Origin of the sequence: Desulforhopalus sp. IMCC35007, assembly GCF_005116575.1 — a bacterium.
In the GTDB taxonomy this organism is placed as follows: domain Bacteria; phylum Desulfobacterota; class Desulfobulbia; order Desulfobulbales; family Desulfocapsaceae; genus Desulforhopalus_A.
In genome coordinates this window covers 286847-344517 of record NZ_SWCN01000003.1, presented here as the reverse complement: position 1 = coordinate 344517, position 57671 = coordinate 286847, and the positions used below count along the sequence as shown (strand labels likewise).

Here is a 57671-nt window from a genome sequence, read left to right as displayed (position 1 = left end):
TTTGGTGCAGTTTCCATTTTCAATTACGATACGTTCACCACTGCAATCTATAAAGCCTGGTTTGGGTTCTTTTCTCTACAGGCTGCGGCTCAACTCTCTTCAGTTCTTGTTGTTTTCGCAATGGTGCTTGTACTCATCGACACGATGTATCGCTCGAGAATGCGATATTTTTCAAGTGCCAGAAGCAGCAGTGTTCATAATAGAATTACCCTGCACGGCGGGAAAGCTTTGGCAGCGACATGCTATTGTTCTATTGTTGTTCTCGTTGCATTTGTACTTCCGGTGATACAGCTTGGACTCTGGGTTATTAAGGCCAATGGTGCGGGAGACCTTCCTAACTACATGACTCAAACCGGGCGCACGCTCTTGCTTGGAGCTGGCGCCGCTCTCCTCACCTGTTCTGCTGCTATACTTCTTAGCTACACGAAGAGAAGATCACCGGGAACACTGAACCTTATGCTTTGTAAAATTTCCATTCTTGGTTATGCGCTGCCCGGGACGGTGCTGGCTGTGGGAATATTTCTGCCCATCGCCTGGTTTGACAACCACTTGCAAACTCTGCTGCAAAGCATATTCAATATGCAAACCGGGCCATTATTACAGGGAACTGTCATCGTGATGCTTATGGCCTATATGGTGCGCTTTATGGCTGCTGGTTTTGGCGCTGTGGACAGTGCTATGCAAAGCATCAGCCCAAGCCTGGATGAAGCTGCAGGTCTCATGGGAGTTAAGGGGAGAAAACTTATACTCTCCATTCATCTCCCATTGTTACGAAAAGGTCTGTTAACCGCCCTTATTCTGTTGATGGTTGATGTGGTGAAAGAAATGCCGATCACCCTCATGACGCGCCCTTTTGGCTGGGACACCCTGGCTATTAAAATTTATGAATTGACCAGTGAAGGTGAGTGGGAAAGAGCTGCGCTGCCAGGATTGTACCTGGTGATGGCATCAATTATCCCGGTGGTTCTCCTCGTACGGCAATCTGAGAAATAATTATGCAAGAAACAGTACCACTTCTGCAAGTCGAGCAGGTATGCAAGTCATTCGGGTCGAATCAAGTCGCCAATGAAATAAGTTTTTCAATGGCCAAGGGAGAAATCGGTTGCCTCCTGGGACCAAGCGGTTGTGGTAAAACCACACTGCTCCGCGTGATTGCCGGGTTTGAAGCAATCGATAGAGGGCAAGTGCAAATTGGTGGCAAGATTGTCTCGACCCCTAACCTAAGTGTTCCACCCGAGAAACGATCCATAGGTATGGTTTTTCAGGATTACGCACTTTTTCCACACCTTACAGCTATCCAGAATATTGAATTCGGTATCCGTAGTAAAGCGCAACAGATACGTAAAGAGAAGGTTCTGACAATGTTGGAGCTTGTGGGTATGGCTGAGGCCGCAACTAAATATCCCCATGAACTCTCGGGCGGTCAGCAACAACGGGTGGCGCTTGCACGGGCCCTGGCACCAGAACCAGAGCTACTCCTGCTCGATGAACCATTCTCCAATCTCGATGCATTGTTACGTGACAGACTCACGGTTGAAGTCCGGGATATCCTCAAAGAGCTAGGTACAACGGCGCTGATGGTAACCCATAACCAGCATGAGGCCTTTTCAGTGGCGGATAAGATAGGGGTGCTGTTCTACGGCACAATGCAGCAGTGGGGGAATGCCTATGACGTCTATCATCGACCGGCAAGCCTTGAGGTTGCAACGTTTGTCGGCGACGGGGCACTGGTAACAGGTAAAGTCACAGGACCTGGCCAGGTGGAAAGCGGCCTGGGGCTGCTGAAAGGTAATCTTTCACTGCCATGTGAATCTGGCTGCGAGGTTGATCTGCTCATTCGCCCTGAAGATGTCCTGCATGCAGAGGATGCTCAAGTACAGGCGAAGGTAGTCCACAAATCATTTCGCGGCCCGAATATTCTCTACCAACTCGAATTATCTTCCGGAGAGCATTGCCGGGCTCTTGTGTCCAGCCATCATAACCACAGCATCGGTGAGTACATCGGAATTGTTCCGGAAGTAGACAATCTTGTAGTTTTTCCACGTAAACAACAGGTATCACCTTAAGTACAGGTGGTGGCTGCATATGGCTTACGCCTGAGCATCATCTTGAGGTCGTCAACAACGGAAGCCAATTCTTGCTTTAAATTTCAGAAAAGATAGCAGAAGATAGAGGCACAGCGCAATCCAGGGCTGGGTGTAAGCACAGCATTGCGGGGTGTGCCGAGGTAAGACTTAATTTTGAGGTTTTGCTTGAGCCATTTAAAGAATAGTTCGATCTGCCAGCGCTCTTTGTAGAGTGCGGCAATTTCCCTGACACTATAAAACATATCAACCCTTTATTTATCTGTTATTCCGTAACTATTTATGGGGCAGCAATGTTTTATTAATCCGTACGTCAATCAGCGGACATTCAGCCAATGACTTGACGTGTTTATATTTATATACATTATTCCTTTTTCGTAGGGCAACCAATGTCTGGCAATCACCTTACGGATTAATACCATGCAAAATTCAATTAGTTCCTAGATTGATTTTCTTGTAATAAGGCAATAGATGTTGTATCAGAATGCTTTATTCTCTCTGGAAAACATGTGGGAATTGTTGTTACATAAGTTTTTTCTATCACCATCCATACGGCTAATTTGGCAATAAAACAAGCACTTATGTGCTTGGTCGAGTGATGAGAGGTTTAAATATTTTCAAATCCTCAAATAAATATGAATAAAACTCGAGCGACTCACTTACTGCTGTTTACAGCTATTATTGCCTTTATAACCGTACAGTGGTCAGCTACACATATCCATCTGGCAAGTCCTCATAGCCATGAACAGGATAATCATCAACATCCAGTTGAAGTTCATTCTCATCGATCGATAGATACTAGTTCGATTGCCGAAGATGTTGCACAGCAGAGACATTCTTCGATTGCGATAGAGTTTGGCCAAGAATACCGTTTTTCCAAGAACGGAAAACCAAAGAAGCCATTCTTGGCAGTAATTGGCACTGGTTTTAAACTGCAGAACTCTCCACTTATTACTTGCACAACTCGTACTTTTCTCAATGCCAGCTTGCGTGATTTTAATCGCTCAACGATTAATCCTCGTGCACCCCCCTATATTTCCTGAGATTTTATTTTTCTAAAGCTGAATTAGTAGCTGTAGTACTTTTGAAGCCAACCTCTAAATATCGTGCGTAGAGTATAAGTCAGAAAAACTTTATTCTCGCATTGATATCTAATGGTTACGGCATCTTTGCGAGTTGTATAGATCAAAAGTACTAAATTTACTTCTCAGTTAGTCTAGTCGTCTTGAGTACTGTGGCGAGTACCCTTGTCTCAAGTTAAATAATACTGAGGTTTCTATGTTATCTATTTTTAAAAAAGCCCCCTTGCTCATTGCAATATTTGCGGTGTTTATAGCAAGCCAGGCATTCGGACATGGGATGTCTGAAGAAGAAAAACAAATCATTATTGAAGGTGGTAATCTGCGCTATATATTGATTGGCGCGACTCACATGTTATCTGGGTATGACCATTTGCTTTTTGTCTTTGGGATCATATTTTTTCTTACCCGATTCAAAGATATTGTTAAATACATCTCCGCCTTCACTATTGGACACAGTATCACTCTTATTTTTGCAACTTTTAATGCAATTCAGGTTAATTATTTTTTAATTGATGCTGTTATCGCGTTGAGCGTTTGCTATATAGCCTTTCATAATCTTGAAGGGTTTAAAAAATATTTAAATATCAAGTCTCCTAATATGCTGGCTATGATATTTAGTTTAGGTTTAATCCACGGCCTTGGTCTTTCTACTCGTTTACAGCAACTTCCGTTGAGTGAGGACCAGTTGCTAATGAATATCATCTCTTTTAATATCGGCATCGAGATCGGACAAATCGCAGCACTGGCTCTAATGCTACTTCTTGTCGCCGCCTTTCGTAAAAGAGAAGCCTTTCCAACCTTCAGTAAGATAGTAAACAATTCATTAATTCTGGCTGGGGGGCTTCTCTTTTTTATGCAGATGCATGGTTATGAGCATACTGCAAACGCTGAAGAGTTGACTGCCAACGTACAACCGGTTGAACAAGTAGAGCTGGCTGAGACAGCACCACAAGTAGACTGGAAAGACACAATCAGTATTATCATACCAGCCAGAGGTGAGAAAGAATACAAGCTGCAGCTTCAAAAAGGAGCAAAATTTCAATATGCTTGGAGCACAAACAAGGGCGATCTGTTTTTTGATTTTCACGGCGAGCCGAAAGGCGATACGACTGGTTCTTTTAAGAGCTTCATAAAAAGCACGGATAGTAAATTTAACGGCTCTTTAACAACAGTCTTTGACGGTACTCATGGCTGGTATTGGAAGAATAACAATTCTTTCCCTGTCGCTGTAACTTTAAATGTGAGTGGCGATTATCAGCGTCTTGACTTGGAGGTGGTTGCTCAAACAACGATCCCAAAACAAGAGAAAAAGGTAACTGAGCATCCCACACTATAAATCAAAATATGCTTGAAAAAACGACGAGTAATTTACCTGTATTTTCGTTTTAGTATGATCCTCAGTAAAGAAAATTGCATGGAAAATGAAAATATTTTGAATATCGTCACAAACCATTACATTAAAATTCAAATCTATTTGGAGAACGTTATGAAATACTCAACAATCGCACTTTTATTCTCAATGCTGTTTTTTGTCACCCCGGCTCTTGCTGGATCGGGTCATTCGCATGGTCCCTCCAAGGAGCAACCACCGGTTTCCAGTGAGGTCGCTGCTAGTCGAGCTTTGGAAGTCGTAAAAGCGTTGGCAACTGATGGAAAAATCGAGGCAACTTGGGTCGGCTTAAAAGAGAACAAGGTCGAGCAGAAGATATTCAACGAACGTCCGGAATGGGTTGTTTCCTACAAAAACAAAGAGATTAGTGATGTTGCAAAACAAACACTATATATATTCTTTACTTTGAGCGGGGAATACATCGCGGCCAATTATTCTGGATCCTGATGCTATTTTCAATATAACAGATAGAATTTATGTCTAAACTGAGAACTATCTAAAAATCCCCCCTGTCGATAAAATGACAGGGGGGATATTATTGATGTTTTATATTATTATCTGATTACCCCTATAGCTCAGCTTGAAAACAACTGCAAGCAGTAACGCCTTGACATTAAGATGTATTGCCAAATATCTTAGATATTCCGGCTTTTGGACATATTTTCATCAAAAAGCTTTGCTTATAAAGAGGTAGCGATTAATGAAGAACAATCTCTCAAAAATTTGGTGAGTTTCAGGGGTAATCAGATAACCTTAATAAGGTTGTTACTCAAGATAGGAGCCGCTCTGAAAACGATATCAAACCATCCCTTTCTGCGTAAGTCAAACCATCACAAATAATAAAGGTCTACCTTCACAAAAGTGGAATTAGTCTAGAAATGTTCCATCATCTTTTTGAGAGATTGATAAAGGGTCGCTTGCTCCTGCTCAGAGAAATCTGTCATCATTTCCCGAGTTAGATTGAGATGATGGTTGTGATGCATTTTGAATACCTTTTGACCTTTCTCCGTTAATTCGATCAAGTATGACCTCCTGTCCGACTTGTGAGGAACACGTCTGAGCAGTGCCTTTTTTTCAAGACGGTCGATACTGACTGTCAGAGTCCCGGTTGTCACGCCGAGCTTATCTGCCAGCTTTCTCATTTTTATAGCACCTTCATGGCCAACAATTTCGATGGCATGGTTCTGTGACGTCGTAAGCCCACTATCCTTGACTACTCCATCTTCCCAAGTGGTAAGCTTCTCGTAAAACTCGATTATCGTTTTTGAAAGTTCTTCGGCATCCATCAGCAATCCCTGAACAGATTAGATTGTATAATTATAACAATCGGTAGGACAGTCCCATTAATCTATGCGGAGATACAATACCACAGGAAATATAGATTTTCAAATATCTTGACATTCAAGTTATTCGAGGGTAGTAAGTGCATCAAGTAGTTTGACTATCAAACATAAATGAGGGCAAAAATGATCGGTCGTCATGCAGATTTAAGTATTTACAGAGAGTTATTCCGCTCGGAAGATTTCGTCAAGGTATCCCTGGGAGCCTTCCTCATTCCTCTATCTTTTATTCTTCCTAAAATACAGGTAGTTCCATCCATTGACCTGAGCCTTTTGGATATTGCCCTTCTACTATCAATTGCCGTTAATGGCTTGCCGATAATAGTTGAGGCTGGGAGAGGAATACTCAACAAAGAAATCAACGTGGACGAGCTGGTAAGTATTGCCATCATCGCATGCATGATAAACGGCAATTACCTCGAGGGTGCTGTAGTGAGTGCTATCATGATTTTTGGAGCTCTTGTTGAAGAGGCGGTAAGCGATAGCGCCAGGAACTCCATTCGTAAGCTTATGGCGATTACACCCAAAACGACTACGATCGAGAAAGATTGCAAGGAAATTGAGATAGATATTAAAAATGTTAGGATAGGTGATATTGTAATCATTAGGGCAGGTGACACAATTGCAGTTGACGGTACAGTCACAGAGGGTTCAACTGCGGTTGATGAATCATCCATAACAGGTGAGTCCATTCCGGTGCAAAAAAATTTCGGCGGTCAGGTGTTTGCGGGTACTCTTTGCACCAATGGGTTCATCAAGATCAAGGCCGATAGGGTTGGGAGGGATTCGACAATCGGCAGGATTATCCAGTTGATTGAGGGCGCTGAGCAACAAAAGACTCGAAGTGGTAAAATCGTCGATACTTATGCTGCCTGGTTCACCCCTGTTATTCTTTTCGCTGCAGTATTTACCTATTTCTTTACTTGGGATGTTACCAGAGCAATTACAGTCCTTATCGTAGGCTGCCCCTGTTCTTTTCTACTAGCAAGCCCTGTCACAACAGTCGCTGCCATTGGCAGAGCTGCGAAATCTGGAATAGTGGTTAAGGGAGGAAAATATCTGGAAAATATTGCTGATTCCCGAGGATTTTTCTTTGATAAAACCGGGACCATCACAAATGGTGAGCCAGAAATAGTAGCTATTATTTCTGCTGAAGGGGTGACGAACAACGAGGTGTTGGCAATGGCCGCCGCCCTTGAAAAAGGAAGCTTGCATCCTTTAGGAGCAGCTATTGGAAAAAAAGCCGAAGAATTACAGCTTGACTATGCCAGGGCAGAAGACATACGTACTGAAGCCGGTCAGGGGATTTCAGGTATGGTTGAAGGTCAGCATATAGAAATTGTGACCAGTAGAACCTTAGATGATAACGGATATACCAATATAGATATCGTTGTAGATAGCAGGGTTTTTGGCTCGATCAGCCTGATTGACCGACCTCGCGCTAAAGCTGAAGCGACAATAAAGGCAATACGGGAGTTGGGCATAGAAAAAATTGCCATTATATCTGGAGATCAGAATTCTCCTGTTAGGACGACGGCAGAATCTGTGGGTATTAAAGAGTATTACGCTTCTCAGAAACCAGCTGAAAAACTTGATAGAATAGAAGCTTATACAGAGGGTCTATCGGTTTATATTGGAGATGGGATTAATGACGCTCCGGCTTTGAAAGCTGCAGATACCGGTATTGCTATGGGAACCAGGGGGGCGGATGTGGCACTGGAGACTGCTGATATCGTATTAATGAACGACAGGCTCGAACAATTGCCTTTTCTTATTCAATTGAGCAGAAAGATGTCCCGCACGATACAAATTAATATCTGGTTGAGCTTTAGTATCAATTGTATCGCGGTTATAGCCGGTGCTACAGGCCTGCTTACCCCTATTTGGGGGGCGGTCACACACAACATGGGTTCAATACTTGTGGTAGCCCTTGCCGCATCCATCGGATTCACGAAGGAAAGGCCCCTGGCCTAAAGTGCTGAACAGCAAGGAATCTGGGCAGAAACAGTTAAAATTTTGGACAACAATAAACAAATCTTGAATATCTTGGACTATACTGAAGGACATTCCCAGAAATTGAGATTCCTTATCAGTTCAGGTTGCTGTCTAACAGCACGCAAAGGTCCTCTTGACCTTTTGAGAAGCAATAATTATCTGACAATAAAATATTATTGATAAATACCATATGGTTATATGCTATCAATAAAAGAGATTCTGGAAGTATACGTAATTTCAACCGCTACATTTGGGACCATTTTTTTGGAAAAATTCTTGAATTTTCGGAAGTGTCAGGATGCTCCATTTCGGTCGTGGTATTTGGCCCTGGTCAAGGTAAAAACGTTCAGGAACTATATCAACATCAGGAGAAAATGGATTCTTAGGATAAGAATACTACTAATATCAACCCTTCACACAAAAGTAGTATCTGTCAGATGCTGGATTAAGGGGTTGTAAGCCGGAACCGCCGAAAATTCCGTGGCAGTGCGCTATGCTAAATTTCAACCTCTTTTTTGACTCAAAAAATACAAATTGGTCATGTCTTAGATGATATTTAAACTGACCGGTGTGGTCGTCTTTTTTAAAGGTAGTTTTTCTAAAAACACCTATTTCTGGTGCGTTACATAGATAACGACAAAACCTCTCGGAAATTTCGGCGGTTTGGGCTTACACCCCCTACTTGGGTAAATTAACAAAAAAAACGGGCAGTAGGGAAAGAGATGGAGAGCAATCGGCCTTGTTGCCGTATTACGTCTCGTTGCCGCCCGCACTCTCTTCACCATTTTTGGTACGTTTACGGTTGCTGTTTTTTTAGATTTTCAATGACCATACTGTGGCAAAATCACGCCACTTCTTGAGCAGATGCTCAATAAAAATGTAGGAAATGTTAAAATCGTATTTTAAAACTTCCCACTGAAGATGTATGATCAGGCACAACCGGCAGCGCTTGCTGCTCTTGCGGCTGGATAGCAAGATATGTTTTGGGAATATCATGATAAATTATTTGCTGAGAAAAAGATCATGCAGGCATCTTTTGAACGTATAGCGACTGAGCTTGGATTAGATCTGCAGAAGTTTAAAATGGATATGCAATCAAAAGAGCTTACCAACCGCCTCCTTAATGATATGGTTGAGGCCCAGCAAAATGGAATCACAGGAACTCCGTCCGTCTTCATCAACGGTCGAAAGCTCAAACAGCGTTCCCTCAGCGGTTTTCAGAAACTGATTGACGATTAGATGAAGAAGCTCAATAAGTAAGGGGTATTTATCCCGCTTCTTAACCTACCGATTCCACAACCCTTCGCCTGAAGAGGCGAAGGGTTGTCGGCCTTAGAGCATCCCCTATCTATTGAGACTATTGGAAAACAAATAAACTTGTCGTGCAGCATAGGGAGTAGGAACCCAACTTCCAATTTTACCCAATGGCCTCTACCAATATCATTGACAATAACAACTATCACTATTATATATTAACACATGATCATATGATAATATGAATTCTGTATTCAACCAAAGGAGAAACAATGACGCAGGATATCCGGGTACAAAATGCAGAACTGTGCGAAGTCAAAGCAATTCATGAAAATATTGTCACAGAAGTTACACAAAGAATGCCGAATCAAACGCATGTTCAATCGCTCTCTGCTCTTTTCAAGGTGTTTGGTGATGGCACACGACTTTCAATTTTATGGGCCTTATCTGAATCCGAGATGTGTGTTTGCGATATATGTGCACTACTGAATCTGAAACAATCGGCAGTATCTCATCAGTTGAACAAGCTGAAGATGTCGAGGATTGTCAAGCATCGTAGAGATGGAAAGGTGATGTTTTATTCTCTGACAGATGATCATGTTCGTAAGTTACTTGAAACGGGAATGGAGCACATCTCCGAATAAGTACTATCAAGATAGGGTTAATGTGATGAAGGCAAAAGATACCAAGAAATATAAAATTACAAAGATAGATTGCGCCAACTGTGCTGCAAAAATAGAGGGAAGTTTACAACAGCTGGAAGGTGTAGATTATGCTTCTTTTGATTTTGCAAACCAGATCCTCCATCTACAGGCTGATGATCTGTGCAAAGTTGAAGCACAGATAAAGCTGATAGAGCCCGAAGCGGAGCTCAGCCCCTTGCAACACAGTTCCCCTCAAACTCTAAGTGTACCTACTCCGATAAACTGGTTGAGTTTGGAAACTTTAGCCTTGTTCAGTGCTGTTGTCCTCTTTGGCTCGCAATTAATGCTAGAAAACAGGTTTCATGCCCTTAATATTGTCCCGCTTGAGTTTATCTTGGCTTTTGCTGCGTATCTTCTTGCCGGCTGGAATGTTATTGCCGGTGCTTTCAAGACTATAAGAAGAGGACTGTTTTTCGACGAAAACGTTTTGATGGTTATAGCAACTTGTGGTGCTTTTGCCATTCACGCCTATGCAGAAGCCATAGGCGTCATGATATTTTTCAAGATTGGAGAGTTGCTTCAGGAACGTGCAGTTAATAATTCCCGAAGGTCTATTCGAGGTCTTTTAGCAGCAAGACCAAATACTGCATTACTCAAAACGCCATTTGGATTACAGGAAGTAGCACCTGAAAAGGTTCAGGTCGATAACATAATCCTTGTAAAGCCAGGTGAAAAAATCCCACTTGACGGTCACGTCATTGATGGCAGTTCCCAAGTTGACAACTCGGCATTGACCGGAGAATCTATTCCTGTGACAGTAAACGTTGGGGATAGTGTCTTGGCTGGTGCGATCGCCACAACTGGAGCATTGACTATCCAGGTGAGCAGACCGTTCGAGGATTCATCCATTGCCAAAGTGATGGAGCTTGTAGAAAATGCTACAGCCCGAAAAGCACGAACAGAAAAATTCATTACAACTTTTGCCAGGTATTACACACCAGCCGTGGTTGTGATAGCTGCATGTGTAGCGCTGCTACCACCTCTTTTTTTCGCAGCTCCTTTTGATGTGTGGATCTACCGTGCACTTGTTATGCTGGTTATCTCCTGTCCATGCGCTCTTGTTGTTAGCATACCGCTTGGATACTTTGCAGGAATAGGGCGTGCTTCACGTCGCGGAATACTGATAAAAGGCTCTAATTACATAGATGCACTCACTGCAGTTAAAACCGTTGTTTTTGACAAAACCGGAACGTTGACACGTGGAGTGTTCAAGGTAAGGGAAATAATTCCTAACGGTACCTGGTCCGAACAGGAGATCCTTGAGTTTGCCGCTGCAGCTGAGTTCCATTCAAATCACCCTATTGCGCTCTCAATCTCACAGGCTTTTTCCGACAAAGGCGGTAAACTAGATGAACAAAAGATATCCGGGCATACAGACTATTCAGGCCAAGGAGTATCTGTTGAATATGGTCAATACTCCGTTTTGGTAGGCAACGATCGCATTCTGCAGTCCAATTCAATACCTCACACCAAACTCGAATTTGATACCACTGTAGTCCATGTTGTCATCGATGACACCTATGGTGGCTACATTACTATTGGTGACGAACTGAAGTCTGATACAGTAGAGGCAATCGAAAAGTTGCGCAAGCTTGGGGTAGATCATATTTCCATGTTGACAGGGGACACGGCGAAAATTGCGAGTAAGATTGCCAAACAACTGCAGCTTGACAGTTATTATGCCGGACTACTTCCTGAAGATAAGGTGGAAAAATTCGAATGGCTGAGTCAGGCGACCGTAGATGGAGCCAAAACAGTATTTGTTGGTGACGGGATAAATGACGCCCCGGTTCTGGCAAGATCTGATATCGGTGTTGCTATGGGTGGCCTAGGCAGCGATGCCGCTATTGAAACGGCGGATGTTGTTTTGATGACGGATTCTCCCCTTAAATTGGCTGAAGCAATATCCATTGCTAAGAAAACACGTCGTATCGTCTGGCAGAATATCATTCTCGCTTTCGGGGTAAAGGCTGTTTTTCTTACTATGGGGGCCTTTGGTCTTGCGTCCATGTGGGAAGCTGTCTTTGCAGATGTTGGCACGGCGCTGCTGGCCGTTGCAAACAGTTCCAGAATCCTAAAAGATTAACCTTAAAAATAATACTATGTCTAACAGCAAGAAAAAACATTTATTGGTAGCGGCTTTCATTCTGCTGCTTGTAACGCCTATTGCAGGAAAAAGCGAAGATGCGACACAGAATCCTGTAATTGGCAGCTGTGAAGGGTGTCCTGCAACAACGGATACTAAAGTACTCAAGGGAACACTCGATGTTATTTCATTTAAAGCATCAATGTTGCAGCTGGCGACAGGCACCGGGGCCAAGGTCATCACATTTAGTGATGATACAATTCTGATTGGCACCGAAACCTTCAGCAGTATCGCGTCAGATTCGGATCTTGAAATAGAGTACCTCAACGAAGACGGAGTGCTCCTTGCCGTCAGTATCACGGTTGCGAGTAAGGCACCTATACTTGAAAGCAACCAAATTAACGCAAAGACACTTTCAAAACTCATCTCAGCCAACACAACACCATTTACCCTGATTGATGCCCGGACGGATCAATCCTACAGCCAGGCGCATATCCCCGGAGCTGTTTCCATATACAACGGGGTATTTGCCAAAAACATCGACAAACTCCCGGCCAATAAACAACAGCTTATCGTTTATTATTGTGATGGGACAGCCTGAAAACTCAGTATAAAATCTGCTCGGCGAGCAGAAGAGCTTGGTTATACAAATGTGAAAGTTCTTTTTGGTGGGCTTCCGGCCTGGCAAAAAGCTGGTTTCAGGACGTCGATGGGCAGCACCCCTCAAACAATTGCCTATACTTCTACTCCATTGGAGGGCGTTGTTGATACCAAGGAGTTTATCCAGGTTGCAACTGCCCGGAACGCAGACACAATTCTTCTTGATGTACGCTCAGATGAGGAAGTTGTCGAAGGAGTGGTTACGGGTGCGGTTGCCATCCCAGCGGATGAGATTATGGGTCGACTGGCGGAGATCCCTAACGGTAAGCAGGTTCTCATCTATTGTGCATCTGGTGTACGAGCAGCAATGGTATATTCACTTTTAAAAGACAGGGGATTCTCGGCTAAGTATTTGGATAAGATCGTTACTGTCCAAAATGACGGCTCTTTTATCATCCAGGATCACAGTCAAAACCTTTAACATTTACACACCAGACTTGACCTAACAGGAACTCATTAAAACCGGTACCTGCTAGGTCAAACTATATGAAAAAAATATCATAAAGCTATTTAACCCAGTGCTACATCCAATATCATCATGACAGTGAAGCCTGACATCGTTGCCATCGTTACAATGTCGATATTTTTAAATTCTCTCTGTGATTCCGGAATAAGTCCTTCCACCACTACAAAAATCATTGCCCCTGCTGGAAAGCACAAAGCATAGGGGAGTATTGAAAGCATATTCATAACAAACAAAGCGCCCAATACACCAGCAACAGGCTCAACCATGCCAGATGCTTGACCATACAGGAAGTTTTTCGTTGTTGACAAGCCTTCTCTCCTAAGTGGCATGGAAACAGCAGTACCTTCAGGAAAATTCTGAATACCTATGCCCAAGGCGAGTGCTATTGCTCCTCCAATAGTTGCCGAAGGAAGATCTGCCGCAACAGCCCCGAAAGCAACACCGCCTCTTTCCTTTCTGGCGAATATCGCATGCATGAAACTCCTGCCCCCTCTTGTAATAGGTTTCAGTTCATGCGGCAACTTCCTTGACACAGGGGAATATTTAAATGCAGCAAATACAGAATGTTACAACAATTATGCCAAATGTTCGCTAATCGAACTACTCCTTAATAATGGTGAGTTTGACGAAAAATAAAAAAATCACCAAAAAATAAGAATGAGTTGATCAACTTATTTATTATCAACTTATTTATTATCGACTATTGGATATCGTATTTTTTGATTTTGTTATTCAGTGTGGTTCTGGTGATATTAAGCTGCTTTGCAGCTTCGCTCTTGTTGCCCGAGGTTTTTTTAAGTGTCTGGGTGATAGCTTCTTTTTCGATCTCCTCTAGTGGTAAGCCTGCCATCCCATTCAATTGGCCGTCCTTTAGGTCAATATCCGTAAAATTCTTTGTTATGGAAGGAGGCAATTCTCGTTCAGATATATAATTTCCGTTACACAAAACGACAGCTCGTTCGATAGCATTTTCCAACTCGCGAACGTTCCCCGGCCAGTCATATCTGGTAAAGTAATCCATTGCCAAAGGAGTAAAGTTCACAATGCTTTTTCTGTTCTTCTTCGAAAGTTTATCTAAAAAATGTTTTGCTAATATTGGGATATCATCAGGTCGGTCGCATAATGGAGGTACCTCTAAAGTAACAACATTGAGGCGGTAGTAGAGATCTTCCCGAAATGTTCCTTCTCTCACTCTCTCCTCCAATTGCCTGTTTGTCGCCGCTATTATTCTTACATCTGCATATAAGGTGCTATCACTTCCGACTCGCTGAATTTCACGGTCCTGGATAGCCCTTAAGAGTTTGGCTTGCATGGGAAGGGGAACTTCCCCAATCTCATCAAGAAAAATGGTTCCTTTATTTGCCTGCATGAAACGGCCTTCTCGTCTCTTATCTGCTCCGGTAAAAGCACCTTTTTCATGGCCAAATAATTCAGACTCCAAAAGCGTGTCGGTGAGGGCGGCACAGTTGACAGTCACCAGAGGTTTACTATTTCTGTTGCTACAGCCATGAACCGCTTTGGCAATCAACTCTTTCCCCGTTCCACTTGGTCCCAGGATGAGAATTGTAGCCTCAGATGGAGCAATAGTCTGGATCATTTTTTTAAGTTCTACCATCGACGGGCTTGAGCCAATGATAGAGGCAAGTTCGTCACTGGATGACAACAATTGTTTTAGAGATTTATTCTCCTTCCTTAAAGCTGAATGCTCAAGAGATCTCTCGAGGGTGATCTTAAGATCGTCAAAGTTTAGTGGTTTGGTCAAATAATCATACGCTCCTAACTTCATGGCTTCAACAGCTGTCCCCACTGAAGAGTAAGCGGTCATTATTATTATAGGAATGGCCGGATTAAGCGTTTTAATTTCTGCTAATGCTTCAATCCCACCTATATTTGCCATCCGAACATCCATAAGAATGCAATCAAATGGTTCGTTGCGCACAGCAAGAATGGCTTCAGCCCCATCCTCAGCCTCGGTGGTTTGATATCCCCATCTTTTTAACACCGTCTTGAGCATTGACAGATGCGCTTTGTCGTCGTCAACGATTAAGATTTCATCTTTCATAACAATTTTTAACTATAACGTATTTGGTAAAGTAATTGTGATAGCGGTACCTTTTCCTTTCTCGGAACGGACCGTTATCACACCATCATGGGCTTCGACAATCTTTTGCACTATTGCGAGCCCTAAACCCGTGCCCGTTGTTTTGGTTGTAAAATATGGGTTGAACATTTTGTTCTTTGCCTCATCTGAAAGACCTGTACCCGTGTCCGATATGGTAATTTCTACCTGATTGTGGAGTTGATTCACTTGAGTATGCAACAGCCCTCCTTCCGGCATTGCTTGTATGCTATTTAAATAGATGTTCATTAAAACCTGAGTGAATCGGTCAGGATCTACGAATATATGCTGTATCGTATCAACCATTTCTGATGTGATTTTAACTTTCGAGACTGTTTCTGCGTCTAGTTGCATGAGCCGAATGGTCGTGTTGATAAGAGACTGAAGATCAGTTCGTTGAGGCTTTATGTCAGATGGTCTCGATATTTCAAGTAACTCTGTTATTACCCGGTTGAGTCTTTCTGTTTCACTTATGAGCACTTCGGCAGCTTCTCTATTTTCACTGTCTTCAGAGAATAAACTTTTGAAATATGTAGCATATCCTTTAATGGAACTTAGGGGATTACGCACTTCGTGTGCAACACCGGCAGCCAAATTCCCGATTACCGCTAATTTATCTTTTCTTTGTATTTCAAGTTGCAGTTGTTTGAGTAGAGTTAAGTCTTTGAGAATGTACATGAATCCGACAAATGTCCCATCTTCGGTAATTACTTTGGTAGCAATTACCGATATGGGTATAACCTTGCCATTAATTTGTTTGATTTCCGTTTCGGTTTCAACAACCCCACCATTCGTGGTTGATGTGTTCATTGCGTATATATTTGCGGGTAATATGGCATCTGAATGAAGGCCTACAGCCTCTCGAGTATCAACACCAAGCAGTTTTGAGGCGATCTGATTTATGTAATGAACTTTAAAATCATTGTCTGTGAAAATAATCCCTTCAGGTAGATTAGCGATCATTTCAGAGGAAAACGCGCTGACATTCCGCAGTAATCGCCTTGATCTTGTATAGTTTTGCGCCCAAAAAAGCGAAACAACACCCGCCAGTCCTAAAAGTAACAGTATTCCAGAGAGTACAGCTGTGAATTTGATGTCCTCATGATTTGCTTCTTCAAAAGGTGAGATGTCCATTCCAATAATAATGATGGGCCGTTCATTAGGGTTCAGCAGTTTATCCTCATGTAGACCTGTCATCCATAGAGGGTCACACCAAGCCCCCATGTGGGTTTGCATCATCTTCCCTCTTTGTTGCATCATCTGTGTTCGGTCTGGGCTAGGCAATACCGGTAAAAAGAGTTTGTACACCTCAAAAGCTTGAGCTGAATCATCAATTGTAACGGTTCGCCATTTGACTTCTGCCGTTGCGTCAAGGCTTTTTAAGCCATCAGGGGGGAGAATTCTTTCACCGATTTTACCTGTGATGTTATGGGCCAATATTATGCCGGATGAATCTACAATAGAGATATAGAGAATGTCCTGCTGCATTGCCATTTCCCGTATCAGAGTATCAAGTCGAGGCGATGTGCCAAATTCGCCCATCATTCCCGTCCGAGCCCCCGCTTCAAAAGCTCGAATAAGTGACGCTCCTTTCTCACTCAGGATTTTAACCATATAATCTTTTTCTCGGTTGTAATTCATTATTGCAAGGCTCAGCACAACAACAACCAATATTCCGCTCATCCCAATAACTAACCAAGCAGAAACATTACCAAAATATCGACTAAACCTTTGCAGCATACCTTGTCCTTTCAATAAAACCGGAATAATAGAGTGGTTAAAAATCAAACGTTTTTCGCGCTGACTGTCTAATAATTAATCACTCGTGATGCGTCAAACAAGAAATCATTTCCTGGTATGACAGAGTTTTTTCTGTATCACATTGTAATCATGTCTTATTTTTCATGATTCATCTTATGGCATAGTTACTGCAACCTTAAGATTGCAAACAACGAAATGAGACAATCAAGTCTCACAAAACACCAGGAGATATAAACATGAAAAGTAAACTTATTGCAGCAGTGGCAGCATTGGCAATCATAATTGGTTTTTCAGCGCTGAATGCATCGGCATGGAACAACATGGGCTCTATGATGGATAATGGTCATGGCATGATGTACGGATCAGGTGCTACAGATGCTGCAAGCCAGAAATTTCTCGATGAAACAAAAGGTGTCAGGCTCGCAATCGCAGCGGACCAGGCAGAACTAAGTGCTATAGTGGCCGGACCAAACCCCGACAGCAAACGTGTTCGTGAACTGTCTGAAAACATAGCAACTAATCAGCTGGTTCTTGGAGAAAAATCTCGTGGCTATGGCTATGGTGATGGTCGCATGCACGGGAATCATATGCGAGGCCCCGGAATGATGAACGATGGACACTACAGTGGTTGTAGCTGGTAAAAATCTACCAGTAAACGAAGAAAGGGAACTTTAGTTCCCTTTCTTCAGGTGTTTTTAAATTCAAAACTATGGGCTGCTGATGTGCAATTCGACTAGCGGGTGAATTTGAAGTGATCGTGTGACTCTACCGAAGAGGAAGAGAAATGAAAGCAGCTATTGTACTTGTGTTGATCTTTACAGCGGCAATCCTTTTCACAGGATGTGGTCACTATGGTATGGGCCGACACTATAATAACAACTGGCACAACCAGACAATCCCTGGTTCCCAGAACATGAACGGAAACAGGATGGAACATCAGAGGCCTTATATGAATGGAAACGGAAGACAGAGTCAAGAGACTTACGGGAGATAAAGGCAATCAGCGCTAGGTGATTCCGGATTGTTGAAAACGTTTGGCGGTTCTGTCCTCATTGCAAAACCCCTCTGCACCCTGCGGAGACAGATAAATGTTATGATAAACTTACTCCCAAATTTGTATAAAGGCAGACACAGAGCCTGTCTTTATTATTCCCTGGGAGGGAAAAATAAACTGGAGATTGAACAATGAAAAAAGAAATAAAAAAAATCGCAATCGCGTCAATTCTGGTACTCGGACTTTTTGCAGGTCCCGCTTTTGCACACACCAGTGATACCAAGCTACCGCGGCAGCAGATGGGTGGTAATATGATGGGTGGAGGTATGCAGAGCGGTATGATGGGCATGCAAGGTGGTATGATGGGCATGCAGGGCCAGGGGATGATGGGTGGAAATCAAGGTGACTGGGACGGGATGGGCTGCAACGGCATGATGGGTGGAACCATGATGAACAAGATGACACCTGGTCAGCAACAAGATTTCATGAATCAGACCACGGAACTTCGCAAAGAAATGATGGAATTACGCTTTGCCTATGGGGAAGCCATGCGTAACCCAGCTACCAGTCCAAAGGATTTAGCCAATATAGAAAAAAATATGCTTGAGCTACGGATTAAGATGATGGGCAAGATGCAAAACCTGCAAGCCCAGTAATCAGCTGGTTCTTGAAGAAAAATCTCGTGGCTATGGCTATATGGTATGCGAGGCCCCGGAATGATGAACAATGGCTATTCCAGTGGTTGTAGTTGGTAAAATCGACAAGTAAACGAAGAAGGGGAGCTTTGATTCCTCTTCTTCAGGTGTTTTTAAATTCAAAACTATGGGCTGATGATGTGGAATTGTAATGGTTGGATGGGCGGAGGGCCGTATGGTATCGGTAATTTTTTTATGGGAATTGGTCCTTTTGAAGGCCTTCTGAGTTTACTGCTTTTTGTACTCGTAATTTATTTATTATTTAAAATCGTTAGGTCATTAATCCCAACCTCAAAGGCCACTTCTGATAAAAATGACTCGCTTAGAATTCTAAAAAATAGATTAGCAAAAGGAGAAATCACCCAGGAGGAGTATAGCCGTATGTATGAAATATTGAAAATTTAGTGGTGCATCTCAGCATGTCATTTGAAACCGTGCCTCATTGATCTTTTCCAAGTTCTATCCATACATAAGTTTTCACCCTTAATTACAGCCATTCACGACAAGAACCAGCAACAGGAAAACGTAAATTGTCCTGTTTGCGCAGTGGCCTTAATCTCATTTGCCTAAGGCGAGTGGGTGGCAAAACACTGTGATACTCATTGTGACGTTCTTTGAACCCATCCGTACATATTACCACAGAGTATCATAAAAACACCCCTCCTTAAACCACGCATCCGCTCCAGGCAGGGGATAACCTTTAAAAAAGATTGGAGAAACTATGCGTTTCCAACATTTCATTTCTGTAGTGAGCCTTGTTTTCGTACTTAGCGGCTGTTCGGTAGGACAGATGATGAAGAATAGTTTTCAGGGCAACCGATACTTAGAAAATAAAGATTACGAGCAGGGCGAGGTGACCTTTCGCGAAGCTGTCGCTCAAAACGCCAGCGACCCGCTTGCCAATTATTATTTAGGCCGTTTTCTTCTTGCCCAAAGCAAACCGCAACAGGCCTTGCCGTACCTGGAAAAGGCGGCATCACTCAAGAAGACGGACACCGATTACCTGTTCTGGTATGGAGTAGCGCTGGGTGAGCTTGGGGAAAGTATACAGGAGCGTAAAAGTTACCAAAAGGTGTTGGAGATCAACGGAAAACACTTACAAGCATTGACCTATCTTGGCCACAATCAACTCAAGGCAAAAGAGTATAAAGCTGCTCTTGCCACCTATCAGAAAGTCCTGAAAATTTCGCCGTACAGCCCCTCAGCACTTTACAACAGGGCGTTAATCACCCGACTACTCAAGACACCAGAGGAGAAAGCATACTGGCTGGCCTATCTGTCCAACTATCCATCCGGGGATTTGGCAATCCAGGCAACCGACCATTTAAACCTGTTAGGAGATTTCTCTTATCGCAACCATTTCCTTGGGGGCCGTACGATTACCTTGAAAAAAATCGAGTTTGAACCTTTTACCGAAAAACTTGCTGCAAGTTCATCACCCTCACTTGATGTTGTTGGTGCAACGGCATCAAATATTGGCAAAGGGACACTGCAGGTGATTGTGTATCAGGAAAACAACAAAAAGCTTGCCCGATCTCGAGCCGACAGTATCAAAAAATATCTGCTGGTAAAATTTCCTGGATTGACGAAGGACAGAATTGGCATCAGTTGGTTTGATCAGCCGGAAATTGTGAAAATCCAGGGAAAGAAATTTAAGAACCCCGAATCGGTACAGTTTTTTCTTACCAAATAGGGAGAGAACAGTCGCCTCAGCAAAAAGAAAAAAGGTTGGTTTCCATGAGAAACCAGAATCTCAGACTAAATCAGGTAGCAAATATGTGTCGTTTTCCTGTGACGATCGTACAGAAGGATAAAGCATAGTCAAACACGGAAGACAAGGAAGGGAAAAGCATGAAGAGTGAAAGTGATGAAGACCTCGTTCATCTTATACTGAAGGGAGAGGTACAGATCTATGCCGAAATTGTCGAACGCTATGAACGGCCTGTTTATAACCTTATGTACAGATATTGCCGCTCCGAGCAGGAGGCTGCCGATTTGAGCCAGGATGTTTTTCTTCGTGTATATGAAAGGCTGGCTTCTTTTAACAGCAATAAGAGATTTTTCCCCTGGATGTATACCTTGGCTGTAAACAGGGTCAAGGATTGGCAGCGGAATAATTCGGTAAAACGGCGGAAATTGGCTGAGCTGCGATGGGATGTCCCGATAACCGAAACCGGCTCGCAACAAGAAACAAAGTTGCTTGACCAGGAAGAGGCTCAAAGCTTGTATGGGGCCCTTGACGAGCTTCCGGATATAACGAGAGAAATGGTTTTATTGCGCTACCAGCAAGAGTTATCTATTACTGAATTAGCTGATATTTTTAAAGTTTCGGAGAGTGCGGCAAAGATGCGGATAGCGCGTGGGCTTGACAAGATGAAGTCTGTTTTGGGAGGAGAACGACATGAACGAACAGTCAAAGAAACAGTCGCAGCTTGAACATGGACTTCGATATCTGCCCGGCAGGAGACCGCCGATTGATTTGCAGAAAAGAATAATGGCTGCTCTACCGAAAAGAAAAGAACCATGGTTCAGACGTATGAGCCGGTTGATCGTCATGGGTTGGGCGCAGCCCTTCTCCCCTTTTCGCACTGCTGTAGGTACAGCCTGCCTGATTCTGGTTTTTTTCGGAGGCATGCAGTTTGACCAGCTTTTACACCGCGATGCAGCTCCTCCTGTTAAGCTGACGGTAGCTGAGCAGAACATGAATGGCGAAGCATATTTCTATCTTGGCCGAAGCTTGCTGGCAGCAGGTCAAGCTGCAGAGGCATTGGATGCCTTACGTCGTGCCGAAATGTTGCAACCTGATAATCCCCAATATACCCTCTGGCAGGGGGCAGCACATCGTGCGCTCGGCGATGTTAATGAGGAACAGCAGAGTTATCAACGGTTGATTCTCAAGAGACCGGATTTACTACCAGCCCGGTTAAACCTTGCCAATAATCTATTGCAAAATGGTCAGCTTTCCCAAGCCGAACAGCTCTATGGCCAAGTCTTAGATCGTGATCCGGTGGAAAAAACAGCCCTCTACAACCTGGCACTTGCTTTACATCTGCAGGGTAATCGTGATGCAGAGGCCGAAGCTTGGAAGAGATATCTCAACTCTTACCGGACAGGAACCTCTTCATATCAGGCACTTCAGCACCTCCACGAACTTGGTGATTATAGCTATCGCAGTTATCAACTTGGATATAGAACCATCATTCTTAATCAGGAGCAATTACTCGACACTCAAGGTTCCGGACAGGAGAGAGAAATTAATTATCTTGTCCGCCAATTTGATAAACGCTCGCAGGGTGAGTTGAATATTGTGGTTTTCATGCAGGATAATGCTCAACAGGCCAAACAGGTTGCCAGTTCTCTACGTAATGCAATAACCGAAGAGGCTGCCGGACCAGATAAAACCCCTGTTCGTATCAGCTGGTTTGGTGAAGCAGAGCCAATGGCGACTATGGACAAGGAAAACGTTAATCTACCAAAAGGAGTACTGATTTTCAGTGCTCCGGAACTTAATGAGAAAAAGGAGAACAGAATATGACAAAGAAAAAGAAATATTGCGCAGCAGTACTGCTGGCATTGTCGGTGGGAATGATTTCGCAGCCAGTTCTAGTGTCTGCGGCAACCACAGATACGCCGCAGTCAACCTCGATGGCAGTAAAGGATTTGGAGAATGAGACACCTGCGTTTCATAATCCAGCCGACGCCCTGCGGGCTGCAAATCGGGCCGAAAAGGCGGCTATGAGTAATAATTCTTTGAAAAATTCTCTGGGTGAGGTGGAAAAAGCCCAGGAAACTATGGCAAAGACGATGAAGAGTGGTGACCAGAGCGCCATGGCTGCTGCCAGGGTGGGGCTGGAAAAAGCAGAAGGGAGCTATATGCGCGAACTAGCAGATATAAGCGGAGTGAGTGAAGCTGATATTGCCTCCATGCATGATTCCGGCATGGGCTGGGGGCAGGTTGGACATGAACTCGGTGTGCATCCTGGTGTGCTCGGATCTGGACATAGCGGTGAGAAATCAAAGCATCAGGAAGGAATGGCAACAGGACCGACTCATATCGGTGGTGTGGATGCACGTGAACTAAGAGAGGCAACGGCAATAAATATGGCGTCTGGTTCGTCTCAAGGTCATGGAGTAGGGATTCAATCCGGCGTTCACAACTCGGGGACAGGGAGTAATCGAGACACCGGTGGAATATCCGGTGCTGGTGGCATGAACCACCGCAGTGGGCAGCAAGACACTATGGGGAGCAACAATAGTGGGCATAGAAACGATTCCGGTAATGACAATAACAATCACTCAGGAAACAGTGGTGATTCTAACGGTTCAGGCGGATCATCTGGCGGCGACCACGGCGGGTCATCCGGTGGATCGTCAGGCGGATCATCCGGGGGTGACCACGGAGGGTCATCCGGCGGTTCTGGCGGGGGTGGTCATGATTAGAGAGCATGCAAAATCAATTGCCCATTCTCTGCGCACGGCAATCACAGTGTGAGTAGAAGAAATAGCGAACGGCTCAGTCGGCGTCAGTTGGTTTGATGAGCCAGAGCCAATCGAAACTTTGACAATGGAAAAATCAACCTATCAAAAGGGGTGCTGATTTTCAGTGCCTTGAAAAACAATCCTAACATGGAGTACAAGATATGAATAAAAAATATTACGCTATGGTAGTACTGGCATTGTCGGTTGGAATGATTGCACCGGCAGTAATAGTGTCTGCGGCAACTCAAGCTGAGCGGCCGTCGGTTTCATCGGCTGCAGATGATACGGGAAATAGTAAACCTAAATCTGCGAACTCGGCGGAAGCGTTACGTGCTGAAAACCGCACTAAAGAAGCGGTAAACAGCACTAACAACATGAACAACAACATGCATGATGATTCAGTTGGACGAGGAGGATCAGACGGTTCCGGTGGTCATGGTGGTTCTGGCGATTCCGGTGATTCTGGTGATTCTGGTGGTCATGGTGGCTCCGGCGGTTCTGGCGGTTCTGGCGGGGGTGGTCATGATTAAGGAGGGCGGTGCTAACCTGACACATTAGTTGTGGACGTCCTTCTCTTTTTACCTTTGCAATGTAAAAACTGAGACAGGGGAAGGCTGGCTCTCTGAGGAGAGCCAGCCTGGTAATAAGCAGTTGATTGCATTAGGTAAACATTTCCCCCGCCGTTCGACTTGATGCTTAACAACGAGCTGTGCAAGTTCGGTGCGGGGAAAGCGATTAAGCTGGATTACCACTTAAACAAATGATGACAACTTGCAAAGACACATTGAAAATCGGCGATGTACTTGACCAGAAATGGGTCATTCTTGAGTTCATTGATCGAGGAGGAATGGGCGAGGTGTATCGAGCCCATCAGAATAACCTTAATCGTGAGGTCGCGATAAAGGTTATTTCAAGAGAGTGGCTCCAAGCTACTGACAATGGTGACGAAGATGTTGAGACTTTAGCCCAACGATTTAGGCGGGAAGTGCAATCAATGGCTCAGATTAGTCACCCAAATGTCATACAGGTCTATGACCACAATTCTATTACCGTAGAAATGTGCGGTGTCGATACACCGGTCGAATATATCGCCATGGAATACATACCTGGAGGGACTTTACGTGCCACGATGTCTGAGGAAGGCTTTTATCCTGAAAAGGATGATCTTAAGGGTTGGATTCTAAATTTTTTTTTACCGGTACTCTCAGGCGTTCAAGCTTTGCATGACAGCGGTATCGTGCATCGAGATCTAAAACCAGAAAACATACTGATGGACCGCGACACCCCAAAGATAGCAGATTTTGGGTTAGTGAGATCACACAGGTCAAAACCGATAACCCAATCAATTGAGGTAAAAGGTTCACCTCACTACATGTCTCCTGAGCATTTTCTGGATTTTAAAAGAGCGGATCACAGATCTGACGTCTATTCGCTTGGAAAGATACTCTATGAGGTGGTTGACGGAAAAATAAAGACCAAGACTATTCCGTTTCATAGCGCTCACCTTGCACAAACTGAATCTTCTTTTTTTGAACGACTGGATCGAATCATTGCTGGAGCCACAGAAGAGAAGCTTTCTGAAAGAACAAACTCAGTAACAGATCTGCGGAATCAACTTGTTGAACTATTATTAGATGATGAATCTGAAGGAAAACAATCACAAACCACTGAAAAACGACCAAACGCGAAGTTCTTTTCAAATCCAAAGTGGATCTGGGTGGGCATTATTACAGCAACACTTTCCGTTGCACTCATGACCCTCTGGCATATTTTTGGTGGAACAAGCCAACCTGTAAGCAAACATCCGCAAGAAATTATTCAACTAACAAAAGATGGTAAGGAATTAACATCTAATGTGGCAAGCAATAGTGAAAACAAAGAACACATGGACAAACAGCACCTGATACCGAAAGGCAGGCTTGTTATGCCGACAACTTTAGAAGCGGTCTCAGGCCAGCAGATTGAGATAGCCTCGTTTTACATGGATGAATTCCTGGTAACCAATCAACAATTTGTTGAATTCCTGAATCACAATTTATCCAGAATCAAACTGGATAATGGTGTTGTAAAAGGTGACGGTGCGAATTGGTATCTTTTAGGCGAAGTGCGTGAAGGCTATAAACCGATTGAATACCAAAATGGTGAGTTTCATGTGGTTGACTTTGCATATGCTTCCAGACCTGTACTTCGTGTGACCGGATTTGGAGCAGCTGCTTTTGCCAACTTTTTCGACAGACGGTTACCGAACGAAACGGAATGGCTCTATGCAACTATAAAAGGAGCTGCCAGTCCTCAATCTAGTTTGAACGGAGCCGCTGCCGAAACTATCGGTTCGAATTCAATAAATATAGAAGGCATGATGAACAACATGATGGAAAGTGATTGGCATAAAGATAAATTAATTACCGACCAAAAGGATCGAACCGACAGCGAAATCACGAGAACCACTAGCAACACATCGAAAGAACCTCCTCCAGCCGTATTCTTCAAACAGAATGAATTCGGTGTTCGTGCCCTAAACATGGGCATCGGCGAATGGGGACTTCGAACTTTGTCGAATATTTCAAAAGACAAATTACAAGACAATCTGTTTATTGTTGTTGGCACCTTGGAAGCCCATATAAAAGAGGATAACTCTCCGCCATCGGTGGTGTCTCGTTTCCCATGGGAAGGTTTTGAGGAAGTTGGTTTCAGGACAGTTAAGACAGCTATATCCGAAAACTGATTGTTAAAGGTCTGCCGATGAGAATAGCAGTGATGTCAGATATCCATGGAAATATTGAAGCTTTCGAGGAAGTTTTGAGGGATATCGACGATTCTTATATTGACCGTATAATTAACCTGGGAGATAGCATTGGCTATGGCCCAGATCCAGAAAAAGTTCTGACACTAATTAAAAATCGGGATATTTTAGATATTCTTGGCAACCACGAACAGGCAGCGTTGGATAAAACACTCCGACATTATTTCAAATCGGATGCTCGTAAATCCCTTGAACAAACCATGAGGTTCTTAACACCTTCATTGCTTACATACCTTTCGGAACTTCCAGAATTTCGACTTTTCAATATGGCACTTTTTGTGCACGGGTGTCCTCCAGCCTCATGCGATACCTACTTGAATTACCTGTCGAATCGTGGAATAAAAAATATTTTTAAATCTTACAATAATACAATAGCCTTTGCTGGCCATACGCATAAACTGATGTTAATCAGCTACAATGGCGAAGCGGTGAGCTTTCATGAGTTAAACGATCTTCCAGTTAAACTTGAAGGGAATATCCGTTACATCGTCAATGTCGGTAGCGTTGGGCAGCCAAGGGACGGTGATTCAAGAGCAGGGTATGTAATTTGGGATACCATTCTAAACAGCTTGGAAGCAAAACGCATTCCATATGATATAAAGTCGACAGCTGATAAAATTATACAGCGAGGGTTTCAGCAGAAAGATGCAGACCGATTATTTTGAAATATCAATCATCTGTAATGACTTATAAATGATCAATAAAAAACCTCGATATGTTCATGAAGAGGAACCTCGTGCTAAAAAATCAAATATTAAAATCCTTTTCATAGTGATACTGGTGGGGGCTATAGCATCCCTCCATTATTCAACGCAGTATTAAGAAGTACGGTGATTAGCCGACATAAAAGCAAGATTACCACACAATAACATATTGTAATTGTATTTTTTTTCCTAGTTCAATGTCGGATGTCAGGCGTACTCCTTAATATAGCCAGATATATCATCATATTATTTACCGGGAGCTCTATTTCCTTCCGCTGGTTTTAGGCGGATTTCTGGTTACACAAAACTTCCTTCTATTGAAGTTTTACGTTCATCAATGAGAAGCATACTTGACAATCTATTAGATACACAATTGAACAGGTAGCTGTAGCGACCTGCAATGGTAAACGCCAGGACCCAAAATCAGGGCAAAATTTTCTGGGGTTTGGGCGTAGCCCCCCGAGTCGGTTGTTTTGTAATTTCGACCCCGCCGATTTCAATGTTGATCGCATTATACGCGCACACCTTGCTACAGGCAAAACAGGAGATGCATTCCATATCGTCAGGTGCTTCATTGAAGCGCACCCCCATAGGACAAACATCATGGCAGGCTGCGCAATTGGTGCATCTGACTGGATCAAGTCGCAGCCTGACCAGTTTGATTTTATTGAACAGGCCGTAAAAGGCTCCAAGAGGACAGGACGTTCGACAGAAAGGGCGACTGGCTAAAACGGACCAGACAATAAAGAGAATGAGGAAAAGAACCTTGATTACAAAAATCAGACCTAAATTTGCTCGAAGTCCTGGCTGTAGAATAAGCATTGGGAAACCGGCTTCCAGTGTACCAGCTGGACAGAAATACTTGCAAAAGGAAGGAGCCCCAAGGCCATATTCATCAAGTGCAAAAAGGGGCAAAAGGATGACCATAACAACCAAAAGGACGTATTTTATATAGCGCAAGTGACGCCAGATATTAAATTTAGGTGAAGGAATTTTAAAAAGAAGCTCCTGTAAAAGTCCAAATGGGCAGGCCCACCCACAAACCATTCTGCCAACAAAACTGCCGATTACCCCCATGGTGCCAACTACATAAAACCCTACAAATAATTGGCCGCTCTCAAGGGCCATCCGAATCCCAGCCAGGAGTTGCTGCAAGGCACCAAGAGGGCAATACGTTGTCGCGGCCGGACAGGAGTAACAGTTAAGTCCTGGCGAACAAAGCACCTTGAGAGGGCCCTGGTAAATCCCTCTTGTAACCGGAAAACTCCAGAACCCATTTGTAAGAAGAAAAACCAGGGCTTGAACCCATTTACGGACGAGATCCATAGAACCCAACCTCAGCCGATACCTATGCATTCCAAACAAATCTGGGTTGCCTGCTGAAGTACCCTTGCTGGCTCTCCCAAACTGATTCCAATAGCGCCAAGGACAAGGAAAATAAATATTGCCACAAATGGTGCTATCTTGATTTTCTGTTTTGTCGCTTTATCGTTTTGTTTTTTCATTCTAATCCCAATCTCCAGCACTACAATCACTCAGTAATATATCTGCTCAACATATGCCTAATTTCGGGGGTGCCCCAATGCGCCGGACCAATGAATTTTTTCCGGAGCACTCCCTGTTTATCTATTATAAAAGTTTCAGGCAATCCGGTCAGGCCATATTTTTTCCCTACCGTATTATCTTGATCATTAAGAATTGGCATTGTCAGACCAAGTTTTGCAGCAAAGGTATCAGCTAGTGCCGGATCGTCTTTATTGAGTACGGCCAACATTTTAAATTTATCTTTCGGCTGCATAGTGTAGAGATATTGCATTGAAGGCATTTCTTCGCGGCAAGGAGGACACCAGGTTGCCCAAAAATTAACAAAGACCACCTGACCCTTCAGTTCCGAGAGAGTCCAGGTTTTGCCATTTCTATCCACAAGGGTAAAGTCAGGGGCCATCTTGCCAACTGTAGCCACCGTGTGTTCTTCCCCACAGCCGGCAAGAAACAAGGGTAAACAAACCAGCAATAGTAACAATGATGTTTTTTTCATAATGACCTGTAATTTTATAAATATTTAAACCAGCGTGCAGAGTTGTTTGCTCATAGCTTAACGAATAGTTGACGATGATTACTTCGGGTATTTTGCATCAAGTTCAGCTTGAACCAATTGTTCTAATTGCTTGTAGCCAAAATTTTGGAGAGGTTTTCCATTGGCAAAAAATCCCGGTGTTTTTTGAACGTTAAGGGTTTTAGCATCGGCAAGATCCTGGGCAATGAGATTTGCAATTGCGGGATCATTCATATCTTTTTTGATTTGTTCTATGTCGAGTCCTGCCTTGGGCAGAAATTGCCATATCCTCTGAGGCTGCGGATTGCTGTGACTGGCCCAATACGGTTGCGACTTATACATCACATCCAAAGCCTCCCAGTATTTGCCTTGTTTTTTGGCGGCCTCCAGAATTTTGACAAAATAATCGGCGCCTTGATGAAAAGGAGCATAGCGTAGAACAAATTTAATTTTACCGGGATTGGCGTCCATCAGCTGTTTGACAAAAGGAGAAAAAGCTGCACATGTCTCACAGGCGGGGTCTGTAAACTCAATAAGATAGACTTTTGCATCATCACTGCCAAGGGTCTGAGAGTGCTCTCTGACAAAGAGTGAGGCGTTTTCTTCAGCCATAAAACCAAATTTCTCGGCCTGCTGATTTTTGTAATAAGAGCTGCCGAAGACAAAAGTCAAGACCAAGGCAAGGCACGCAATTCCAAACATTAAATATTTCATTAAGACACCTTCGCTTTAAGGTTTGTTCGAGTAAGAATGATCAAGAGGCTTATTATTGTTGAAAAAGAAAGGAAAGAAAGCATTGGTATAGATACAAAACCAAACAGCTCTATATATTTTTCCGTACAGGAAACTCCCTGAGAGCAAGGTTGGATATTCTCCGGGATGACTCCGCTATACAGCAGGGTATGGTAGAGTGCCGTCAGTCCGCCTGCAATGGCTAAAGGCAGGGCGTACTTTACAACACTTTTATCAAAAGGAAAAAGTCCCACCGCCAGAATTATAACCAAAGGAAACAAAAATATTCTCTGATACCAGCACAAAACACAGGGAGTAAACTGCATTATATAACTGAAAAAGAGACTTCCAGTGGTTGAAATGCTGGCTAAAAGCCAACATAGAAAAAGAAGAGTCCAGTTTAAATCGGACGTTTTGTTTGGTTGAGGCATTTCAAATATTCTCCAAAGTTTTGCGCTATGAGATTAGAATAATCTGGTCTTTTTATTTTACAATAGTTGGGGGTGTAAGCCCAAAGCCCCAAAGATGGTTCTGTCGTGTTTTCAAAAAAGTCGAACTCCACTATTCCTCTTTTCAACTATGCTGCTAACGAGTAGAAGGTTTCCGCTAAACTTTGGACGGATATGTCCTGCTTTACCAGCTGCAAGGCTGCCAATGGCCGAGTCAAGTTTGCGACAGAACCAGAAGGAGGCCTTTGCATGTTCTTTTGTTGCAGAGATCTTTTATAGATTTGTTGAGCAGCCAGCATCTTTTTGCATATTTACAAAAGGATGCCGGCCATTGATTCAAGAACGTTCAAACTCTTGATAGAGAAGGTTAGTACACAGCTGAAATCTATTTTTGCAGTTTCTGCAATTCTTCGTCTATAAGTACCTGGAAACCAGTAATCGAGCGTTGCTTGACTTTTCGTCCATTTACGAAAATGGTTGGAGTCCCGTTTATACCCAGCGATTGAGCTTCCTGCATATCCTTATTTAAGTGATTGCTAAGGGGTATAGAAGCCTGATCCTTCTTGAATTGAGCTATATCCAGGCCTAGTTCTTCAGCAATCTTATCGAACGATTCAGAGGTGATTTTTTTCTCTGCAAAGAGTTTGTCGTGATACTCCCAAAATTTTCCCTGTCTATCGGCAGCGAGTGCAGCAATAGCTGCAGGCTGAGCCAAATCATTTTTTTGAAGGGGAAAGTTTTTGAATACAATTTTTACCGTATCCTCATTCTGTTTGAGCACCTGCTCAAGAAGTGGCGATATTTGGCCACAGTAAGGTCACTGGAAGTCTGAAAATACCGCAACAGTGACAGGTGCGTCTTTTTTTCCTTTAAACGGCGCGTCCACAGTATTTATGTCGACGACAAAATCAATTGCTAAAGTGTAGAATTTATCATTTTCACTATCACTCAGATGCAAGAATTGTCCAAGGGGATCAAGTGCAATAGATGTTACGCCTTTATTGACAGGAATAGTGCCCAGCAATGCTCCCTTGATGTCGTAAATGAGAACCTCACTGTTTTTTGTAAGAACAAAAGCATACTTACCATCCAAAGAATGAGCGATATCAACGGGGGAACTTGTTATCTGAAACTGACGAACCACCCCCCATTCGACCTTTCCATTTGTACCCTGATCTTGCATTGCAGCAAGACTCGTTTGAGTAGTCATAATTATGCAGGCTAGTCCTGCGAGAAAACACCTCGATAACTTCATAAAGTTCTCCTTATAAATGTTGAAAAATCGATTTTTTTCGAAAGAAAAATGCTTAACCATTTTAACCACCATAACTGTGCAGCCCTGACAGCAGAAAGTTCACGCCATAATAGGTAAATATCACAGAAATAAAGCCCACCAGGGCCACTATTGACATCCGTGTGCCGTTCCATCCTCTTGTATAGCGAGCATGCAAGGCGAGTGCGTAGGCGAACCAGGTAATAAGCGACCACGTCTCTTTTGGGTCCCAACTCCAGTATGTCCCCCATGCAGAATTTGCCCAGATTGCTCCGGTGATTATGCCCGCAGTCAACCAGATGAACCCAAAGATCATCATTTTATAGATGATGTCGTCAATTTTTGCCAAACTGACAGTTCCTATAGCTGCTTCTTCATTTTTTGGAGAATTCTGATTGTTGGAAGACATGATTTTAGCTAAATAATAAATCGCCAGTCCGCATGAAATTGCAAAAGCGGCATATCCGATAAAACATGTGATTACGTGAGCAACCAACCAATTGCTTTGTAATGCAGGCAGAAGAGGTTTAACATCTTTACCAAATTCTGCGGAATAGGAAGCATATGCCATTGCGATAAATGCAAATGGCAGCACGAAGCTCCCAAAAATTTTGGTTTTATACAGATGTTCAATTACTAGGTATACAGCTGCAATTGACAAAGCGAAAAATATCAAAGATTCATACATATTTGACAACGGGATATGTCCAATGCCTTGTTGGTATGTTTCCATCCAACGTAAGCCAATACCTGTCGTATTTACCCAGAGTCCAAGAAGAGTCGCAGACGTAGCCAATATACCAAGCCCCTTGACCTTAAAAAAGGCAAAGGCAACGTAAAAAAATGTCGCTGCTAAATAGATAAACGTCGTTATTCCTAACAACTGAGACGATTCCATCCTATACTCTCCTTAATTCTAAAGATTTGTCAGATTGTAAGATAGAGGCAATCTCTTCGACAGTTTTGGACAATCCATGGAGGTTTTTATTGCTTTTACCACCGACAAATACGGTGGTAGTCATATCGTCACCAGTTATTGAGATCCAAATATTGCGGTGTGACGTGAAGAAACATACAAATAATCCAAATAACATTACGCCAAATCCAATGTAGACAATCCATAAGCCAGGATCTTTAACAACTTGCAATCCTGTTGCAAACCGTTGATTTATGAGGAAAGTATACGTGCCCGACTCTCTCTTAATTACTGTAGGATCATTATCATTTGTGGTAAATGTTGCGGGCTTCTTATCTTCATCATCAAACAAGATCTCATAAGGACCATGCCCGTGCCCGTCTTTACTGGTTGCGACAATCTTAAAAGTAGCCTGTGCCTCATCCCAGCTATTGGCAATCTTTGTTTTTGTGGAAAAATTCCTACTCTGACTACTGCGTCCTCCATAATCTTTATCATTTTGCTTACTGATTTGAACCGAGAATTCATTTGGAATCTGTTGATAACTCGACTGGTAAAAGGTGATTCCTTTATAGGTTAAAGGAGCATTGACAGTTATGTTTTTCTTAACAACTTCCTTCCCATCTTCTACTATCGTTAAGTCAGATTTGTATTCTTTGGGAGTCCCATCCTTGTAGTAGTCAATATTGAAATCTTTACAGAAGATATCAAACTGTAACGGAATTCGTTTATTATCATCATCACGGCTGAACACAAAATCTACAGAGCTCCCTTCAGGCACCATGACAGATGCTTTGAAGCCATAAATATTGCCAATAATTGCTCCTAATACGATTATTAAAATGCTAAGGTGCACGAAATAGGCACCCAGTCTCGTCCACGCACCCCTTTCATAGAAAAACAGATGTTCCTTTCCACTATCTTTCTGCTTCGCTTTGAGATGAAGCTTTTCAAGTGCTTTGGTTACAGAACCAACAGCAGTTGTTTTATCGCAGGTAGTATCGAATTTAAAACAGTCCTTACCAAGTTGAAACTTCCTGGTGTCTACATTAGAATTATCTTTTTTGATTATTTTTAAAGTGCCAGGAAGCCTGGTGTATGTGCAAACAATCAAATTCAGACAGAGCACTATCAGCAGAGCTCTAAACCAGTATGAGTAATACATATCGTCGAACGCGAGAATATCGAATATAATCGCATTCCTGGCCCCAAACTTTTCTATATAAAAACTAAAAGGTTCTCCTTGAGGTAGGATTGTTCCAATAATCGAGGTTATTGCCAGCAACGAGATAATCAGAAGCGCCAACCTCACTGAAGAGAAGGTTTTCCAAAGATCATTATCTTTTAATGTCATGACATTTCCTTTATCTGGTTCGTGAAATATTTTTCATTATTGTTTCACGCTATCTACAAGCTGTTGAATTGTTTGACCGGTCGACAGAGTATAATTTGGCTGTAATGCGGCAACCTTTTCCCATGCCTTAATTGCCTCTTCTTTATTGCCCAGATCATGAAACAGAACAATACCAACATTGAATTGGGCATGAACATTGTTCTGGTCTAATTCAATCGCTTTCTTAAACGAATTTATAGCCTTCTCAGGCTGTTTGTTCCGTCGATACATAACACCAAGATCGGTATAGGCATCACTATCATCCGGCTTAATTTCCAGAATTTTAGTGTAGGCATTAATCGCCTTATCAAATGCACCCATTTCAAAATATGCGTGCGCAAGTTTTGTCCACGAATCAACATCTTTACTATCTTTCTGCACACTTTCTTCAAGGTGTCTGATGTGTCTCGCGGCCTCCTCTTTTGAAACCCCAGCCTGTTGATTTGCAGGAATTTGTGCAACAAGAGAAGGCGTTCTGTAAGCAGAAACAACAACACCTCCTATAAAACCAATTATTAGTGAGACGACAATTGGCACCAGTTTTGTCATTAATTTATTTGTGTTTTTCACAGGGAACATCCTTACATATTAAGGAACTCTAAAAAGACGTAATAACTCTCGTACGACAGTTTACGTTTACGTGACACTCCCGCCTGTATACGGAGCGACAGAGATCAGGATCACATGATGACTAGATCAAACGACTTGAAGTGTCAGATATTATGAATATAAATGAAGTTTGTGGGTACTATCCCAACGAGGTGTGAATCAAATGATAAGAACAGTGGATTTGATTGATTTTTCAGTGGCGAAAGCAGGGAGGGGAAACTTATTTCTTCGAAGATATGTAGAATTTATTACAGGTGCATAAGACAGTCGTGGCAGGTGAATTACAAGTGAGATTGTTACTGGTGGTAGATCTGCTGATATGTCTCGATCAAAGATCCCCGTAAGCACGGTGTCTTGATATGTGAAATCAAAGCATAGTTGACAGTCATTCTCACCAGGGCTATTTTTTTGTTCCAGAGTAAAGGCAGAGACACAATCTGCCCTAGAGGAAAGGTGGCAGCTACTCAGTTCCATGGGAACGTCAACAGACACATCGCCGACATCAAGACACAACGCGCTTTCTGCGCTGCTCAAAGCACTTATTAAAAGACAACCAATGGTCATAATGACCATGTACGTCTGTTTTGAAACTAACTGTCGTAACATGATTTCCGGTTATTAATTAGGGTCGAGACTTTACATCGACGCTATTCAAGCAGATTAAAGTAAAATTGGCAACTAAATACCACATTGTAGCAGGAAAATATTTTTATCTGTTCGTATCTCGTTTGATTCGATTAAGATCTGGAAGTCCTTAGCCTTCAGGTTAAAGCGTACGTGATGTGAATTGGTAATTTTGAAAATGGGCATGTCCCAATCTACTCTCTCAGAAATTGCTCAATATCCGTGCAATAAAAGCAGCACACTAAATCGGGTAAAACTAGGTTGGTTTGCCTGTTGGATGGCGTTAAAAGATTTCTCACTGCCTGTAACTTCAAGATGGACATAAATCGGAGAGCATTCAAAAGCGGGGGAGGCGCTGGCCGCGACCTTGAGTTTTTCATACTCTCCTGGACGGTTAACCATCGGATGGTGTGTTCGGCATCCTATTATCATGAAAATCTGCGTGATTACCGGTTAGAAAACGCCTATCATAGCAGAATTCCGGAGTCAAATGATAGCCGCTGCTGATTTAGTTGCTCTCACGAGAACACCTTTCGTTTTTGGGGTACTATTGAAACCAGTTTCACCAACGAGCTCGACATACTTAAAACCAATTTTTTTCATTAAGGCCAGGAAGTCCCTTCCCGGTATTGTGCCGCCTTCTCATTGGAACCAAGTTGCAAGACGTTCTTTCATATCTTTCTTTATGCTTCCAACAGCTACTTGGTCTGCCAGCATTAAACGTCCTTCCGGTTTAAGAACCCTGAACATTTCATTTAGAATGGTCTCTTTGTCTGGAATTAAATTGATGACCCCATTTGAAATAATTACATCAAAGGTGCTATCGGAAAAGGGAAGCTTTTCACCTGTTATGGTATGGAAATTAACGTTGTTCAGGTTTGTTAAGCTTAGGTTCTTTTCAGCTCTAGCTATGATCTCAGGAACGATATCCACTCCATCAACAAATCCTTCAGTGCCAACCATTAACCCAGCAATAATCGAATCAACACCAGCTCCGCAACCGACATCCAGAACTATTTCACCTTGATGAATTTCACCTAATGAAAAAGGGTTACCAACCCCACAATATGAAGAGATAACTTCAGCAGGGAGTTTCTCTATAAATTCTTCTTCGTATTCCAACTTTTCAAGACCTTCTCTTCCGGTGGGGTACTTAAAAAGTCCCTCTGGACTGACAGCGACTTTAGAAAATTTGTCACGAATTCCTTCCTGAATTTTTATTAGCTCTTCTTTGTTAAGTTGGGATTCCATTTTTCTGATTCTCCGATCCTTAATATCTGTAAATTTGTAAGTGAAGTCTGAATCTCAATTGAAACCCAGCCTTCTCCTTTTTTTCGTTTTTTCAGCTATCATCCGCTGCAGCCCTCGATGCCTTTACAGCAATAATCAATCGTTAAGCATCTGCCGAACAAAGATCATTCCGGCGGTGCTGCAGCAGGGGAATATCAGTTATCACAAACTTCCCGCCTTCGTTGATTACTTTGAATTTTACCTTTTCGCCGGTTTGAACCGCGTCCAGCAAAGACTTATCGTGAACTGTGTAAAACATTGTCATCGGAGGCATATTGAGGTTCTTTATCTCACCGTTTTTGAGTGTAATTTCACCCGCATCTTTGTCAATTTTCCGCACCACACCTTCGGTCATATCAGTAACTAACCCATCTTACTGTGCAGCCACTGCCAATACAGCTGCGGAGCCTGCGGAAAAGCATATCAAAGCGGCCATGCTCACGATCAATATTCTTACTTTCATCATCTATTTCATTAATAGTTGTATAATAGGTGAGCTGTTATTTCGTCGACACCCAGTCCATGAAAACAATTTCCCATAACATTAACAGGAAGAGGTGATACGGAAAATTGCCTGTCCTAAATCTTTGGAGATCCGTGCTGATGTTCCTTATGGCTATCGCTTGGTGCTTTTTTCCCATCCGACCCCAAAGCAGCCGAACCTGGTGAAATGCCAGATGACTTTACCAACCTGACCGGGAGCGACCCTGACCTGATTGGGATCTTCATGTTCCATTTTAGGGGACTCCTGCATCTGCTCATAATGCTTCAATACTTCTTCTTCTGTGCCCAGAACAAATTCATGGTCAATCTCACCGCTGTTTTTCAACACAAACTTAATGGTTTCACCCTGGTTGACGGTGAGATGATCCGGGACATAGCGCATCTCATCGTTCATATCGATGTGCACGGTTCGACCGACCATAGCAGGCATCCCGGGTCCGCCGATCGCAGCAGCATCATGGCCGTCCTCGTGTCCTCCAGAATGGTTTTTGTTTTTCATAATCTTCCCCTCCTAAGGCAAGAGTTAGTGATGCGTGTTGTTTGGTTTACGAACCGTTACCTCAATCTCGGTTGGAGGTTTATGCAGTTGCGGCATGGCTGGCCGCATTTCGGCTTGCATACGAGCAGGTTCGTTCGGAGTGCCGGTAAATTCATAAGCCGAGGTACCGGGTGGATGTTGGTACTAGCCGGGGGCAGAGTAATCTCCTGGACGCTGATTGCGGCGCCCTTTCACCATGCTGAGCATGCCGCCCATCTCAACTGAACCAAATGGTCCATCCCCGGTCATCATTGGCGCGGTATTGTCTGAGATAGGCATCTCCATAGCGGCCATATCAGCCATTCCACGTTAGCCCATGACCACATCAGAAGAAAGGCAGTAATATTCAGTTATTTTAGGGTGATATAGTTTAAAAAATGGTCACCAATTCGGACGATGTCAAATGTCAGCTATAGTATAAAATCATGGTGGACATAAAATCATGAAAAGCCATGGCAAGGTTTGGGTGGGTCAAAATATCCTAACAACATTTCAATCCCCATTTTTATACTTTTTACACTTAAAAAGAAGCTGCCGGCATCTTGCAGATCAAACAAGTCGATAGCAGAGATGCAACACCCATTTGGCCTAGAACAGTGGCGGTTACACCATCGCTGGTTATCATCAACTCATCTTGACCAAGGCAAGGGTTATGTCGTCATTTTGTGGATTTTCCCCGCGGAACGCTGTGATATCACGAATAATAGCCTGAAGAATTTCATCCGGATGCAGAGTGCAGTTGTCGGCCAGTTTCTTTTTCATTCGTTCCCTGCCATACTGCTCTCCCGCCTGGTTTTCGACCTCCCAAGCGCCATCACTGCCGAGGAGAATAAGCTGGACCTCCTGCCTGATTGGCAACTCATTGTATTCATAGGTGCAGGTCTCATCGACCCCCAGGGCTACCCCCTGACCTTTGAGTTCCGAAAAAATTCTGCTTGCCGGGCAATAGACAATTGCTGGATCATGACCGGCACGAACCCAGCTGAGAGTGTTCTGCCCTCGGTCTACTTCCAGGTAAAAAAGGGTCACAAAATTACCTGATTTCATGGTGTCTTGGCACAGAAGGCTATTGACATCACTCATTACCTCACCCAGATTACCCGGCTGAACCACGCGGCCGCGAAGAAGTGCCCGTACAGTGGTCATCAGCAGGGCTGCACCGATTCCATGTCCTACTACATCTCCAACTACGACCCCGACCTTTTCGTCGTTTCCGGGAAACCTTAGAATATCAAAGTAGTCTCCCCCCGTCTCATCGCAGTAAAGGATGAGACCGCCGGCAATAATATTCTTCAGGGAGACAATATCATGCGGTAACAGGTTCTGTTGTACTTCTCGGGCAACGTTCATTGCCTCTTTCAGCAGGAGTCTCTGTTTGAGCTGTTGGGTCATTTTGTTGAAGCTATTGGTGAGCTCGCCGACCTCATCGTGGGTGGTAACAGCGAGAGGAGGACCAAAGGAGCCGTTTGCCAGAGTATCGGCTGCCGCCGAAAGCTCTTTTATTCTTTTCGTCAGTCTGCTTGTTGTGCCTCGAATAATCAGAAGAATAAATACAATACCGATGGTAAGCGACAGGATATACAACAGTTTGAATCGTATAACAGGGTGTAGAATTTTATTACCAGGTGCGATAACCACCATCGTCCATGGTGCTTCTGCGAGACGGTAAAAGCCGCTGATTTCATTTGGTGGAGAACCGGGACCAAAGACCGTACCAAAATGAGCTTTTCCCATTGCCTTCAAAGTGTCTCGTTCAAGTTCGTTTGTGGAACCGAATGGTTGCTGGGAAGAATCCGTTTTCACATTTGGTTCAACCGATGTATTCGCTAAAACATTGCCGGAATCATCGATCAGATATGCCTTGTTGGTCTTCCACCAGGAAGCTTTAATTATGTCATTGATAAGATTATCAAATGAAACGACCACTTCAACCCTTCCCGAAGTCTTATCGAATTTATTATTCACCTTTGATTCTAATGAAATGGTCCGGTTTTTATCCTGGCTATTGTATTGAGGCGAACTGACAGTTAGCTGTTCCAGATGATAAAAGTGCATATCGCCCATCATTTGTACATTATTAGGACGTTGGTAATCATTCTCGGGCGTATTTTTCGGCCACTCGACATTGACGCTGACCACCCCGTCGAGATTTTTTATCTCATTAATAATATATGAAAAAACATCCCTGTTAATTTCAGACCCATTCCTGTTGTGCAACAGAAGGAGCAGATCTTTTGGTGTACGCAATCGCATATCAATCTGATGAGCCGTACGTTGCAGTTTGGCAATTGCCGTCTCACCCCATTGATTGAGCAGTATTGTTCGAACAAAGATATATCCGGCAACGGACATACACACTAAAAGTAAAAATATCGGCACCAGAATAAAAAGCAAGGTCCGTTGCTGTAAACTCCTGGGTTGGATCATCATCTTCTACACTTTCTGTCGCCTTTCCGATCTTCCTGGCCTCCCGAAGGGGAAGCCAGGAAGTTTTGCTTGCTATCGTTTGTTAATTTTCGGATAATCGTGAAAAATGAACAGTATTAATGAATGCCATCGCTCCGGTTTTGGCGTTTTCTATTGCTCTTTCTTTTACGAGCTGTTTGTTGTTATGGACACAGACAACAACCTGCAGGGTACCTTTTGGGAGGTTGGAGACGATGGCCCCGATCAACCGCAATGGTGGATATGAAGACTGGCTGACACTACTCCTCGACTGCTGGAACTTGATCTCGGCAAGAGTTATGGCCCGATCGCCAATAAATTGATTTTCATAGGAAAAATCACCGAGAGCATTGAGGTGGTCCGTCGCCTGGAGCGCAAATCGTCCGGCAGGGTACCAATGTAGATATTTCAACCATGCCATTTTAGCCGCCGAATATTTTCTCTGGATGTCCAAAATAAAAGCTCTGTTATAGAGCGCCGCCGGATTGGTTGGCTGCTCAATCAGGACTGCATCATATGCCTCTATTGCCAGCCTGAGGTTCCCTTTTCTCAATCTGCCATGGCCCAGGTAAAGTCGTACCTGCAGATGGTGCCCGTTGAGTCGCAGGGCTCGTTCATAGCTCTTCTCTTCGGCATTTACATCTCCCAGTTCGCCGTAGGTGATCCCCAACCAGGAATGGTAGTCCGCATCTCCAGGATCAAGAACCACTGCTCTCTCGAAATGGGACAAGGCCTCGGTTGCCTTATTCTGGGCAAGTAAAAACCGTCCCAGGTAATACTGTGCGCTTTTACTGTCCGGATGCTTTTTGACTGCCTCCTCAAAGTCCACTTCGGCCTGACTGTATTCTCCGGTCTTCATATAATAACTGCCCTTGATCGTGTTGCTTAGATCAGCCATACCACAACCGGAGATGATGTTCGTCAGGAAGATGAGAATGACCAGACTCTACCACATTATATCATCCTCTCTCTTAAATATAAAAAATCTAGATCTAGTCTCAAATGTCATACCTAGTTTTGCATAAAACGGACCAAAATAGACTGAACGAGAAAACACAAAGTATCTTGCTGAATTATTGATATAATATTTATCTGCTTTGAGGGTGCTCAGCTGGCGTGTAGAATAATTAGACAGTTACAAAGGGAAAGCACAGGCTATAACGTCTTATTAATGGACAGGTACCGCTTATCGAGCGGGTTATCAAACCTGGGAAATTGAAATTTGGAGGAAAAAGATTTTTAAAACTCCAAACCTACACCAAGGTATTAACACAAGCTTTTATCTCTTCGATTGCCTGAAAGGAGGTATGCTTACAAATCAAGAGTATAATATTTTTTCAATACCTCATCCACCTGATCACTCTGTCGCTTCTCATTTTCCTCGGCATATATATCTGCGTAAAGACTCGGCGCTAATTGTTCAAAAATTTCTAAAAAATCCGGATCAAAATGCGTGCCGGAACCTTCTCGCAGAATGCTCATTGTTTCGGTAAACGTGAATGGTTCTTTATAAGGTCGTGATGACAGAAGAGCGTCAAAAACATCTACAATAGCAAATATTCTTGCAACTTGCGGGATGTCCTTTTCTTGTAAACCAGAGAGATATCCTGTGCCGTCGAAACGTTCATGGTGGAAGGATATTACATCTAATGCATCGTGGAGCCAGTTGATGTTGTGTATAATCTCTGCCCCGATAAGGACGTGTGTTTTCATTATCTCAAACTCTTTAACTGTGAGCTTTTCAGGTTTGAGCAGGATAGCATCACTTATCCCTATCTTGCCGACATCATGAAGAAATGCACCTTTAATTAAGGATCTGATAAGTGAATTATGAAGCTTCAATTTTTCTGCAAGTTTTACTGAATTATACGTCACTCTGTAGTTATGTGCATTAGTGTCGCTGTCCCGTTGCGCAATAGCACTACCTAATGATTTTAAAATATCGGTATTTGCTGTCACGACCTCACTGGAACGTTTAATAAGTTGTTTATAAAGCTTATAAACGACAGGGTAGATAAACAAGGTCGTAAAAATCACCACAAGCAAGGACATCAAAATGGCGTAATAGCTTTGCTGTTTTATTCTTGTCATCTGATCATCGTGCAAATGGTAGACCCCCTGGAAATGACCGACAGTAGTCTGATGGATTTTGTCGACCATAGGTACCATAATCCGGATATAGATCTGGCCTTCGTGCACTATGGTTTGATGCTCGACTTCACCTGTCATCTTAAATGGCTTGAATTTGTTTGGTAAGTTTGAGGATTGATGCACAGGAAACTGCAGGGTTTCGCTGGTCACTTCTTCAATATTTTCATCGAGAAATTCGATCGCGACAAAAAGATCGTGGTCAAGGGATTCGCGAATTGCCAGTCGCAATGTGGCAAGAGATGACGGCGTCCGATCGTTATGATATGCGACATAATGATCTGCTAACTTTTGTGATTCTTTTATCGCGATGCCGGCCACATACCCGTCAACTCGTTGAAATTCAACAAAGGCAACAGTTATGCCGGTTAATAGACAAACAACGATGCCGGCAACGGCCAGATTCTTCAGTAACTGTCTGTGGATACTTGTATAGAGATCTAACATATTCCTATTACTCGCTTTGATCGGTGGTTACGCTGCTCCGAACCTCTACAGTATGTATTCTTCTGTATTTTTCCTAATTCATGGGTCCATCACGAACCTTCAGACGTTTACCTTGTCAATTTTTTCGACAGACCGCCTCCTAAGCTGCCCCATTACCTGTATCAATCTTAGACAGTACTTTACCCGCCCCTGGAGCCCTGAAATAACAAACCTTTATCCACAGAAGGGTAATCACAGCAAAAAATTAACCAAATAAAAAATGGAACAGCAATTGCTCTACCTTATTAAAACCAGAGGACAATTTGCAGCAGAGGTTCAATACACCAAACAAAGGAGGCAAGACAATGATGAAGAAAAAATTGTGGTTAAGCGTAATCGGAATTGTGGCGATCGGTTTTAGTGCAAACGCTTTCGCCATGATGAGTGGTAGTAATGGGAACAACAATCATAGCCCAATATATGGTTCTGGTGCGGACCATATGAATGATGACAATAGCGGTCATTACGGGGAGAATTATGGGAGTTTGCATAATGGCAATGGCCACAATTCCCAGGTGAATGACAACAATGGCATTTATCGTAGAGACAGCCAGGATCAGAATAGGGGCAATGAATATAATAACAAAAAAAATTACAAGCAGAGCGTTAATCCTCAAGGGTATCATTACAGCGAAGATCATCAATACCATGGAGATTAATGGATGCATAAGGCTAGTGCATCTACGCTGACGAAAATTGATGAAAATGGTGCAGGGTTTTCAGGAAAGGCAGTGTAGCCGGCGTCGATGGTTATGGCTCGGCCCCTGGTTTTCCCAGGAATTCTGCACCGCCAATCCTGAACATACGATCACCTGTTCCTGAACGGTTCGGGGTGATGCCTTGCAGTGAATTAGAAGGCTGCAGTGAATTGGAGCCAGAATTTCTGGGTGTCGGTTTTGAATTCATCGGCATTGTAATTGGCATAGGCTGCCTGGACGGTATAGTGCTCGCCAATTTTTTTTGTCAGCATGGCGTTAAACTCAGTTCCATAATCGTCTCCGCCTGTATCAGCCTGGAAATCATGATACACCAGATCTACCTTGACTCCTGCAAAAGTTCCACTGAGGATCCCATACACATCACGCAATCCTGCAGGCGGTGCTGTCAGGAACTGGTCAGCCCAGCCGTTAAATCCGTGGTTGGTTCCCAATGGAGTTTTAAAGGATACCTCATTGTCAGAACCAAGGACCTCATAGGCAATCTTTCCGCTCATGTCTGTTATCAAGGAACCGTTTTGTGGTGCCAGGATACCGACGCTGAGGTGATAATAATCGGCAGTATATTCCCTGGGGTTATCCTGGTAATCTGCCTGGCTGGCATATTCTGCCGTATAGAGCAACTTGAGATTCTCTGTTACCCCAGTTGATCCGTCGAATCGCAGACCGATGGTCTGAGTGGAAAATGCATATTGAAAAGGGCCGGAATTGTTGGAATCGTCATAGTCCAGCCAGTAGCCGTATCCGGTAAGGGAGCCGAAATCCGGAAAAGCGTATGTTAAATTGAGTAGAGGTGACTGCATTCTCACATCTTTGCTGGCAATAGTGCGGACGTTCCATATGTAGGCGATGTTGGCAGAGAAGTTACTCAGGGATGTATTAAGCAGAGAGATCGAATCAAAGGTTTGCTCCATCTGTCGCCAACCGACAGGCCCGATAAATCGCTGGTTGTCGTAAAGAATTTTCTGGCGACCACCCTTGAGTAAGGTATCAGGGATGGTTGCAAAGGAAAGCCAGGCTTGATTGAGCTCTCCTTCATCGGGGTCGGCAATCACCGCATATTCTGTCTTGCCGTTTACTGTATTGTTGAAGTCGTCAATAAGGAGAGAAGTATTTCCCTCAAACTCGGCAAAGGCCTGAAAGCCTGAGAAGCTGGGAGTCAGGTAGCCAAGACGCAGCCTGATGGGGTCACCATTGGCTGTTCTAAGCCCATCCTGTTCTACATGCTCAAAACGGTATCGCAGGTTAAACGTGATCTGTCCCCAGTCGCCTTGTAAGAGATCTTCAATCTGGGCATTGATGTCAGGTTTGTCTGGAGGGCTGACTTCGGCAATCGCCGCCCAAGGGAGCACTGTCATCAAGAGGGATAGACCTGTCAAAAACAGATTTCTCATTGAACATTTTGTCATCTCTTTTTCCTCCACTTTTGAAGCGACAAAGCCATATTGCTCTATAATTGACAATTCTGAGACATCTCTCTCCTGTTTCGGTTGGTCGGGTGGTCGGTTGGTCGGTTGGGCTGTGGTGGAATTAGGCACTTTTCCCGTAGTGCTTCCTGGAAGATGTCTCATTCTTACACCTTTCCTGGTTGTTTGTCATCAAACGCTCTTCGCGCATCGAGACGTTTGGCCTTTTCGGCGCAACATGGCAATCGGAATATAGCCTTGGTGCCGAGGTTCAGGGCAGGTTTTAATTTTGCGGAAAAAAGCCGGTACCAGACCTGCAGTCAATTGTTGATGCTTCTTGAAACGTGCAAGCAGTACATTTGCTGATTATCGTGTAGTTTTGGACAGCTAGCTACTGGACAGGTCGATTCAATTTTGTGATTGGTTCTTCTGTACATTATCCTGGATGAATTCGATATGTATAATGAACTGGCTATACTCGCACTGTTTGTACTCTTTTACAGCATGGTGGCTGGTCGCCTGGAACGTACATTTGTATCCGGTACGATCGTTTTTGTGGCTACCGGTTTGTTGATGGGACCTCTTGGTCTAGGCTGGTTGTATGGAGATGTTTCAAGTAGCAATTTCAGGGTTTTTGCCGACCTGACCCTCGCATTAGTTCTCTTTATTGATGCAGCAAATACTGATTTTTCAATATTGAGATCTCAATTCCGCATTCCGGTGCGAATGTTGTTGCTTGGCCTCCCTGGTGTTATTTTCCTTGGTACTCTTTTTGCTTCAATAATCTTTGATGTTTTGAGTATTTTTGAAGCGGCTATTCTGGGCACAATGCTTGCTGCAACTGATGCAGCGCTTGGTAAAGCAATTATCAGCAATAAAACAGTGCCCATTCGGATTCGGGAAGGATTGAATATTGAGAGTGGGCTCAATGATGGCCTTTGTGTTCCTATTCTATTCGTTTTTATCGCCTTGGCAAACGGCAGTGGTGCTGCAGGCGGTAGCGCAATTTCTGCTCTCAAATTAGTTTTTAGAGAACTTGGGTTTGGGCTGCTTGTCGGCCTTAGTCTCTCATCCCTGGCAATCTGGGGTGTAAAATGGTGCTTGATAAGGGGTTGGGTAAATAAAGTATGGTTGCAAATTACTGTTGTCGGACTCGCCATTGCCTGCTTTTCTGTCGCCCAGAGTGTTCATGGCAGTGGGTATATTGCTTCATTTTCCGGAGGTCTGTATTTTGGATACAAAGCAAAAGAAGCCACGCGCAAAATGATTTTTGCAGCGGAAGGAATAGGTGAGACCTTAGCCTTGGTTACCTGGATGCTCTTTGGGGCTATTGTTGTTAGTCATTGCATCCCTTATTTTACATGGTCGATGATATTATATGCAGTATTAAGCCTTACGGTAATTCGAATGGTCCCGATCTTTCTCTCACTTATAGGTACTGGAGAGAGTATTCGTTCGAAATTGTTTCTTGGTTGGTTTGGCCCCCGTGGCCTTGCCTCGATTGTTTTTTCTGTCATTGTGCTGAATAGGGGAGTGCCCGGAGGTCGTTCTATAGCAATGATTGTAACACTTACTGTATTTCTTAGCCTGATGTTGCATGGAATTTCCGCAAACCCGTTGGCTCGCTGGTTAGGGAAACGAAAGGGGAGCAAGGTCAAAGAAGTATCCGAGTAATACCGGTTATTGGAAGTAATCTTTACTGTACCCAGCCTTGATGGCGTCGTAAAAACTCTTCATCTACGGTGCGTAATATTTTTATCTGACTGTCTTGATCTGAGGCAATTATCCATGAAAACCTTTGCCGGAATGTCCAATTTTTACACAAGCCTTTGTACATTTTTGCCAACCCTGCAGCAAAATGATCTGTTGTATCATTTGAAGTCAATGTGTCAGAGGTAAGCTTAAGTATTTTTAGGATTGGCACGAATTCTGCGATAATCATGGTAAACACACCAGGAAATACCCTGAGGAGGTGAGGTAATGTCAGAACTCAAAAGTGAAAAATATCGTGACCCTGTCCCCCGGGTGGCAACTGAAAAAACCATCTTCACATGTCCCATGCATCCTGAGGTAGAACAGGAAGGCCCCGGTAACTGTCCAAAATGCGGCATGGCGCTTGAACCACGAGACATGGCATCGGAGGGAGAGGAGCAGAACCCGGAATACGATTATATGAAAAAACGCTTTATTTTTGGTGTAATCCTCACCGTGCCTGTAGTCATCATTGCCATGCGCGACATGCTGCCTGGAGGTCATCTCATAGAGAACCTGGCTTCTCCAGCATCGCTTGGCTGGCTGGAGTTCATCCTGGCAACACCTGTTGTTCTCTGGGCAGGCTGGCCATTTTACGTTCGAGCAATCCAATCAGTTATTAATAAGAACCTGAATATGTTTACCCTCATAGGCCTGGGGGTTTCAGTCGCTTACATTTATAGCCTTGTCGCCGTACTCTTTCCGATGCTTTTCCCGGCAACAATGCGAGGACATAGCGGCGCAGTGGGTGTTTATTTTGAGGCGGCTGCCGTTATTGTCACCTTAATCCTGCTTGGCCAGGTCTTGGAATTGAAGGCGCGCAGCCAGACGGGTGCTGCTATCAAAGCACTGTTGGGACTTGCACCTAAAACTGCCAGATTAATAGATGACGATGGATCAGACAAAGATGTGCCTCTTGATGACATTAAACCAGGGGACATCTTACGTGTAAGGCCCGGTGAAAAAGTGCCAGTCGACGGTGAGGTTATGGATGGTTCGAGTTCGGTTGATGAATCGATGATTTCCGGGGAGCCGGTTCCGGTAAAAAAACAGACCGGAGACAAAGTTGTCGGGGCTACTGTGAACGGCACGGGATCATTTACCATGCGTGCCGACAAAGTTGGTGGTGATACCTTGCTGGCCCAGATTGTCAAAATGGTAGCCGATGCCCAGCGCAGTCGAGCTCCCATTCAGAGGCTGGCCGACCTTGTGGCTGGCTATTTTGTCCCGGCGGTTATGGTTATTGCCGTGTTTGCCTTTGCCGCCTGGTATTTTTGGGGTCCTGAACCAAAACTTGCTTTCGCTCTTATTGCCGCAGTCTCCGTTTTAATTATTGCCTGCCCATGCGCTCTGGGTCTGGCTACACCAGTGTCCATTATGGTAGCAACCGGTAAAGGAGCAACAATGGGGGTGCTGTTCAAAAATGCCGAGGCAATTGAAACCATGCGCAAGATTGACACTCTGGTGGTGGATAAGACCGGTACCCTAACTCTGGGAAAACCAAAACTTACCGGTTTTTTTCCGGCGACAGGCATGGATGAAGACAAGCTTCTTAGGTTAGCCTCAAGCCTTGAGAAATCGAGTGAACATCCCCTGGCTGCAGCGATAGTGGCAGGAGCGACTGAGAGGGGAATAACTCCCGTAGCGCCAGAAGACTTTGATTCTATAACCGGTAAAGGTGTTGCCGGAACAGTGGACGGTGAGCGCGTGTTTTTGGGAAATCTAAAACTGATGGATGATGCAGGTATAAAGACCGATGAACTGGCTGACCGCGCGGAAGAAATGCGAAAAGAAGGGCAAACCGTCATGTTTATATCTGCCCATGGAAAACTGGCCGGCATCCTGGCCGTGTCTGATCCCATTAAAGAATCCAGCCTGCAGGCAATCAAAAAACTGCATGAGGAGGGATTGAATATAGTGATGCTGACAGGTGATAACCGGGCGACCGCAGAGGCAGTGGCGGCAAAACTTGGTATTGACGAAGTTGTCGCCGATGTGCTTCCCGATGAAAAGGCCGCAGTCATTAAGCGATACCAGAGTGAAGGGAAAATGGTGGCGATGGCGGGCGACGGCATTAACGACGCGCCTGCTCTTGCCCAGGCTGAGGTCGGTATTGCCATGGGTACCGGTACCGATGTGGCAATGGAAAGCGCTGGTGTCACCCTGGTCAAAGGTGATCTGAACGGCATCATCAGGGCCAGAAAATTGTCGAGGGCCACTATGGCAAACATCAAACAGAATCTCTTCTTCGCTTTTATTTACAATGCTCTGGGAGTTCCTGTGGCGGCAGGCGTTTTGTATCCATCTTTAGGCATTATGCTCAGCCCGATGATTGCTGCAGCGGCCATGAGTTTAAGCTCTGTTTCGGTTCTGGTCAATGCGTTGCGTCTGAGGACCTTTTCTGAAAAGTAACTGCAGCATTTTGGTCGGTTACATCTGATCCGTTCCATCACCTCCAGTTCTCCGATTAGTTCGTTTAAGTAAGTTTTCCTGCATAAAAGAACACCTCCAGCTATACAGAATCTGTACAACCGGAAGATGTATCGGGTTGTACAGATTCTGTATAGCTAAAGGGCGGTACCGGATAATAGTGTCTATTCTTTAGATAGTAAAAATAACCATGTTCAAGCTGCTAAGACCGTAACTCATTTAAGTAATGACATTTTCACACGCAACCGGGTGGCGCCATTCTTGGCATACAATATGCAATTACATGCTATAGAGGACGTAGCCATAGAAATTAAAACCACTTCTCAGGGGAGTCGCTAATGAAAAATACCATTCTGTCAAATACGAAAATACTTCTTCTATCGGTGCTCATCCTGATATCTCTTGGTCTTTCGGGCTGTGCTGATATGGGACGAGTCGTATCTCTTGACAAACAAATACTATTTCAGGTGAAGGGGGATAGCCGGGGCAATTTCGAATCGGGAAAACTGTCTCTTGATTATAGCTATAACCTGGTTGGCGAGAATATGAAGCTGTCCGGAGTTGTCAATTATTACGACAGCGCCGATTCACTGACTGTTCGTCTGTTGTTCTTGGATGGTAGTGGAGGAATAATACAACAGAAGATAATCTATTATTCAGGATATCGTGTTTCCAGGTCGCGGATAAATGATCGCGCTTTTCGGACATCGTTTAAAGTACCACCCGATGCACTGGGAATATCCTTCGACTATTCTGCTCAACCGCGCAGCAGCCAAAAATAAGCGCATTAACAGCGGATTCTCGATTCTCTTCAACAGGCAGTCTGCCTATCTAAAATATTGCGTATCATGTTTTGAACGACGGCATTGGCAACGGACTGGTGGCAAATGATCCCTTGTCGCCGAATCTTCGTGTCTCTTGAGGGTTTGTCGTTACGCAGTTGCTCAAAAAATTAGCTTCTTAAGTTTACAAGATAAGATTTGCCGACCGTGATTGACACTCCAGCAAAACCAGATGACCAATCGAATGACAAGGTGGCAGGCTGAAGAAATCAATTGGAATTTTATAAAGAATTAATCATCTGAAAAAGGCAGTAATTCATGCAAATTCAATACGCTGTTCGAAGTGCAATCGGTTCAAGGCGTGGCAATAATGAAGATTGTTATAGAGTAGACATGGGTAGTGATCGTATGCTCTTTGCTGTCGCTGACGGGATGGGAGGACACCCTTGCGGCGAAGTTGCCAGTATGATTGCCTGTGAGGCCCTGGCAGGGTTCCTCGATAAGCTATCGGAGAATCCGAGGATGGGGCTACAAACAGTTTTAAAAGAGATCTTTTTTGATATCGATGAGCAAATTAAACGCAATATGCGGAAAAACCCGGGCTGTCTACATATGGGAACCACACTTTCAGTGATGGTCCTGGGCGGTGACCAGGCTGTCGTCGCCCATGTCGGTGATACACGGATTTATTGCTTGCGAGATGAAAAACTTCAATTGCTGACAACTGATCATACATTTGTCCAGGAGATGGTGGAGAAAGGGGCATTGACAGCAGAAATGGGAGCAACCGTCCCCCATCGGAATGTGCTGACGCATGTGGTGGGTACAGATGAGCCGCTGGAGGTTGTCTTCAGCCGGACGCTGGATATCATCCCCGGCGATCGATTTCTCCTTTCTTCTGATGGGTTGCATGATTCGGTCTCGTTTCACGATATTGAGCAGATGATGCAAACAGAGGCTGATTGCGAAGAAACGGCAGAACGATTGTTAGCCAGCGCAATCGCTCATGGCGGACACGACGACATTACGTGCATTATTGTCCATACGACTTGAAATAATTGGCAGGTCTTCTCTCCAAAAGATGCGCGTACCGGCAGCATTGCCGACGTGAGGAATGAAAACATGAATGACATAACAACACACATGCTGCTGTCACCCGGTACTGTTCTGGGCGGAAACTATCAGATCATTCGATTTATCGGAAGAGGTGGAATGGGCGCTGTTTACCTGGCATATGATACATCGCTTGATCTCAAGGTGGCGATAAAGGTTATCTCTTCAGGGGTTGCAGAAAATATGGAAACTTCTGAGTATGAGCTAGCACTCAAACGTTTCCAGGCAGAGGCCAGAATTGTTGCCCAGATTGATCATCCCAACGTCATCCGCATCTATGGATTCAAACAGGACACCTTCGAATATGAGGGACAAAACTGCACAGTCGATTACCTGGTCATGGAACTTATGGCCGAGCGGACCCTGCGCGATACCATGGATGAGAGCGGCTTTGAATTTGAAGAGGAAATTAAATCGTGGATCACTAAATACATGATCCCTATTCTGGAAGGATTGGAAAAGGTTCATAAAAGCGGCATCGTGCACAGGGATATCAAACCGGAGAATATTTTCATGAAAGAAAATTCTGCTAAGTTAGCAGATTTTGGTCTTTCTATGGGATTTGATTTTCCGTCGGTTACCGGATCGATAGTTGAAATATTCGGCACCCTGGCGTATATGGCTCCAGAACAGTACAACAACTTCAGCTTGGCCCGTGAGTCTGCCGATATCTTTGCCATTGGCAGGATTCTTTTTGAGGCCGTTGAAGGAAAAATCACCGAAAAGATCACTCCGTTTAAACAAGTACAATTAAGTAATACCGAATCTTCAGAATATTACAAATCTCTCAATAATGTCATCATGGCATCCACCGCAGAGAATCCGTTGGAACGTATAGGCACCGTTCGAGAATTGAGAGAGCGGCTTATAGATATAGGTGAATGTCCTTACAATGTCTCTCCAGCGGTCAATGAAAACAAAAGGCCTCAATGGCCCGCTCAAACTCTATGGGTACTTTTGGTGAGTGTGATTCTGTCGCTTGGTGTATTGACATACAAATTTTATATCGATTCAAAGTCTAGTGCTGTGCCCGAACCACAGCAAAAAACAGAGATCCAGCGAAGTGCCGGTAATCAAACCCAATATGGTGTGTTGCCCAAAGGCTTGGAACAGTTAATTCATGCTGATGATGATTCGATGCTGCGACTGGTGCCGGCAATGGAGCTGACACTGGGTCCTGAGAACCCTTTTGGCGAGAGAAAAATAGCTCTCGAGGCTTTTTATCTCTCGGAAAGCCCGATAACCAACGAGCAGTTTGTTGACTTTTTGAATGTTAATATCGAAAAAATTACCCATGACGACAATGACGTTCTGCTGGACGGTCATTTGATTGTTAAATTAAGCGAGAAAATACGAGGCTATAGGCCAATCATCTTTGATGGAAAAACTTTTCTCGTTCAACATCCGATGCATGCCTCATGTGCCGTGTTGATGGTGTCCGGTTATGGAGCAGAAGCTTATGCGCGTTATTTTGGATTTCGACTGCTTAAAGCCCGGGAATGGTTTGCTCTTATGGCGTCGAATAAGAGCGAGGCGACGGAACGATTACCCCTGCCTACTCCGGTCATTAATTATCCTCCGGAAAATTTCGGTATACGGGGGATCAATCAGTTAGCTGAGTGGGGGAAATCCAAAGACGGCGATTTTACGATTTTGGGGCAGGCGGTATCCAGCATGATCGGTAATGCAGTTATTGTCATGAAAGATCCCTCTAAATATTATACAGACACCAGTTTTCGCGTAGCCAAAGATGCTTCCGGAAAATAAGGTGTACAATAACCGAACATTGATCCATGGTCCAATTTGGGGACACCGAAACCTGGGATAAGGCGCTATGATGTAACGTTGGATTACTTATAAAAATATCCCTGTCTAATTATTTTACACTTTGCTTTTTCAAAACTCGCAGGCTCGTTGTGCCTTTCTAGTGAATCTCTTGTGTTTTCAAGAGAATATCTACTTGATTTGGAACTGGTATGCAGAGTGCAAGGTGAGCATTAGCATTAAGGACGAAAGATAATTCAACAGGAAGGGGAGCAACATGATTTTTAAAATAGTTACGCTTGCGGCACTTATTATCTATATTTCGACAGTACATATTTTATACCATGGTACCGACCCGGGATTTCATGTACTGCATCAACAATTGTATTTCATCCCGCTCATTCTCGCCAGTTTTTGGTTCGGTTTATACAAGGGTGCCGCAACAGCCACACTCATCAGTCTGCTCTTTGGACTTCCCATGGTGGTTAGCCGTCATCACAGTGATGGGCATTTGATCGTTATAACGCAGATAGGTCTCTATTTTATAGTTGCACTGCTCATAGGCTGGTTGTCGGACAGAGAACGAAAACAGCAAGTGAAGCTCTTTGAAAACGAAAGAGTTACTGCACTTGGCAGAGCAGCATCGGCCCTCAGCTTTGAAGTACAGGATATTGTCAGGCAAATAGAGGGCATTCATCAAAAATCGAGTAAAAATGATAAAAGTGCAGAAGACGATGATATGCGCTATGAAATCAATCGTCTGCAGAGGCTTCTTGATGCCCTGGGGCAATTCAGAACACCTCTGGGTGATCTGACTTTGTCCCATGACTTGAACGAGTTAATTCTTCAGCGACTTCCAGTGCATAACCAACGTGCTGCAGCCAAAGGAGTAGAAATTGTTCTTGATCTCGATAAAGGTGGCTGTCCATCAATGGTGACAGCAGACTCTATTCCCCGGGTCATTGACTCTCTGGTTGACAATGCTGTTGATTTTTCAGCAAAAGGCCAGTCGGTAGTTTTACGATCGGAACGAAGAGGAAATTTTTGCATATTTGAGGTTGTCGATTCTGGTCCTGGAGTTGCGAAAGAGCATGAATCTAAATTGTTCAGCGTTTTTTTTACCACCAAACCTGATGGCTACGGTCTGTCTCTTTCCTCTGGTAGAAAAGCCGTGCGTGATTTGGGAGGCGATCTTGTTTATGCAAAAAACAACAACGGTGGGGCTATTTTCAAGTTAAAAATACCTCGGGAGACAACTGAGGAAAACATCCAGGATTATGTCAATTCAGCACTTCCCAAATCTCAACAGCGAAATTCCTGAGCATTGATCACCCTGGAAATAGTGCAAGGCAATGAGTTACAGTGAGCGTTTGCGCCATAAAAAGAAAACCGCAGGAAGAACCAGTAAGGTAAGCACAACGGCACTGACCATGCCGCCGACCATTGGTGCCGCGATTCGACTCATTACCTCTGAGCCTGTCCCGGTGCCCAGCAATATAGGCAGCAGTCCGGCAATAATCGCAGCAGCTGTCATCATGATCGGGCGCATTCGCATACCGGCGCCATGCAAAACAGCCTCTGATAGTTGTTCCAAGCTAGGGGAAACACCTTCGTTTTTTGTGTCGGCTAACATTTTTTCATAGGCATGATTAAGATACACGAGCATGATCACGCCGATTTCTACAGTAACTCCGGCAAGAGCAATGAAGCCGACACCGACTGCCACACTGAAATTGTAACCTTCCAGGTACATCAACCAGATACTGCCAACCATTGCCAGGGGTAAGGTACCCATAATTATGGCAACTTCCACAAAATTACGGAAGTTCATATACAATAAGATGATAATAATGGTGAGTGTTAAAGGAACCACGTAGGTCAGTTTTTCTTTTGCCCGCAACATGTACTCATACTGTCCTGACCAGTTCAGGGAATATCCCGCCGGCAGTTTGATTTTCTCCGCAACGACCTTCTGAGCTTGAACCACATAGCTGCCTATGTCAACACCCTCGATATCGATAAAAGACCAACCATTTAATCGCGCGTTTTCACTTTTTATTGCCGGTGGTCCGTCTTCAACATAGATATTGGCAACATCGGCAAGGGCGATTCGTTGTCCGGCCATCGTAACTATCGGCAGCAGGGCGAGTTGTTCCGGCGAGTTGCGATAGTCTTGGGGATACCGCAAATTAACCGGGTACCGTTCCAACCCTTCGACTGTCTGGGTAACATTCATGCCCCCTATCGCAGAGGCGACAACCTGTTGGACATCGGCGATATTCAGGCCGTACCTGGCAGCTTTTTCACGTTGAATATCAACCTTGATGTAGCGACCTCCGGCAACCCTTTCGGAATAGACTGAAGCGGTTCCCGGTACATCTTTTAAAACGGTTTCAATTTGCTGGCCGATTTTCTGGATTATCTTCAAATCGGGTCCGGCAACCTTTATTCCGACTGGCGTTTTGATACCTGTGGCCAGCATATCAATTCGTGTTTTGATCGGCATTACCCAGGCATTGGTCAGGCCGGGTACCTGCACCAGATTGTTCAGTTCCTTTTTCAGGCTGTCGGTTGTGACCCCTGCACGCCATTGATCCTGCGGTTTCAGTTGGATGAATGTCTCAATCATGGTGAGTGGGGCGGGATCGGTTGCCGTTTCCGCTCTGCCAACTTTACCAAAGACAGTTTTCACTTCCGGGACGGTTCGAATCAGCTTGTCAGTTTGTTGTAACACCTCCCTTGCCTTGCCTATGGAGATGCCGGGGTAGGTGGTGGGCATATACATAAGGTCTCCTTCATCAAGCGGAGGTATAAATTCGCTGCCGATCTTGTCGATTGGCCAGATACCGATGGCGAGTACAAGCAGGGCTCCGAGAAGGACAGTTTTAGGAAACCTTAATACAGTTTTCAGGGCAGGTATGTAGATTGCTGTTAGCAAACGATTAAGGGGATTTTTGTGTTCCGGCAAAATTCTTCCCCTGATAAAATAGCCCATCAAAACCGGTACCAGGGTGATAGAGAGGGCTGCTGAGGCTGCCATTGCATAGGTTTTGGTAAAAGCCAGAGGGGAGAACATCCTGCCTTCCTGAGCTTCCAGGGTAAATACAGGAACGAAACTGACAGTAATAATCAGTAAACTGAAAAAGAGAGCAGGACCTACTTCACTTGCTGACTCTACAACAACTTCCCAACGATTCTCATTGGTGAGCGTGGTTTGTTCCATGTGCTTGTGCATATTTTCGATCATGACTATGGCCCCATCGATCATCGCTCCGATGGCGATAGCTATCCCGCCCAGAGACATTATGTTGGCATTGAGACCTTGCATGTGCATGACAATAAAAGCGGTGAGGATACCTACTGGTAAGCTGACAATCGCCACCAGGGAAGAACGAACATGGAAGAGAAAGACAACACAAACCAAAGCGACCACACCAAATTCCTCCAGCAGCTTATGCCAGAGATTTGTAATTGCACGTTCGATCAGGGCACTTCGGTCATAGACCGGTATGATTTCAACCCCGTCAGGAAGACCTGCTTTAAGCTCCTCTAATTTTGCCTTAACGCCATCAATAGTCTTTTGGGCGTTCTCGCCAAAACGCATGATGATAATACCACCAACGGTTTCGCCTTCTCCGTCAAGATCTACGACACCGCGTCGCATCTGTGGACCGGTGCCAATTTCCGCAACATCCTTTAACAGCAGAGGGACACCGTTCTCCGTGACACCGAGCGGTATATTGCCCAAATTTTTTACATTCTGCAGATAGCCGGTGGCTCTTACCATGTACTCAGCTTCGGCCATCTCCACCACCGAGGCGCCTATTTCCTGGTTACCGGCTTTAATAGCCATCTGTATTTTTGATAGCGGAATTCCAAAGGCCCTCAGTTTCTCAGGGTTAACCTTTACCTGGTATTGTTTGACCATTCCACCCACAGCGGCAACTTCTGAGACACCGGGAACTGTTTGGAGTTCATATTTTAAAAACCAATCTTGCAGCGATCGCAGCTGGCTGATATCATGTTTGCCGGTTTTATCGACCAGGGCATAGAGATACACCCAACCCACTCCGGTGGCGTCCGGGCCCAACTGAGGCCTGGCGTTTTCGGGTAATGAGGGTGCAACCTGGCTGAGATACTCGAGTACCCTGCTTCTTGCCCAATACAGGTCTGTCTGTTCGTCGAAAATAATATAGACAAAAGAATCGCCAAAAAATGAGTAACCTCGAACCGTCACGGCTCCTGGTACGGAAAGCATAGCGGTTGTCAGAGGATAGGTCACCTGGTCTTCAACTACCTGCGGTGCCTGGCCGGGATAGGATGTTTTTATGATAACCTGCACGTCTGATAAATCCGGCAAGGCATCGACAGGCGTGTTTTTTAATGAATACAGGCCAATACCTACCAGCATTATGGTAGCCAGTAGAACAAAAAAACGATTGCCAACCGACCATCGTATAATAGATGCAATCATTGTATTTGTCCCCTATTGCTTATGGTCGTCGTGTGGTTCTTTATCGAGCTTGATATCATCAAGACTCATGTCATCTGTGTTCAGCTCATCAAGGCTTTTGTTTCCATCACCCGCACTGGGAATGTGGATCTTGGTAATCTGATACTGCTCATCCTGGATTTTGGTTACCTCCACATGCAAGGCCATGCCGGCTTTAAGTGAGGCAAAATCAACATCTTTGGACACTGTGAAATCCATAGTCATTTCCGGCCAATTCCATGCACTTATCGCTTTATGTGATACGTTGATCATCCGATGTTCTGCCATCAAACTATTGATAGTGGCCTCAACCCAGACACTCTTCGGGACATCTGCCTCACTGTGATTCATACGCTTGAAATCAGATGTTTTGCTCGACTCAGAATCGATTAAAAACTGCGCGGAAGTAACAACCTTTTCTCCCTCGGAAAGTCCTGACAGGATCTCGGCAGACTGCTCATCGAAACGTCCGACTTCGACATTGATAGACTTGAAGCGACCTTCTCCGAGAGCCAGCACTACTCGACTGGAACGGCCGGACCGAATTACAGCTTCTCTTGGTACAAGCAGAATTTTTTGAGAACTTTTTAGATGAATGACAACCTGGGCGAACATATCCGGCTTAAGTAATCCCTCTTTATTTTTAAATTTCAGGCGAACTCTCAAGGTTCGTGTTTTGGCATCGAGTTCGGGGTAGACATAATCAACAACGCCAGTCCACTCTTTACCGGGCAGATAATCAAGGGTCATTGTGACAGGAAGTCCAACAGCAACTTCTGCAGCCTGCCTCTCGAACACCTCGGCCTCCACCCACATCGGGTCAAGGGCAGCTATCGACATTATTGTAGAACCAGGTTGGACAAAGAAACCCTGTCGAATGTTTAATTTTGCAATTACTCCGTCTTGTGGTGCATAAAAGATGACAGTTTGCCTTGCCTCTCCACTCTTTTTTATCTGCTTGATTGCCGTAGCCGGTACTCGCAACGATGCTAAGCGATTCTCAGCAGCCCTAATGAGGCGAGGTCTCTGGCGCTCAAGCGCCATCACCAGCTCCTCCTGGGCATTAACCAACTCCGGGGAATAGAGATTGTACAGCGGTTCCCCCTTCTTTACCGGATCGCCAGATGCTTTGACATA

The 57671-nt window shown here is 44.1% G+C and carries 51 protein-coding genes and 4 pseudogenes (2 of these 55 running past the window's edge); 28 read left to right on the top strand and 27 right to left on the bottom strand.

Annotated features, from left to right (window positions below; all coding sequences use genetic code 11):
- Both FCL48_RS05005 and FCL48_RS05000 read left to right on the top strand, forming a co-directional pair.
- On the top strand, positions 1-993 hold the 3' portion of the coding sequence (locus FCL48_RS05005) for an iron ABC transporter permease (protein ID WP_240744745.1). It extends 666 nt beyond the left edge of the window; only the last 993 of its 1659 coding nucleotides appear in the window; its start codon lies beyond the left edge, outside the window; its stop codon occupies positions 991-993.
- Between the two features lie 2 nt (positions 994-995).
- Entirely contained in the window at positions 996-2066 is a 1071-nt protein-coding gene (locus FCL48_RS05000) for an ABC transporter ATP-binding protein (RefSeq protein ID WP_136871145.1), read from the top strand.
- Positions 2067-2129: 63 nt separating this feature from the next.
- On the opposite strand, the pseudogene FCL48_RS04995 reads toward FCL48_RS05000, so the two are convergent.
- Positions 2130-2308: pseudogene (locus tag FCL48_RS04995) on the bottom strand (transposase); the annotation flags it as partial.
- 411 nt (positions 2309-2719) lie between these two features.
- Between FCL48_RS04995 and FCL48_RS04990 the strand changes: the two are divergent.
- The 3 genes from FCL48_RS04990 to FCL48_RS04980 all read left to right on the top strand — a co-directional run bounded on the left by FCL48_RS04990 (position 2720) and on the right by FCL48_RS04980 (position 5003).
- Positions 2720-3127 (top strand): hypothetical protein, encoded by a 408-nt coding sequence (locus tag FCL48_RS04990; RefSeq protein ID WP_136871144.1) that lies wholly within the window; start codon positions 2720-2722, stop codon positions 3125-3127.
- A gap of 235 nt (positions 3128-3362) precedes the next feature.
- Positions 3363-4502: a HupE/UreJ family protein gene (locus FCL48_RS04985; RefSeq protein ID WP_136871143.1), complete on the top strand. Its 1140-nt coding sequence runs from the start codon at positions 3363-3365 to the stop codon at positions 4500-4502.
- Positions 4503-4580: 78 nt separating this feature from the next.
- Positions 4581-5003, top strand: a complete 423-nt coding sequence (locus tag FCL48_RS04980) for a DUF6488 family protein (RefSeq protein WP_205747648.1) — start codon at positions 4581-4583, stop codon at positions 5001-5003.
- A 425-nt stretch (positions 5004-5428) separates the two neighbouring features.
- On the opposite strand, the gene FCL48_RS04975 is transcribed toward FCL48_RS04980, so the two are convergent.
- Positions 5429-5842: a MarR family winged helix-turn-helix transcriptional regulator gene (locus FCL48_RS04975; RefSeq protein WP_136871142.1), complete on the bottom strand. Its 414-nt coding sequence runs from the start codon at positions 5840-5842 to the stop codon at positions 5429-5431.
- 180 nt (positions 5843-6022) lie between these two features.
- Here FCL48_RS04975 and FCL48_RS04970 point away from each other — a divergent pair, with 180 nt between their 5' ends.
- The 6 genes from FCL48_RS04970 (at position 6023) to FCL48_RS04945 (ending at position 13016) form a co-directional block, all read left to right on the top strand.
- Complete coding sequence (locus FCL48_RS04970; RefSeq protein ID WP_169309086.1) at positions 6023-7870, top strand: cation-translocating P-type ATPase; 1848 nt, start codon at positions 6023-6025, stop codon at positions 7868-7870.
- Positions 7871-8869: 999 nt separating this feature from the next.
- Positions 8870-9130, top strand: coding sequence for a DsbA family protein (locus tag FCL48_RS04965; protein WP_136871140.1), 261 nt, complete (start codon positions 8870-8872; stop codon positions 9128-9130).
- A gap of 287 nt (positions 9131-9417) precedes the next feature.
- Positions 9418-9789 (top strand): helix-turn-helix transcriptional regulator, encoded by a 372-nt coding sequence (locus tag FCL48_RS04960; RefSeq protein ID WP_136871139.1) that lies wholly within the window; start codon positions 9418-9420, stop codon positions 9787-9789.
- A gap of 25 nt (positions 9790-9814) precedes the next feature.
- Positions 9815-11935: a heavy metal translocating P-type ATPase gene (locus tag FCL48_RS04955; protein WP_136871138.1), complete on the top strand. Its 2121-nt coding sequence runs from the start codon at positions 9815-9817 to the stop codon at positions 11933-11935.
- Positions 11936-11951: 16 nt separating this feature from the next.
- Positions 11952-12536, top strand: a complete 585-nt coding sequence (locus FCL48_RS04950) for a rhodanese-like domain-containing protein (protein WP_136871137.1) — start codon at positions 11952-11954, stop codon at positions 12534-12536.
- Between the two features lie 51 nt (positions 12537-12587).
- Positions 12588-13016: a rhodanese-like domain-containing protein gene (locus FCL48_RS04945; protein WP_136871136.1), complete on the top strand. Its 429-nt coding sequence runs from the start codon at positions 12588-12590 to the stop codon at positions 13014-13016.
- Between the two features lie 89 nt (positions 13017-13105).
- On the opposite strand, the pseudogene FCL48_RS04940 reads toward FCL48_RS04945, so the two are convergent.
- The 3 genes and pseudogenes from FCL48_RS04940 to FCL48_RS04930 all read right to left on the bottom strand — a co-directional run.
- Positions 13106-13504 (bottom strand): annotated as a pseudogene (locus FCL48_RS04940) (ZIP family metal transporter); the annotation flags it as partial.
- 257 nt (positions 13505-13761) lie between these two features.
- Positions 13762-15123, bottom strand: a complete 1362-nt coding sequence (locus FCL48_RS04935; RefSeq protein WP_136871135.1) for a sigma-54 dependent transcriptional regulator — start codon at positions 15121-15123, stop codon at positions 13762-13764.
- Positions 15124-15135: 12 nt separating this feature from the next.
- Positions 15136-16920, bottom strand: coding sequence for an ATP-binding protein (locus FCL48_RS04930; RefSeq protein WP_136871134.1), 1785 nt, complete (start codon positions 16918-16920; stop codon positions 15136-15138).
- Between the two features lie 257 nt (positions 16921-17177).
- Here FCL48_RS04930 and FCL48_RS04925 point away from each other — a divergent pair, with 257 nt between their 5' ends.
- The 10 genes from FCL48_RS04925 to FCL48_RS04880 all read left to right on the top strand — a co-directional run bounded on the left by FCL48_RS04925 (position 17178) and on the right by FCL48_RS04880 (position 26577).
- Positions 17178-17582 carry a hypothetical protein gene (locus FCL48_RS04925; protein ID WP_136871133.1) on the top strand — a complete coding sequence of 135 codons (405 nt, stop codon included), beginning with the start codon at positions 17178-17180 and terminating at the stop codon, positions 17580-17582.
- Between the two features lie 544 nt (positions 17583-18126).
- The gene (locus tag FCL48_RS04920; protein ID WP_136871132.1) at positions 18127-18591 is read left to right on the top strand and encodes a hypothetical protein; all 465 of its coding nucleotides are present in this window, start codon (positions 18127-18129) and stop codon (positions 18589-18591) included.
- Positions 18592-18765: 174 nt separating this feature from the next.
- Positions 18766-19035 (top strand): SHOCT domain-containing protein, encoded by a 270-nt coding sequence (locus tag FCL48_RS25850; protein WP_136871131.1) that lies wholly within the window; start codon positions 18766-18768, stop codon positions 19033-19035.
- A gap of 385 nt (positions 19036-19420) precedes the next feature.
- Entirely contained in the window at positions 19421-20323 is a 903-nt protein-coding gene (locus FCL48_RS04910; RefSeq protein ID WP_169309084.1) for a tetratricopeptide repeat protein, read from the top strand.
- A 158-nt stretch (positions 20324-20481) separates the two neighbouring features.
- Entirely contained in the window at positions 20482-21066 is a 585-nt protein-coding gene (locus FCL48_RS04905) for an RNA polymerase sigma factor (RefSeq protein ID WP_136871129.1), read from the top strand.
- Positions 21032-22165, top strand: a complete 1134-nt coding sequence (locus tag FCL48_RS04900; RefSeq protein WP_136871128.1) for a tetratricopeptide repeat protein — start codon at positions 21032-21034, stop codon at positions 22163-22165. The genes FCL48_RS04905 and FCL48_RS04900 overlap by 35 nt, the downstream gene beginning before the upstream one ends.
- Positions 22162-23070, top strand: a complete 909-nt coding sequence (locus tag FCL48_RS04895) for a hypothetical protein (protein WP_136871127.1) — start codon at positions 22162-22164, stop codon at positions 23068-23070. Before FCL48_RS04900 ends, FCL48_RS04895 begins: the two co-directional genes overlap by 4 nt.
- A gap of 200 nt (positions 23071-23270) precedes the next feature.
- On the top strand, positions 23271-23639 hold the full coding sequence (locus FCL48_RS04890) for a hypothetical protein (RefSeq protein ID WP_136871126.1): 369 nt from the start codon (positions 23271-23273) through the stop codon (positions 23637-23639).
- A gap of 254 nt (positions 23640-23893) precedes the next feature.
- Positions 23894-25834, top strand: a complete 1941-nt coding sequence (locus tag FCL48_RS04885; protein WP_169309083.1) for a bifunctional serine/threonine-protein kinase/formylglycine-generating enzyme family protein — start codon at positions 23894-23896, stop codon at positions 25832-25834.
- Between the two features lie 17 nt (positions 25835-25851).
- Positions 25852-26577 carry a metallophosphoesterase gene (locus FCL48_RS04880; RefSeq protein WP_136871124.1) on the top strand — a complete coding sequence of 242 codons (726 nt, stop codon included), beginning with the start codon at positions 25852-25854 and terminating at the stop codon, positions 26575-26577.
- A 462-nt stretch (positions 26578-27039) separates the two neighbouring features.
- On the opposite strand, the gene FCL48_RS04875 is transcribed toward FCL48_RS04880, so the two are convergent.
- From FCL48_RS04875 to FCL48_RS04795, 18 genes and pseudogenes are all read right to left on the bottom strand, one after another.
- Positions 27040-27942 (bottom strand): 4Fe-4S binding protein, encoded by a 903-nt coding sequence (locus tag FCL48_RS04875; protein WP_136871123.1) that lies wholly within the window; start codon positions 27940-27942, stop codon positions 27040-27042.
- Positions 27943-27953: 11 nt separating this feature from the next.
- Positions 27954-28121 (bottom strand): CD1871A family CXXC motif-containing protein, encoded by a 168-nt coding sequence (locus FCL48_RS24925; protein ID WP_169309081.1) that lies wholly within the window; start codon positions 28119-28121, stop codon positions 27954-27956.
- Positions 28122-28147: 26 nt separating this feature from the next.
- Positions 28148-28654, bottom strand: coding sequence for a TlpA disulfide reductase family protein (locus FCL48_RS04870; RefSeq protein WP_136871122.1), 507 nt, complete (start codon positions 28652-28654; stop codon positions 28148-28150).
- 78 nt (positions 28655-28732) lie between these two features.
- The gene (locus FCL48_RS04865; RefSeq protein WP_205747647.1) at positions 28733-29386 is read right to left on the bottom strand and encodes a thioredoxin domain-containing protein; all 654 of its coding nucleotides are present in this window, start codon (positions 29384-29386) and stop codon (positions 28733-28735) included.
- Positions 29386-29835: a disulfide bond formation protein B gene (locus FCL48_RS25845; protein WP_136871121.1), complete on the bottom strand. Its 450-nt coding sequence runs from the start codon at positions 29833-29835 to the stop codon at positions 29386-29388. The genes FCL48_RS04865 and FCL48_RS25845 overlap by 1 nt, the downstream gene beginning before the upstream one ends.
- Positions 29836-30238: 403 nt before the next feature.
- Positions 30239-30658, bottom strand: a pseudogene (locus tag FCL48_RS04855) (DsbA family protein); the annotation flags it as partial.
- Between the two features lie 12 nt (positions 30659-30670).
- Positions 30671-31108: a YncE family protein gene (locus FCL48_RS04850; RefSeq protein WP_136871119.1), complete on the bottom strand. Its 438-nt coding sequence runs from the start codon at positions 31106-31108 to the stop codon at positions 30671-30673.
- A gap of 61 nt (positions 31109-31169) precedes the next feature.
- The gene (ccsB, locus tag FCL48_RS04845; RefSeq protein WP_136871118.1) at positions 31170-32024 is read right to left on the bottom strand and encodes a c-type cytochrome biogenesis protein CcsB; all 855 of its coding nucleotides are present in this window, start codon (positions 32022-32024) and stop codon (positions 31170-31172) included.
- A 1-nt stretch (position 32025) separates the two neighbouring features.
- Positions 32026-33396: a cytochrome c biogenesis protein ResB gene (locus FCL48_RS04840; protein WP_136871117.1), complete on the bottom strand. Its 1371-nt coding sequence runs from the start codon at positions 33394-33396 to the stop codon at positions 32026-32028.
- A 36-nt stretch (positions 33397-33432) separates the two neighbouring features.
- Positions 33433-34005: a tetratricopeptide repeat protein gene (locus tag FCL48_RS04835; RefSeq protein WP_169309079.1), complete on the bottom strand. Its 573-nt coding sequence runs from the start codon at positions 34003-34005 to the stop codon at positions 33433-33435.
- An 876-nt stretch (positions 34006-34881) separates the two neighbouring features.
- Complete coding sequence (locus FCL48_RS04830) at positions 34882-35100, bottom strand: hypothetical protein (RefSeq protein WP_136871115.1); 219 nt, start codon at positions 35098-35100, stop codon at positions 34882-34884.
- A 210-nt stretch (positions 35101-35310) separates the two neighbouring features.
- Entirely contained in the window at positions 35311-35919 is a 609-nt protein-coding gene (locus tag FCL48_RS04825; RefSeq protein ID WP_136871114.1) for a methyltransferase domain-containing protein, read from the bottom strand.
- A gap of 142 nt (positions 35920-36061) precedes the next feature.
- Complete coding sequence (locus FCL48_RS04820; protein ID WP_136871113.1) at positions 36062-36313, bottom strand: copper-binding protein; 252 nt, start codon at positions 36311-36313, stop codon at positions 36062-36064.
- 261 nt (positions 36314-36574) lie between these two features.
- Positions 36575-36961 carry a hypothetical protein gene (locus FCL48_RS04815; RefSeq protein ID WP_136871112.1) on the bottom strand — a complete coding sequence of 129 codons (387 nt, stop codon included), beginning with the start codon at positions 36959-36961 and terminating at the stop codon, positions 36575-36577.
- A gap of 24 nt (positions 36962-36985) precedes the next feature.
- Positions 36986-37309: pseudogene (locus FCL48_RS25840) on the bottom strand (copper oxidase); the annotation flags it as partial.
- 315 nt (positions 37310-37624) lie between these two features.
- Complete coding sequence (locus tag FCL48_RS04805) at positions 37625-39430, bottom strand: SpoIIE family protein phosphatase (RefSeq protein ID WP_136871111.1); 1806 nt, start codon at positions 39428-39430, stop codon at positions 37625-37627.
- Between the two features lie 79 nt (positions 39431-39509).
- Complete coding sequence (locus FCL48_RS04800; RefSeq protein WP_136871110.1) at positions 39510-40343, bottom strand: tetratricopeptide repeat protein; 834 nt, start codon at positions 40341-40343, stop codon at positions 39510-39512.
- A 413-nt stretch (positions 40344-40756) separates the two neighbouring features.
- Positions 40757-42040, bottom strand: a complete 1284-nt coding sequence (locus FCL48_RS04795; RefSeq protein WP_136871109.1) for an HD-GYP domain-containing protein — start codon at positions 42038-42040, stop codon at positions 40757-40759.
- A 344-nt stretch (positions 42041-42384) separates the two neighbouring features.
- Between FCL48_RS04795 and FCL48_RS04790 the strand changes: the two genes are divergently transcribed.
- Positions 42385-42738, top strand: a complete 354-nt coding sequence (locus tag FCL48_RS04790) for a hypothetical protein (RefSeq protein WP_136871108.1) — start codon at positions 42385-42387, stop codon at positions 42736-42738.
- A gap of 191 nt (positions 42739-42929) precedes the next feature.
- Here FCL48_RS04790 and FCL48_RS04785 read toward each other — a convergent pair whose 3' ends face one another.
- Positions 42930-44366: an alginate export family protein gene (locus FCL48_RS04785; protein ID WP_136871107.1), complete on the bottom strand. Its 1437-nt coding sequence runs from the start codon at positions 44364-44366 to the stop codon at positions 42930-42932.
- 291 nt (positions 44367-44657) lie between these two features.
- Between FCL48_RS04785 and FCL48_RS04780 the strand changes: the two genes are divergently transcribed.
- Positions 44658-45875 carry a sodium:proton antiporter gene (locus FCL48_RS04780; protein WP_136871106.1) on the top strand — a complete coding sequence of 406 codons (1218 nt, stop codon included), beginning with the start codon at positions 44658-44660 and terminating at the stop codon, positions 45873-45875.
- 22 nt (positions 45876-45897) lie between these two features.
- On the opposite strand, the gene FCL48_RS04775 is transcribed toward FCL48_RS04780, so the two are convergent.
- The gene (locus FCL48_RS04775; RefSeq protein WP_136871105.1) at positions 45898-46143 is read right to left on the bottom strand and encodes a hypothetical protein; all 246 of its coding nucleotides are present in this window, start codon (positions 46141-46143) and stop codon (positions 45898-45900) included.
- 38 nt (positions 46144-46181) lie between these two features.
- Between FCL48_RS04775 and FCL48_RS04770 the strand changes: the two genes are divergently transcribed.
- The 5 genes from FCL48_RS04770 (at position 46182) to FCL48_RS04750 (ending at position 53363) form a co-directional block, all read left to right on the top strand.
- Positions 46182-48365: a copper-translocating P-type ATPase gene (locus FCL48_RS04770; RefSeq protein ID WP_136871104.1), complete on the top strand. Its 2184-nt coding sequence runs from the start codon at positions 46182-46184 to the stop codon at positions 48363-48365.
- A 356-nt stretch (positions 48366-48721) separates the two neighbouring features.
- On the top strand, positions 48722-49165 hold the full coding sequence (locus tag FCL48_RS04765; RefSeq protein ID WP_136871103.1) for a hypothetical protein: 444 nt from the start codon (positions 48722-48724) through the stop codon (positions 49163-49165).
- Between the two features lie 318 nt (positions 49166-49483).
- The gene (locus tag FCL48_RS04760; protein WP_136871102.1) at positions 49484-50218 is read left to right on the top strand and encodes a PP2C family serine/threonine-protein phosphatase; all 735 of its coding nucleotides are present in this window, start codon (positions 49484-49486) and stop codon (positions 50216-50218) included.
- Positions 50219-50287: 69 nt separating this feature from the next.
- On the top strand, positions 50288-52045 hold the full coding sequence (locus FCL48_RS04755) for a bifunctional serine/threonine-protein kinase/formylglycine-generating enzyme family protein (protein ID WP_136871101.1): 1758 nt from the start codon (positions 50288-50290) through the stop codon (positions 52043-52045).
- Positions 52046-52319: 274 nt separating this feature from the next.
- On the top strand, positions 52320-53363 hold the full coding sequence (locus FCL48_RS04750; RefSeq protein WP_136871100.1) for an ATP-binding protein: 1044 nt from the start codon (positions 52320-52322) through the stop codon (positions 53361-53363).
- Between the two features lie 36 nt (positions 53364-53399).
- Here FCL48_RS04750 and FCL48_RS04745 read toward each other — a convergent pair whose 3' ends face one another.
- Positions 53400-56516, bottom strand: a complete 3117-nt coding sequence (locus tag FCL48_RS04745) for an efflux RND transporter permease subunit (RefSeq protein WP_136871099.1) — start codon at positions 56514-56516, stop codon at positions 53400-53402.
- Between the two features lie 12 nt (positions 56517-56528).
- Positions 56529-57671, bottom strand: the 3' portion of a protein-coding gene (locus FCL48_RS04740) for an efflux RND transporter periplasmic adaptor subunit (RefSeq protein WP_136871098.1). The gene runs 441 nt beyond the window's last position; the window shows 1143 of its 1584 coding nt (coding positions 442-1584); its start codon lies off the right edge, out of view — the gene reads right to left on this strand; its stop codon occupies positions 56529-56531.

What these genes read in the sequence shown, in the direction of transcription:
- FCL48_RS05000 (WP_136871145.1), top strand. Translation starts at nt 996, where the DNA reads ATGCAAGAAACAGTACCACTTCTGCAAGTCGAGCAGGTATGCAAGTCA.
- FCL48_RS04990 (WP_136871144.1), top strand. Translation starts at nt 2,720, where the DNA reads ATGAATAAAACTCGAGCGACTCACTTACTGCTGTTTACAGCTATTATT.
- FCL48_RS04985 (WP_136871143.1), top strand. Translation starts at nt 3,363, where the DNA reads ATGTTATCTATTTTTAAAAAAGCCCCCTTGCTCATTGCAATATTTGCG.
- FCL48_RS04980 (WP_205747648.1), top strand. Translation starts at nt 4,581, where the DNA reads ATGGAAAATGAAAATATTTTGAATATCGTCACAAACCATTACATTAAA.
- FCL48_RS04975 (WP_136871142.1), bottom strand. Translation starts at nt 5,842, where the DNA reads ATGGATGCCGAAGAACTTTCAAAAACGATAATCGAGTTTTACGAGAAG.
- FCL48_RS04970 (WP_169309086.1), top strand. Translation starts at nt 6,023, where the DNA reads ATGATCGGTCGTCATGCAGATTTAAGTATTTACAGAGAGTTATTCCGC.
- FCL48_RS04965 (WP_136871140.1), top strand. Translation starts at nt 8,870, where the DNA reads ATGTTTTGGGAATATCATGATAAATTATTTGCTGAGAAAAAGATCATG.
- FCL48_RS04960 (WP_136871139.1), top strand. Translation starts at nt 9,418, where the DNA reads ATGACGCAGGATATCCGGGTACAAAATGCAGAACTGTGCGAAGTCAAA.
- FCL48_RS04955 (WP_136871138.1), top strand. Translation starts at nt 9,815, where the DNA reads ATGAAGGCAAAAGATACCAAGAAATATAAAATTACAAAGATAGATTGC.
- FCL48_RS04950 (WP_136871137.1), top strand. Translation starts at nt 11,952, where the DNA reads ATGTCTAACAGCAAGAAAAAACATTTATTGGTAGCGGCTTTCATTCTG.
- FCL48_RS04935 (WP_136871135.1), bottom strand. Translation starts at nt 15,123, where the DNA reads ATGAAAGATGAAATCTTAATCGTTGACGACGACAAAGCGCATCTGTCA.
- FCL48_RS04930 (WP_136871134.1), bottom strand. Translation starts at nt 16,920, where the DNA reads ATGCTGCAAAGGTTTAGTCGATATTTTGGTAATGTTTCTGCTTGGTTA.
- FCL48_RS04925 (WP_136871133.1), top strand. Translation starts at nt 17,178, where the DNA reads ATGAAAAGTAAACTTATTGCAGCAGTGGCAGCATTGGCAATCATAATT.
- FCL48_RS04920 (WP_136871132.1), top strand. Translation starts at nt 18,127, where the DNA reads ATGAAAAAAGAAATAAAAAAAATCGCAATCGCGTCAATTCTGGTACTC.
- FCL48_RS25850 (WP_136871131.1), top strand. Translation starts at nt 18,766, where the DNA reads ATGATGTGGAATTGTAATGGTTGGATGGGCGGAGGGCCGTATGGTATC.
- FCL48_RS04910 (WP_169309084.1), top strand. Translation starts at nt 19,421, where the DNA reads ATGATGAAGAATAGTTTTCAGGGCAACCGATACTTAGAAAATAAAGAT.
- FCL48_RS04905 (WP_136871129.1), top strand. Translation starts at nt 20,482, where the DNA reads ATGAAGAGTGAAAGTGATGAAGACCTCGTTCATCTTATACTGAAGGGA.
- FCL48_RS04900 (WP_136871128.1), top strand. Translation starts at nt 21,032, where the DNA reads ATGAACGAACAGTCAAAGAAACAGTCGCAGCTTGAACATGGACTTCGA.
- FCL48_RS04895 (WP_136871127.1), top strand. Translation starts at nt 22,162, where the DNA reads ATGACAAAGAAAAAGAAATATTGCGCAGCAGTACTGCTGGCATTGTCG.
- FCL48_RS04890 (WP_136871126.1), top strand. Translation starts at nt 23,271, where the DNA reads ATGAATAAAAAATATTACGCTATGGTAGTACTGGCATTGTCGGTTGGA.
- FCL48_RS04880 (WP_136871124.1), top strand. Translation starts at nt 25,852, where the DNA reads ATGAGAATAGCAGTGATGTCAGATATCCATGGAAATATTGAAGCTTTC.
- FCL48_RS04875 (WP_136871123.1), bottom strand. Translation starts at nt 27,942, where the DNA reads ATGGATCTCGTCCGTAAATGGGTTCAAGCCCTGGTTTTTCTTCTTACA.
- FCL48_RS24925 (WP_169309081.1), bottom strand. Translation starts at nt 28,121, where the DNA reads ATGAAAAAACAAAACGATAAAGCGACAAAACAGAAAATCAAGATAGCA.
- FCL48_RS04870 (WP_136871122.1), bottom strand. Translation starts at nt 28,654, where the DNA reads ATGAAAAAAACATCATTGTTACTATTGCTGGTTTGTTTACCCTTGTTT.
- FCL48_RS04865 (WP_205747647.1), bottom strand. Translation starts at nt 29,386, where the DNA reads ATGAAATATTTAATGTTTGGAATTGCGTGCCTTGCCTTGGTCTTGACT.
- FCL48_RS25845 (WP_136871121.1), bottom strand. Translation starts at nt 29,835, where the DNA reads ATGCCTCAACCAAACAAAACGTCCGATTTAAACTGGACTCTTCTTTTT.
- FCL48_RS04850 (WP_136871119.1), bottom strand. Translation starts at nt 31,108, where the DNA reads ATGAAGTTATCGAGGTGTTTTCTCGCAGGACTAGCCTGCATAATTATG.
- ccsB (WP_136871118.1), bottom strand. Translation starts at nt 32,024, where the DNA reads ATGGAATCGTCTCAGTTGTTAGGAATAACGACGTTTATCTATTTAGCA.
- FCL48_RS04840 (WP_136871117.1), bottom strand. Translation starts at nt 33,396, where the DNA reads ATGACATTAAAAGATAATGATCTTTGGAAAACCTTCTCTTCAGTGAGG.
- FCL48_RS04830 (WP_136871115.1), bottom strand. Translation starts at nt 35,100, where the DNA reads ATGATAATAGGATGCCGAACACACCATCCGATGGTTAACCGTCCAGGA.
- FCL48_RS04825 (WP_136871114.1), bottom strand. Translation starts at nt 35,919, where the DNA reads ATGGAATCCCAACTTAACAAAGAAGAGCTAATAAAAATTCAGGAAGGA.
- FCL48_RS04820 (WP_136871113.1), bottom strand. Translation starts at nt 36,313, where the DNA reads ATGACCGAAGGTGTGGTGCGGAAAATTGACAAAGATGCGGGTGAAATT.
- FCL48_RS04815 (WP_136871112.1), bottom strand. Translation starts at nt 36,961, where the DNA reads ATGAAAAACAAAAACCATTCTGGAGGACACGAGGACGGCCATGATGCT.
- FCL48_RS04805 (WP_136871111.1), bottom strand. Translation starts at nt 39,430, where the DNA reads ATGATGATCCAACCCAGGAGTTTACAGCAACGGACCTTGCTTTTTATT.
- FCL48_RS04800 (WP_136871110.1), bottom strand. Translation starts at nt 40,343, where the DNA reads ATGGCTGATCTAAGCAACACGATCAAGGGCAGTTATTATATGAAGACC.
- FCL48_RS04795 (WP_136871109.1), bottom strand. Translation starts at nt 42,040, where the DNA reads ATGTTAGATCTCTATACAAGTATCCACAGACAGTTACTGAAGAATCTG.
- FCL48_RS04790 (WP_136871108.1), top strand. Translation starts at nt 42,385, where the DNA reads ATGATGAAGAAAAAATTGTGGTTAAGCGTAATCGGAATTGTGGCGATC.
- FCL48_RS04785 (WP_136871107.1), bottom strand. Translation starts at nt 44,366, where the DNA reads ATGAGACATCTTCCAGGAAGCACTACGGGAAAAGTGCCTAATTCCACC.
- FCL48_RS04780 (WP_136871106.1), top strand. Translation starts at nt 44,658, where the DNA reads ATGTATAATGAACTGGCTATACTCGCACTGTTTGTACTCTTTTACAGC.
- FCL48_RS04775 (WP_136871105.1), bottom strand. Translation starts at nt 46,143, where the DNA reads ATGATTATCGCAGAATTCGTGCCAATCCTAAAAATACTTAAGCTTACC.
- FCL48_RS04770 (WP_136871104.1), top strand. Translation starts at nt 46,182, where the DNA reads ATGTCAGAACTCAAAAGTGAAAAATATCGTGACCCTGTCCCCCGGGTG.
- FCL48_RS04765 (WP_136871103.1), top strand. Translation starts at nt 48,722, where the DNA reads ATGAAAAATACCATTCTGTCAAATACGAAAATACTTCTTCTATCGGTG.
- FCL48_RS04760 (WP_136871102.1), top strand. Translation starts at nt 49,484, where the DNA reads ATGCAAATTCAATACGCTGTTCGAAGTGCAATCGGTTCAAGGCGTGGC.
- FCL48_RS04755 (WP_136871101.1), top strand. Translation starts at nt 50,288, where the DNA reads ATGAATGACATAACAACACACATGCTGCTGTCACCCGGTACTGTTCTG.
- FCL48_RS04750 (WP_136871100.1), top strand. Translation starts at nt 52,320, where the DNA reads ATGATTTTTAAAATAGTTACGCTTGCGGCACTTATTATCTATATTTCG.
- FCL48_RS04745 (WP_136871099.1), bottom strand. Translation starts at nt 56,516, where the DNA reads ATGATTGCATCTATTATACGATGGTCGGTTGGCAATCGTTTTTTTGTT.